47 protein-coding genes (1 of these 47 running past the window's edge) are annotated in these 57,671 nt (G+C 63.3%); 25 read left to right on the top strand and 22 right to left on the bottom strand.

Annotation, left to right across the window (positions count from 1 at the left end; all coding sequences use genetic code 11):
* The 11 genes from nusA to BLR80_RS13235 all read right to left on the bottom strand — a co-directional run.
* On the bottom strand, positions 1 to 766 hold the 5' portion of the coding sequence (gene nusA, locus BLR80_RS07985; protein ID WP_092078373.1) for a transcription termination factor NusA. 410 nt of this gene lie to the left of the window's left edge; the window shows 766 of its 1,176 coding nt (coding positions 1-766); it begins with the start codon at positions 764 to 766; its stop codon lies off the left edge, out of view.
* Between the two features lie 132 nt (positions 767 to 898).
* Complete coding sequence (locus BLR80_RS07980; protein WP_092078371.1) at positions 899 to 1,393, bottom strand: ribosome maturation factor RimP; 495 nt, start codon at positions 1,391 to 1,393, stop codon at positions 899 to 901.
* Between the two features lie 163 nt (positions 1,394 to 1,556).
* Positions 1,557 to 2,879: a class I SAM-dependent RNA methyltransferase gene (locus BLR80_RS07975; RefSeq protein WP_171906379.1), complete on the bottom strand. Its 1,323-nt coding sequence runs from the start codon at positions 2,877 to 2,879 to the stop codon at positions 1,557 to 1,559.
* A 9-nt stretch (positions 2,880 to 2,888) separates the two neighbouring features.
* A complete protein-coding gene (locus BLR80_RS07970; RefSeq protein WP_092078365.1) occupies positions 2,889 to 3,254 on the bottom strand; it encodes a hypothetical protein in 366 nt (121 codons plus the stop codon).
* Positions 3,251 to 4,036 (bottom strand): RNA methyltransferase, encoded by a 786-nt coding sequence (locus BLR80_RS07965; RefSeq protein WP_092078362.1) that lies wholly within the window; start codon positions 4,034 to 4,036, stop codon positions 3,251 to 3,253. Before BLR80_RS07965 ends, BLR80_RS07970 begins: the two co-directional genes overlap by 4 nt.
* Complete coding sequence (locus tag BLR80_RS07960) at positions 4,029 to 4,793, bottom strand: RsmE family RNA methyltransferase (RefSeq protein WP_171906378.1); 765 nt, start codon at positions 4,791 to 4,793, stop codon at positions 4,029 to 4,031. The genes BLR80_RS07965 and BLR80_RS07960 overlap by 8 nt, the downstream gene beginning before the upstream one ends.
* Positions 4,771 to 5,196 (bottom strand): DNA polymerase III subunit chi, encoded by a 426-nt coding sequence (locus tag BLR80_RS07955; protein ID WP_092078358.1) that lies wholly within the window; start codon positions 5,194 to 5,196, stop codon positions 4,771 to 4,773. The genes BLR80_RS07960 and BLR80_RS07955 overlap by 23 nt, the downstream gene beginning before the upstream one ends.
* A 9-nt stretch (positions 5,197 to 5,205) precedes the next feature.
* On the bottom strand, positions 5,206 to 5,757 hold the full coding sequence (locus BLR80_RS07950; protein ID WP_092078496.1) for a 2-oxoacid:ferredoxin oxidoreductase subunit gamma family protein: 552 nt from the start codon (positions 5,755 to 5,757) through the stop codon (positions 5,206 to 5,208).
* Positions 5,758 to 5,774: 17 nt separating this feature from the next.
* Positions 5,775 to 6,515: a thiamine pyrophosphate-dependent enzyme gene (locus tag BLR80_RS07945; protein ID WP_092078494.1), complete on the bottom strand. Its 741-nt coding sequence runs from the start codon at positions 6,513 to 6,515 to the stop codon at positions 5,775 to 5,777.
* Between the two features lie 14 nt (positions 6,516 to 6,529).
* A complete protein-coding gene (locus tag BLR80_RS07940; RefSeq protein WP_092078355.1) occupies positions 6,530 to 7,594 on the bottom strand; it encodes a 3-methyl-2-oxobutanoate dehydrogenase subunit VorB in 1,065 nt (354 codons plus the stop codon).
* A gap of 27 nt (positions 7,595 to 7,621) precedes the next feature.
* Positions 7,622 to 7,840: a ferredoxin family protein gene (locus BLR80_RS13235; protein WP_245691417.1), complete on the bottom strand. Its 219-nt coding sequence runs from the start codon at positions 7,838 to 7,840 to the stop codon at positions 7,622 to 7,624.
* 343 nt (positions 7,841 to 8,183) lie between these two features.
* Between BLR80_RS13235 and BLR80_RS07930 the strand changes: the two genes are divergently transcribed.
* The 10 genes from BLR80_RS07930 to BLR80_RS07885 all read left to right on the top strand — a co-directional run bounded on the left by BLR80_RS07930 (position 8,184) and on the right by BLR80_RS07885 (position 21,852).
* Entirely contained in the window at positions 8,184 to 11,120 is a 2,937-nt protein-coding gene (locus BLR80_RS07930; protein WP_092078349.1) for an ATP-binding protein, read from the top strand.
* Between the two features lie 81 nt (positions 11,121 to 11,201).
* The gene (locus tag BLR80_RS07925; protein WP_092078346.1) at positions 11,202 to 12,137 is read left to right on the top strand and encodes a GGDEF domain-containing response regulator; all 936 of its coding nucleotides are present in this window, start codon (positions 11,202 to 11,204) and stop codon (positions 12,135 to 12,137) included.
* Positions 12,138 to 12,242: 105 nt separating this feature from the next.
* Positions 12,243 to 12,848 carry a GNAT family N-acetyltransferase gene (locus BLR80_RS07920; protein WP_092078343.1) on the top strand — a complete coding sequence of 202 codons (606 nt, stop codon included), beginning with the start codon at positions 12,243 to 12,245 and terminating at the stop codon, positions 12,846 to 12,848.
* Between the two features lie 43 nt (positions 12,849 to 12,891).
* Positions 12,892 to 14,043 (top strand): M20 family metallopeptidase, encoded by a 1,152-nt coding sequence (locus BLR80_RS07915; protein ID WP_092078340.1) that lies wholly within the window; start codon positions 12,892 to 12,894, stop codon positions 14,041 to 14,043.
* Positions 14,044 to 14,140: 97 nt separating this feature from the next.
* Positions 14,141 to 15,841, top strand: a complete 1,701-nt coding sequence (locus tag BLR80_RS07910) for a potassium channel family protein (protein ID WP_092078337.1) — start codon at positions 14,141 to 14,143, stop codon at positions 15,839 to 15,841.
* A complete protein-coding gene (locus BLR80_RS07905; protein ID WP_092078334.1) occupies positions 15,838 to 17,097 on the top strand; it encodes a putative DNA modification/repair radical SAM protein in 1,260 nt (419 codons plus the stop codon). The genes BLR80_RS07910 and BLR80_RS07905 overlap by 4 nt, the downstream gene beginning before the upstream one ends.
* Complete coding sequence (locus tag BLR80_RS07900) at positions 17,097 to 17,879, top strand: TIGR03915 family putative DNA repair protein (RefSeq protein ID WP_092078331.1); 783 nt, start codon at positions 17,097 to 17,099, stop codon at positions 17,877 to 17,879. The genes BLR80_RS07905 and BLR80_RS07900 overlap by 1 nt, the downstream gene beginning before the upstream one ends.
* Positions 17,870 to 19,549, top strand: coding sequence for a sensor histidine kinase (locus tag BLR80_RS07895; RefSeq protein ID WP_092078328.1), 1,680 nt, complete (start codon positions 17,870 to 17,872; stop codon positions 19,547 to 19,549). Before BLR80_RS07900 ends, BLR80_RS07895 begins: the two co-directional genes overlap by 10 nt.
* Positions 19,546 to 20,262 (top strand): two-component system response regulator BtsR, encoded by a 717-nt coding sequence (gene btsR, locus BLR80_RS07890; RefSeq protein ID WP_092078325.1) that lies wholly within the window; start codon positions 19,546 to 19,548, stop codon positions 20,260 to 20,262. The genes BLR80_RS07895 and btsR overlap by 4 nt, the downstream gene beginning before the upstream one ends.
* Positions 20,263 to 20,418: 156 nt before the next feature.
* Positions 20,419 to 21,852, top strand: a complete 1,434-nt coding sequence (locus BLR80_RS07885) for a carbon starvation CstA family protein (RefSeq protein WP_092078323.1) — start codon at positions 20,419 to 20,421, stop codon at positions 21,850 to 21,852.
* Positions 21,853 to 22,289: 437 nt separating this feature from the next.
* On the opposite strand, the gene BLR80_RS07880 is transcribed toward BLR80_RS07885, so the two are convergent.
* Complete coding sequence (locus tag BLR80_RS07880) at positions 22,290 to 23,804, bottom strand: hypothetical protein (RefSeq protein ID WP_092078320.1); 1,515 nt, start codon at positions 23,802 to 23,804, stop codon at positions 22,290 to 22,292.
* Positions 23,805 to 24,008: 204 nt separating this feature from the next.
* Here BLR80_RS07880 and BLR80_RS07875 point away from each other — a divergent pair, with 204 nt between their 5' ends.
* On the top strand, positions 24,009 to 24,800 hold the full coding sequence (locus tag BLR80_RS07875; protein ID WP_092078317.1) for an enoyl-CoA hydratase/isomerase family protein: 792 nt from the start codon (positions 24,009 to 24,011) through the stop codon (positions 24,798 to 24,800).
* A gap of 45 nt (positions 24,801 to 24,845) precedes the next feature.
* Here the strand turns inward: BLR80_RS07875 and BLR80_RS07870 are convergent, their stop codons facing one another.
* Both BLR80_RS07870 and BLR80_RS07865 read right to left on the bottom strand, forming a co-directional pair.
* Positions 24,846 to 25,610: a SapC family protein gene (locus BLR80_RS07870; protein WP_092078314.1), complete on the bottom strand. Its 765-nt coding sequence runs from the start codon at positions 25,608 to 25,610 to the stop codon at positions 24,846 to 24,848.
* A gap of 151 nt (positions 25,611 to 25,761) precedes the next feature.
* A complete protein-coding gene (locus tag BLR80_RS07865) occupies positions 25,762 to 27,060 on the bottom strand; it encodes a cytosine deaminase (RefSeq protein ID WP_092078492.1) in 1,299 nt (432 codons plus the stop codon).
* 301 nt (positions 27,061 to 27,361) lie between these two features.
* On the opposite strand from BLR80_RS07865, the gene BLR80_RS07860 reads away from it, so the two are divergent.
* The 6 genes from BLR80_RS07860 (at position 27,362) to BLR80_RS07835 (ending at position 38,239) form a co-directional block, all read left to right on the top strand.
* A complete protein-coding gene (locus BLR80_RS07860) occupies positions 27,362 to 30,616 on the top strand; it encodes a S8 family serine peptidase (protein WP_171906377.1) in 3,255 nt (1,084 codons plus the stop codon).
* A gap of 59 nt (positions 30,617 to 30,675) precedes the next feature.
* Positions 30,676 to 31,479, top strand: a complete 804-nt coding sequence (locus BLR80_RS07855; protein WP_092078308.1) for a hypothetical protein — start codon at positions 30,676 to 30,678, stop codon at positions 31,477 to 31,479.
* A gap of 73 nt (positions 31,480 to 31,552) precedes the next feature.
* Positions 31,553 to 34,351 carry an ABC transporter substrate-binding protein gene (locus BLR80_RS07850; RefSeq protein WP_171906376.1) on the top strand — a complete coding sequence of 933 codons (2,799 nt, stop codon included), beginning with the start codon at positions 31,553 to 31,555 and terminating at the stop codon, positions 34,349 to 34,351.
* A gap of 177 nt (positions 34,352 to 34,528) precedes the next feature.
* Positions 34,529 to 34,807 (top strand): STAS domain-containing protein, encoded by a 279-nt coding sequence (locus BLR80_RS07845; protein WP_171906375.1) that lies wholly within the window; start codon positions 34,529 to 34,531, stop codon positions 34,805 to 34,807.
* Between the two features lie 35 nt (positions 34,808 to 34,842).
* A complete protein-coding gene (locus tag BLR80_RS07840) occupies positions 34,843 to 35,871 on the top strand; it encodes an ABC transporter substrate-binding protein (protein WP_092078299.1) in 1,029 nt (342 codons plus the stop codon).
* Positions 35,858 to 38,239 (top strand): SpoIIE family protein phosphatase, encoded by a 2,382-nt coding sequence (locus BLR80_RS07835; RefSeq protein ID WP_171906374.1) that lies wholly within the window; start codon positions 35,858 to 35,860, stop codon positions 38,237 to 38,239. The genes BLR80_RS07840 and BLR80_RS07835 overlap by 14 nt, the downstream gene beginning before the upstream one ends.
* Positions 38,240 to 38,360: 121 nt before the next feature.
* Here the strand turns inward: BLR80_RS07835 and BLR80_RS07830 are convergent, their stop codons facing one another.
* Genes BLR80_RS07830 through BLR80_RS07815 form a run of 4 tightly spaced genes read right to left on the bottom strand, consistent with a single transcriptional unit; the run spans position 38,361 to position 42,138 of the window.
* Positions 38,361 to 39,185 (bottom strand): ABC transporter ATP-binding protein, encoded by an 825-nt coding sequence (locus BLR80_RS07830; protein ID WP_216095195.1) that lies wholly within the window; start codon positions 39,183 to 39,185, stop codon positions 38,361 to 38,363.
* The gene (locus BLR80_RS07825; protein WP_092078293.1) at positions 39,178 to 40,116 is read right to left on the bottom strand and encodes an ABC transporter permease; all 939 of its coding nucleotides are present in this window, start codon (positions 40,114 to 40,116) and stop codon (positions 39,178 to 39,180) included. The genes BLR80_RS07830 and BLR80_RS07825 overlap by 8 nt, the downstream gene beginning before the upstream one ends.
* The gene (locus BLR80_RS07820) at positions 40,113 to 41,294 is read right to left on the bottom strand and encodes an STAS domain-containing protein (RefSeq protein WP_171906373.1); all 1,182 of its coding nucleotides are present in this window, start codon (positions 41,292 to 41,294) and stop codon (positions 40,113 to 40,115) included. The genes BLR80_RS07825 and BLR80_RS07820 overlap by 4 nt, the downstream gene beginning before the upstream one ends.
* Before the next feature lie 40 nt (positions 41,295 to 41,334).
* Positions 41,335 to 42,138 carry a polysaccharide deacetylase family protein gene (locus BLR80_RS07815; RefSeq protein WP_092078287.1) on the bottom strand — a complete coding sequence of 268 codons (804 nt, stop codon included), beginning with the start codon at positions 42,136 to 42,138 and terminating at the stop codon, positions 41,335 to 41,337.
* 204 nt (positions 42,139 to 42,342) lie between these two features.
* Between BLR80_RS07815 and BLR80_RS07810 the strand changes: the two genes are divergently transcribed.
* A complete protein-coding gene (locus tag BLR80_RS07810) occupies positions 42,343 to 43,131 on the top strand; it encodes a transporter substrate-binding domain-containing protein (RefSeq protein ID WP_092078284.1) in 789 nt (262 codons plus the stop codon).
* On the opposite strand, the gene BLR80_RS07805 is transcribed toward BLR80_RS07810, so the two are convergent.
* Positions 43,092 to 44,927 carry a bifunctional metallophosphatase/5'-nucleotidase gene (locus tag BLR80_RS07805; RefSeq protein WP_171906372.1) on the bottom strand — a complete coding sequence of 612 codons (1,836 nt, stop codon included), beginning with the start codon at positions 44,925 to 44,927 and terminating at the stop codon, positions 43,092 to 43,094. The genes BLR80_RS07810 and BLR80_RS07805 overlap by 40 nt on opposite strands.
* Positions 44,928 to 45,011: 84 nt before the next feature.
* Between BLR80_RS07805 and BLR80_RS07800 the strand changes: the two genes are divergently transcribed.
* The 4 genes from BLR80_RS07800 to BLR80_RS07785 all read left to right on the top strand — a co-directional run bounded on the left by BLR80_RS07800 (position 45,012) and on the right by BLR80_RS07785 (position 51,142).
* Positions 45,012 to 46,073, top strand: a complete 1,062-nt coding sequence (locus BLR80_RS07800) for an ABC transporter substrate-binding protein (protein WP_092078485.1) — start codon at positions 45,012 to 45,014, stop codon at positions 46,071 to 46,073.
* Between the two features lie 36 nt (positions 46,074 to 46,109).
* Positions 46,110 to 48,437 carry an ABC transporter permease subunit gene (locus tag BLR80_RS07795; protein WP_092078279.1) on the top strand — a complete coding sequence of 776 codons (2,328 nt, stop codon included), beginning with the start codon at positions 46,110 to 46,112 and terminating at the stop codon, positions 48,435 to 48,437.
* Positions 48,434 to 49,531: an amino acid ABC transporter ATP-binding protein gene (locus tag BLR80_RS07790; RefSeq protein WP_092078276.1), complete on the top strand. Its 1,098-nt coding sequence runs from the start codon at positions 48,434 to 48,436 to the stop codon at positions 49,529 to 49,531. The genes BLR80_RS07795 and BLR80_RS07790 overlap by 4 nt, the downstream gene beginning before the upstream one ends.
* Positions 49,532 to 49,603: 72 nt before the next feature.
* Positions 49,604 to 51,142, top strand: a complete 1,539-nt coding sequence (locus BLR80_RS07785) for a M48 family metalloprotease (RefSeq protein WP_092078273.1) — start codon at positions 49,604 to 49,606, stop codon at positions 51,140 to 51,142.
* A 17-nt stretch (positions 51,143 to 51,159) separates the two neighbouring features.
* Here BLR80_RS07785 and BLR80_RS07780 read toward each other — a convergent pair whose 3' ends face one another.
* Together BLR80_RS07780 and BLR80_RS12950 are read right to left on the bottom strand one after the other, a co-directional pair.
* A complete protein-coding gene (locus BLR80_RS07780; RefSeq protein ID WP_092078270.1) occupies positions 51,160 to 52,395 on the bottom strand; it encodes a NupC/NupG family nucleoside CNT transporter in 1,236 nt (411 codons plus the stop codon).
* Positions 52,392 to 52,565, bottom strand: a complete 174-nt coding sequence (locus BLR80_RS12950) for a hypothetical protein (RefSeq protein ID WP_171906371.1) — start codon at positions 52,563 to 52,565, stop codon at positions 52,392 to 52,394. The genes BLR80_RS07780 and BLR80_RS12950 overlap by 4 nt, the downstream gene beginning before the upstream one ends.
* Here BLR80_RS12950 and umuC point away from each other — a divergent pair.
* Complete coding sequence (umuC, locus tag BLR80_RS07775) at positions 52,564 to 53,826, top strand: translesion error-prone DNA polymerase V subunit UmuC (RefSeq protein ID WP_092078267.1); 1,263 nt, start codon at positions 52,564 to 52,566, stop codon at positions 53,824 to 53,826. The two genes, BLR80_RS12950 and umuC, sit on opposite strands and share 2 nt — an antisense overlap.
* 152 nt (positions 53,827 to 53,978) lie before the next feature.
* On the top strand, positions 53,979 to 56,111 hold the full coding sequence (locus BLR80_RS07770) for a putative bifunctional diguanylate cyclase/phosphodiesterase (protein ID WP_092078264.1): 2,133 nt from the start codon (positions 53,979 to 53,981) through the stop codon (positions 56,109 to 56,111).
* 97 nt (positions 56,112 to 56,208) lie between these two features.
* Here the strand turns inward: BLR80_RS07770 and BLR80_RS07765 are convergent, their stop codons facing one another.
* Positions 56,209 to 56,775: a DUF4124 domain-containing protein gene (locus BLR80_RS07765; protein WP_092078261.1), complete on the bottom strand. Its 567-nt coding sequence runs from the start codon at positions 56,773 to 56,775 to the stop codon at positions 56,209 to 56,211.
* Positions 56,776 to 57,381: 606 nt separating this feature from the next.
* Between BLR80_RS07765 and BLR80_RS07760 the strand changes: the two genes are divergently transcribed.
* Positions 57,382 to 57,594 (top strand): hypothetical protein, encoded by a 213-nt coding sequence (locus tag BLR80_RS07760; RefSeq protein WP_092076744.1) that lies wholly within the window; start codon positions 57,382 to 57,384, stop codon positions 57,592 to 57,594.
* The last annotated feature ends 77 nt before the right edge of the window (positions 57,595 to 57,671 follow it).

Raw genomic sequence — 57,671 nt, 5'->3', positions numbered from 1 at the left:
CGCGCATGCCAACGCAGGCGCCCACCGGATCAACATCGGGGTCATGAGACACCACAGCAATCTTGGCACGGCTGCCGGGCTCACGCGAGCAGGACACGATATCAACAATCCCCTCGGCAATCTCAGGCACCTCGGTGCGGAACAGCTCAATCACCAGATTGGGATGGGTGCGCGACAAAATAATCTGCGGCCCCTTGGGCGACATACGGACCTCGGCAATATAGGCGCGCACCCGGTCGCTCTGACGATAATTCTCGCGCGGCACCTGCTCGCGATGCGGCAGCAGCGCTTCGGCCCGGCCGAGATCAACAATCAGATCGCCGCGCTCGTAGCGCCGCACAATACCATTGACCAGCTCGCCGACGCGATCCTTGAATTCGTTAAAGATGCCCTCGCGCTCGGCTTCGCGCACCTTCTGAATGATCACCTGTTTGGCCGTCTGGGCCGCGATGCGGCTGAAGTTGCCGGAATCCTCCATTTTCATACCGAGAGAATCCCCAGCCTGCACCTCGGGATCAATCTCGCGGGCCTCCTGCAGATCGATCTCCTTGTAGGAATCCTGAACCTCGTCAACCACGGTGACAAATTCAAACAGCTCGACCTCACCACGCTCATTATTGTAGTGCGCTTCAAGATCTCGGGTATTGCGGTATTTTTTGTTGGCGGCCGACAACACCGCCGACTCCAGGGCCTCGACCAGGACGGCGCGATCGACGCCCTTGTCCTTGACGACCTGATCAATGACGTGGTTGAGATTGACAACCATGGGTTTTTCTCCTGTCCGGCAGGGCCGGATCTGACCAGCCCCTGCAACGATCGCGTCCGGCTAAAAGGCCGGCGCTTGTCCATACTCTTGGGTTGTTCGGAAAACTGCGGCGCTGCCGCGAATGCGACAACGTCAAAACTGCGGGTCGAGGTGAATCTTTTCGATATCGGCCAGCGGCAGGGCCACAACACCGCCCTTGCGATCGGTTTGCTGCACCCGCACCAAGCCATCCTCCAGACCAAGCAGAATTCCGCTGAAAGTCTTGCGTTGATGACCGCGCCCATCGGGATCAAGCAGCTGGTGGGTTTTCAGCCGCACCGGCTCGCCGCGAAACCGTTCGAAATCCTGTGGCCGCTTCAACGGCCGATCGAGCCCCGGCGACGACACCTCCAGCCGGTAGGCCACACTCAGCACCTCCTCAACATCAAGCAGGGTGTCGAGTTCGCGACTGAAATCGGCGCAATCGTCCAGCGTCACGCCACCGGCCTTGTCGATGAACAGTCGCAAAAACCAGGAACGGCCCTGCTGCACCAGTTCACTGTCGACCAGTTCCAGCCCGTTTTGTTCCAGCACCGGCTGCGCCAGTTGCCGCACCCGTTCCAACAGTGTTGCGCGATCCTTCAGCATTGCCCGTCTGTCCGCCTCGTCAAATAAAAAAAGTGAGCGACAGGCTCACTTCTCATTCACATGAAAAGATTTAACCTTGATCTTCTAGCACGGAGAAGCACCAAAAGCAAGGATAAAAGCGTCTGGCCGCCCCTCAGAACCCGTCAGAGCGGGCTTCAATCACCTAGCCGCGGGCCTGCAGCAACGCCACCACCTCGGTGTGGTGAGTCTGGGGAAACAGATCGAGAGCCCCCAACCGAAGCAGATCGTAACCCTGCCCCAACAGTGGCACCAGATCGCGCAGCAGGGTCTGCGGATCACAGGAAACATACACCAGACGGGACGGGCGCAACCGCACCAACCCGGCGACGGCCTCATAGGCGCCGCTACGCGGCGGATCGAGCACCACCAGATCGGGCGCCGCGGTCAGACGGGACAGACAGTCCGCCGTGGCCGCCACCTCGAAAACGGTACGCGCCGCCAGGCCGGTTTCACGGGCATTGGCGCGCGCCGCTTCAATGGACGGAGCATAGTCCTCCACGCCCGTGACCCGGGCGGCACGCCGCGCCAGCGGCAGGGTGAAATTGCCCATGCCGCAGTACAGATCGAGCACCTGGTCGCTGGGCTGAACCGCCGCCCAGTCAAGCAGCCGCGCCACCAGGGCACGGTTCTGCGCCAGATGCACCTGGGCGAATCCGCCGGGTCCATAGGCCAGCCACAAAGGCGGCTCATCCACCCGGATGCGCAGCTGCGGTTCGCCGCACAGCAAGCGAATCCGTGCCTTGCGACCGGCCTGCACCAGCACCGCCAGAGGTCCGGCAACCGCCAGAGCCGCAAGGCGCGGCTGCAGCCAGCGGCAAAAAGCGGCCAGATCCTCACCCCGATAATGAACCAGCAGACGTATGGCACCAGCATCGTCGGTCGCCACATCGATCTGCGGCACCCAGGCGGCATAGGAAGTGCCGGCGAACAGCTGCCGCAGGGGAGCCAACAGCGCCCGCAAGGGCGCGGCCAGCAGGGGGCAGTCCTGGACATCGACCACAAAGTGGCTGCCGCGCCGGTAAAACCCCAGGGCAAAGGCGCCACCGGCAGCATGGGCCTTGAGCTGGGCGCGACTACGGTAGCCAAAGGCCGTTTCGCTGGCCAGCAACGGTTCAAGGCACTCGGCCACCGCCGCGCCCAGCCGGTGGGCGCAGGTCTGCTGCAACAACTGCTGTTTGTAACGGCACTGGTCGGCATAAGCCAGCATTTGCCAGTCGCAGCCACCACAATCACCGAAATGACGGCACTGCGGCACAATCCGTTCGGGGCCAGATTGCACCAGTTCGACCAGCTGACCGCGCAGATAGCGGCGCCGAACCTCGGTAATCCGGCAGCGCAGGCGATCGCCCGGCACCGTTCCCGGCACGAACAGGGTGCGGCCATCAGCACTGGTCGCCACCCCGTGGCCCCCCTGGGCCAGACTGCGGATCTCGACCAGCTGCTCGGCCGGACAGTCGGACGCCATCGTCATCCGTCAGTAACCGCGCCGGGCGCCGGCCAGTCGGCGAGCGGTCAGAAAACGACGTGGGAAATCCGGCCGGGCCAGATAGGACCGCTGACGCTGGTCAAACTGCTCCATCAGCTGCTGCTTGACCGCAGCCAGCTCCCCCCCGGCCACGGCCATCTTCTCCAGGCTGGTAAACAGGTAACGCTCCTGGTAGCCGTCTTCGGCCAGCCGACAGTAGATCGAGATACAGACCCGGTGATAATCACCGTAGTAACGGTTGCTGAGGTCCTCGAACTCCAGTTGCAGACCGTTCTCCAGCTGTTGCGTCACCAACAGCGGCTTTGTCGGGCGCGAGGCCGGGGCACCGGGCATTTCCGCTTGCGCAGGCATCATGTATTGTTCTCCTCCGTGTCGGCCGGTGCCAGACCGGCCTGGCCGGCCAGCCAATCCAGCTTGCTCCACAGGCCCTGCAAAATGCGCACATCACGCGGCGACAGGCCACTGCGGCCCAGCATCCGGCGATAGCCCCGCAGGATATGATCGGGGTTCTGCGGATCGAGATAGCCGATGGCCAGCAGACTGCGGCGCATGTGGTCAAACATGGCCTCGACCTGGTCACTGCCAGCCAGCTTGCGACCACCGGCCGGGGCAGCAGCGGCCGCGTGCTGGGCACAGGACACCTCATAGAGACAAAGAGACACCGCCTGAGCCAGATTCATCGATGGCAGGGCATCGCGGGTCGGAATGGTCAGCAGGCGCTGACACAGATCGAGTTCCTCGGTCAGCAGCCCGCGATCCTCGCGGCCGAACACCAGCGCTACCGGCGCCACCGCACCCAGCTCGACCAGCTGGCCGGCCGCATCCCGCGGGTGAATGAAATCCTCGCGATAGCGGCCAAAACGACGCGTGGTGCCAATGGCATAATGACAATCGGCCAGCGCCTCGGCCAGACTGGTGCAGACGCGCGCCCGCTCCAGCAGCGGCGCCGCCTTGACCGCCATCAGGCGTGCCTGCTCGCCCAGATGATCGGTCTGCGGCCGCACCAGACGCAGATCCTGAAAACCGAAATTGCCCATCGCCCGGCAAATCGAGCCGATGTTGAGCGGTCCCTGCGGTTCGACCAGCACCACCACCAGCGGCAGCGGCGCCACCACCGGACCCGCCAGATCAGACATAGTCCCCTACCCGTCCCTGCACCAGAGCTGCCGCCACCAGGGCGGCGGTTTCGGTGCGCAACAGCCGCGGCCCCAGCATCAGCGGCACGGCACCGGCAGCCTGGGCCGCCGCGATTTCCTCATCGGTAAAGCCACCTTCCGGCCCGACAATCACAGCCACCTGCTGCGGCCGCTGGCGCCCCAGACCCTCGGCCAGGCTCCAGCGTGGCCCCTTTTCAGCCAGCAGCAACTTGACATCGGCCAGCGCCAGATCGGCCAACAGCGTCGGCCAGTCCACCACTGCGGTCAGCTGCGGCAACTGTGCCCGCCGGCACTGGCGCGCCGCCCGTCGGACGACCTCCGGCCAGCGATGCGATTTGGGCTGTGGCGCGTCACGCTGCGCCAGCGTGGTCGAGCGGGCACTGACAAAGGGCACCACGCGCTGCACGCCGATTTCGGTGAGCTTCTGCAAAATCCATTCAAAGCGCTCTTTTTCCGGCAGCGCCTGATAAACCCAGATATCCACAGGCGATTCCGGTTCGGCCAGCAATTCAAAGGGCACCAGTCGGGCCTCGTCCTGCTGCCAGCAGATCAGGCGGGCGCGATAGCAGCGCTGATCGGCGTCGGTCACCGTCAGGATTTCACCACAACGCGCCTGCCAGCGCCGCAACGCCTCACAGCCGCTGGCGCCCACTGCGGCCTCCTGTTCCAGCCGCAGCCGACCATCAACGCGGATGCGGCTGGCCGGCCCACCCTCATTCACGCATACGGGGGGCACAGCCCAACTCCCGCCACCGGGCAAAGCGCTCACGCGCCGCCTGCAGCCGTTGAGGATCATAGGTTTCGGCAAAGTCGATCACCCGGCTGAAGGTGCGGCTGAACGCCAGCGGCGCCGGTGCCGCCGCCAGCAACACGCGGGCACCGTTGCCATTACGTGGCTGACTGCAGATACAGATGGGTTCGTCGTGACATTCTACCGCGCCATTGTCCCAGGCATGCGGCAGAAAAGAGCCCTTGTTCCAGGTCCACAAAAAACGGTCAAGAGCCAGGGCCTGTTCATCGTCCTCCACCAGCATCAGCACCCGCTGGCGCTGCTGCAGCAGTTCCTCGGCCAGCTGGCACAGATAACGCGCCTTCTCCGGTTTCTGCAGCCGGATGAATTCAACCTGCGGTGTGCCCATGCCGTCGGCTTAAGCCCCCAGAGCCTGGCGGCAGGCGTCGGCACCGGCCTGCAAGGCCTGATGGTTCAGTGGCAGAAAACGGTGATTGCGCTCGGGCAGCACATAGGTCAGGGCTTCGTGCAACGCCTGCCAGGACACCACCGGACTGTGGGCGATATAGGCGCCAAGCATGACCATGTTGACCAGCCGGGCGTTACCCAGTTGCAGGGCCATCTCGTTGGCCGGCAGGGCCACGGTGGTGATCTCGGCCCGCCGGCGCGGGTCGCTGATCAGGGAACTGTTGAGAAAAGCGGCGCCGCCGGGACGCACCCGGTCGTAATACTTCTCCATCGACAGTTCATTGAGCAACAGCGCCGCCTCGGGCTGGCCCACCACCGGTGAACCCACAGCGCCATCGGCCATCACCACGGTGCAGGTGGCGGCACCACCGCGCTTTTCGACCCCGTAGGCGGGAAAATAAGAGGCGTTGTTGCCCTCAAGAATACAGGCGTAGGCCAGCAGATTGCCGATCAGCAGAATTCCCTGTCCACCAAAACCGGCCATATACACATCGTGATTCATCGTCATACCCCCGCGCCTCAGGCCGTCACGTCTTTGAAGACGCCCAGCGGAAAATAGGGAATCATTTCCTCGGCCACCCGCGCGTTGGCCGCCAGCGGATCCATGCCCCAGTTGGTCGGGCAGGTCGACAGCACCTCGACAAAGGCGAACCCCTTGCCGTCGAGCTGGGTTTTGAACGCCTGGCGAATGACCTTGCCGGCCTGCAGCACATGCTTGGGACTGTTGACCGCCACCCGCGCGGCATAGGCAACCCCTTCCAGCCCGCTGAGCAGTTCGGTCATGCGGATCGGATAGCCGTCCTTGGCCACATTGCGGCCACGCGGCGAGGTGCTGGTGGTCTGCTGCGGCAGGGTGGTCGGCGCCATCTGGCCGCCGGTCATGCCATAGGTGGTGTTGTTGACAAAGATCACCGTCAACAGCTCGCCGCGATTGGCGCTATGGATGATCTCGCTGGTGCCGATGGCGGCCAGATCGCCGTCACCCTGATAGGTGAACACCGGCCGGCCGGGGTGTACCCGTTTGGCGCCGGTCGCCACCGCCGGCGCGCGGCCATGGGGCGCCTCGATCACGTCGATATTGAAATAACCGTACAGAAACACGCTGCAGCCAACGGAAGCCACCCCAATGGTCTGGTCGGCAATGCCAAAATGATCAAGGGCCTCGGCCACCAAGCGGTGGATGGTGCCATGCTGGCAACCGGGACAGAAATGGGTCGGCACCGGCTTGAGCGATGCCGGGCGCGCAAACACCTGTTTCATCTGCTGTTCAGTCATCAGCGTCCTCCCGCCAGGGCCACAATCTGTTGCAAGAACTCCTCCGGTGTCGGCAGCGAACCCGCCCCCGGCGGTCGGCCATAGAAAACCACCTCGCTGCCCGGCACGGCCAGCCGCACATCCTCGACCATCTGGCCATTGTTCAGTTCAAAACAGAGCAGTTTGCGGCCGGTGCCGTACTGGCGATAGGCGGCCGTCGGGAACGGAAACAGGGTAATGGGCCGCAGCAGCCCCACCCGGATGCCCTGCTGCCGCGCCAGCCGCACCGCCGTGTGGGCAATGCGCGCCGTGCTGCCGTAGGCCGTCACCACCAGCTCGGCATCGTCCAGTTCAATGGCCTCGAAACGTGTCTCGCATTCCTGCATCCGGGCATATTTGGCATGCAGGCGGTTGTTATGCGCCTCCAGTTCGCCATCACCAAGATAGAGGGACTTGACAATCTTCTGTTCGCCGGCCCGGCCCGGCCCGGTCAGGGCCCAGTCCTTGGCCGGCAGATCCGCCGGTGCCACATAGGGATGCGGCACCAGCGCCTCCTTCATCTGGCCAATAACCGCGTCAGCCAGAATCATCGCCGGCACGCGGTAACGGTCGGACAGATCAAAAGCCAGCAATGCCAGATCGTACATCTCCTGCACCGAGGCCGGTGCCAGCACAATCAGGTGGTAACCACCATGGCCGCCACCCTTGGTGGCCTGAAAGTAGTCAGCCTGGGAGGCATCGATACCGCCAAGGCCCGGCCCCGAGCGGCTGATATTGACGATCAGGCCCGGACATTCGCTGCCCGCCATGTATGACAGACCCTCCTGCTTAAGGGAGATGCCCGGACTCGACGACGAGGTCATGGCGCGGGCGCCGCAGGCACTGGCGCCCAGCAGCATGTTGATGGAAGCGATTTCACTTTCGGCCTGAATGAACTCACCACCGAGCGGCGGCAATTCACGCGACAGATATTCGGGAATATCGCTCTGGGGCGTGATGGGGTAGCCAAAATAGTAGCGGCAGCCAGCCGCCAGGGCACCCATGGCCACCGCCTCGTTGCCCTTGACAAACAATCGCTTGCTCATGGTCGTTTTCCTCCTGCCCGATGGCGGTCAGCAGCCGCGAAAGACCGTAATCGCCACATCGGGGCACATCTGGGCACACAGGGCACAGCCGCTGCACCGCGCCAGATTCTCGGCCGAAATCACCGCCGGCAGAAAACCGTGACGATTAAGTTCGGTGCTCATTTCAATCAGTTTCAGCGGGCAGGCCAGGGTACAGAGACCACAGCCCTTGCACAAGGCCTCGTCGATGATAATCCTGTTCGCCACGGCAGCTTCCTTTTCTGAAAAAACCTGCAATATCGTAATCTTAGAAAATAAATCCGTCCGCCCGGACGAATAACCCGGCGACCTTAGCAAAGATGGCGAAGTTTCGTCAAACGAAAAGCCGTCCGCGCCTTCACACCGGTTGGCAACAACCCCACAGCCACCTGAACGCGCCGTTACAGCGGGGAAAAGCGGTTTACGCTCCACCCTCAGCCGTGCTAATTTCGCCAGAATAAAAGCATATCTGCCTCGTCCCCTTTCGGCCAGCGATGCGCCAGTCTCGCTTCGGTTGAAACGCTGTACCGGCAAACTGTCGGCCCGCTCCTTTCCTCCTGCCGGAGATGCCATGCCCTTGGCCGCGCTGTTCAAACGCGTCATCGCCCCGCTCGCGCTCGCGCTGGTGCTGCTTTATGCCGGTGTTTCGGGCTTTGATCCCGCATGGCGGCCGCCGCAACTCAGCGACAGCGAACGCCGCTGGCTGGCGCAGCACGGCCCATTGGTATTTGTCAGCCAGGAGCACTATCCGCCCTTCGAGTTCCGCCAGAAGGATGGCAGCCTCGATGGCATCTGTATCGAGCTGGCCCGCTGGATGACGACAGAACTGGGCATTCAGGCACGCTTTATCGCCCTGCCGTTCGACGCGGCGCAGCAGGCCGTGCTCGACGGCCGGGCTCATGTCATCACCAGCCTGTTCCACAGCCCCGCCCGCAGTCGCCATTTCACCTTCAGCAAACCCATTTTGCCGGTACCAGCCTTCATCTTCGTCCGCCACGACCGGCCCGACATCAGCGGGCTGGATGACCTGACCGGCAAACGGCTGGCCATTCAGCGCGGCGACTATGCCCTGGAATTTTTGCGCGAGCGCACGATCGCCTTTGACTGGTTGCCGCTGACAACCTTTGCCGAAGCCGCCGATGCGGTGCTGGCCGGCCAAGCCGATGCCCTGATCGGTGATGAACAGATTGTGCTCTATCACCTCTACAGCAAGGGACTCGCGGCCCAGGCCAAGAAGGTGGGCGAGCCGCTCTATGTCGGTCGCAACTGCATGGCCAGCCGGCGGGATCAAACGGTTGTGGCGGGGATACTGGCCAAAGGCCTGGACCACGCCCGCCACAGCGGCATGATCAAGGCCATCGAGCGCAAGTGGCTGGGCATTCCACTGGGCAACCCGACGCACAGCGACAGGCCGTGGTTGCCCTTGCTGTCCAGCGGGTTGCTGCTGCTGGCCGGCGCCACCCTCGGCGTGCTGCTGTGGAACCAGCGCCTGCGCCGCCAGCTGGAACAGCAGACCGCCGGCATCCGCCAGGTGGCCAGCGAACGGGAACAGGAGGCCAGCCGGCGGCGGTTGATCTTCGAGCAATCGCGTGACGGCATCGTCATAACCGATTCGCACGGCCGAGTCTTCGAGGCCAACCCCAGCTTTGCCGCCCTGCTCGGTTATTCGCCGCAGGAGTTGGCCAATCTGCATATCTGGGATTGGGAAGTTCAGTTCAGTCGGCAGGACATCGAGCAGACCATCCAGACCCTTGATGAAAACGGTGTCCTGTTTGAAACCCGCCATTGCCGCAAGGATGGCCGCATCATCGATGTGGAGGTCTGTGCCAATCTCTGTCTGTGGCAGGGGCAGAAGCTGATCTACAGCACCTGTCGCGACATCAGCGAACGCAAACAGGCCGAAAAAGAGCTGGAAAAGGCCCGCCAGGCGGCTGAGCAGGCCAATCAGGCCAAGAGCGTCTTTCTCACCAACATCAGCCATGAAATCCGCACACCGCTCAACGCCGTGCTGGGCATGACCAGTCTGCTGCTTGACGCCCCCCTGGCGGCCGAGCAACGCTCCTGGGCCGAGGCGGTACAGAGCAATGCCGAGGCCCTGCTCGAACTGATCAACGATCTGCTCGATCTGTCGCGCATCGAAGCCGGCCGGCTGGAATTGGAACAGATCGACTTCGATCCCGCCGCGCTGCTGACCGACCTCGACGCCAGCCTCAAGCCGCTGGCCGTGGCCAAAGGTCTGCAGTGGCACTGTCGTTTAACCGGCGCCACGGCGGGCCGCTGGCTGCAGGGCGACCCGGGCCGGCTGCGCCAGATTCTGCTCAACCTGGCCGGCAACGCCATCAAGTTCACCACCGCCGGCAGTGTTCGTCTCGAAGCCGAGCTGACCCCCGAGGCGGAAAACCGGGTGCTGCTGCAGGTGCGGGTGCGCGACACCGGCATCGGCATCGCCATCGCCAACCAGGCCCGTCTGTTCGAACGCTTCTATCAGGCCGACGCCTCCATCACCCGCACCCACGGTGGCAGCGGCCTGGGGCTGGCTATCTGCCGTCAACTGGCAGAGCAGATGGGTGGCACCATCGGTTTTACCAGTGAAGAAGGCGTAGGCTCGGAGTTCTGGTTGCGTCTGCCGCTGGCAAGCGCGCAGTCTGGCGCTGCCGTCGGCCCAGCGGCGGACAAGACGCCAGCCCAAAACGCCGGCGCTTCAGCTCTCCACCCCGCGCCCCAGGGCCCGGCCCGCATCCTGCTGGTGGAAGACAACGCCGTCAACCAGCGTGTCGCCCTGAGCCTGCTGCACAAGCTTGGCCTGCAGACCGACGCCGTCAGCAACGGCCAGCAGGCCCTGACGGCCCTGCGGCAGTCAGCCTACGATCTGGTGCTGATGGACTGCCAGATGCCGGTACTCGACGGTTATCAGACCACCCGCCGCATCCGCCAGTCCGACCAGCCCTGGCGCGACATTGTCATCATCGCCCTGACCGCCCAGGCCATGAGCGGCGACCGTGAACGCTGCCTGCAAGCCGGCATGAGCGACTACCTGGCCAAACCCATCACCCTGCCGACCCTGCGCCAAACCCTCAGCCGCTGGCTCGACAGCCGCCGCTTCAACGCCAGCCCGCCACCTGCAACCACGTCCGAGGACAGCGGCACGGTTGACGCTCCAGGGGTAAACGGCAACAGCCCGCCGAGCCTCTGGAACCGCGCGGCACTGTACGAACGGCTGCTGTTCGACACCGAACTGGTTGGCACCGTGCTGGAGGTTTTTCTGACCGACATGCCCATCCAGCTGGATCGGCTGCAACAGCTGCTGGCCAGTGGCGATCTGACCGCGGCCAGCCGGCAGGCCCACAGCATCAAGGGCGCCGCTGCCAACATCGGTGCCGAAACCCTGCGGCAGCTCGCTGAACAGCTGGAACAGAACCTGCGCAACGGCCAACTCGGTGACGATAACTGGCCGGAGCGCTTTTCGCTGGTATTCCAACAGTTGAAAAAACAGCTGGAACAGGCGTAAATAAAGGTCACAGCCTCAATCTGCCCCTTCGTCCCGCCCGGCCCGATCGGTTGGCCACCAACAAAAGGGATCTTTTCTCGCATGCGGATACTGATTGCTGACGACGACTGCACCTCCCGCGCGGTTCTGGCCGCGGTGCTGCAGAAAAACGGTTTCGAGGTGCTGCAGACCACCAATGGCGCCGAGGCCTGGCAGCTTCTGCAGCAACCCCAGGCACCGGCGCTGGCCATCCTCGATTGGGTCATGCCCGAACTGGACGGCCTGGAACTGGTCCGCCGCGTCCGTGCCCTGGCGACAGACCGACCACCCTATCTGATCATGCTGACCTCGCGCTGTGCCAAGGTCGATGTCATCGCCGGCCTCGATGCCGGCGCCAATGATTACCTGACCAAGCCCTTCGACAGCGGCGAACTGCGTGCCCGCGTAGCTGTCGGTCGGCGCATGATCGAACTGCAGGAAGCCCTGGTCCGCAGCAAGGAACTGCTGGCCCATCAGGCCACCCACGATGCCCTGACCGGTCTGTACAACCGTCGCGCGATCCTGGCCCGGCTGCAGGATGAAATGGCACGCGCACAGCGCGGCGCGGCACTGGCCATCGGCAGCTGCGACATCGACCATTTCAAGCGGATCAACGACAGTTACGGCCATCAGACCGGCGACGAGGTTCTCTGCGGCCTGGCGCGGCTGCTGACGGAACAGTTGCGTCCGTTCGACAGCCTCGGCCGTTTCGGTGGCGAGGAATTCCTTATCGTCGCCCCCATCAAAAACGGCACCTGCCATGTCGCCCTGTTCGACCGGCTCTGCCGCCAGGTTGCCAACACCCCCATCGTCACCCGCAATGGCCCCCTGGCGCTGACCCTGAGCATCGGCGTCGCCTGCTACCGGCCGACGGACGATCTCGACCAGCTGCTGGCACGGGCCGATGCCGCCCTCTACCGGGCCAAGGAACAGGGCCGCAACCGTGTGATCTACGCCGCATGTGGCGAGATGGACGAGGCAACTCTGATCAAAAGCTGACTTGGCACTCACCCGATGCTAACCCCTGCGCCAGACTGTTGGTTATTTGGCGACCAGCCTGGGCCGCCCCAGTAATAACTTCTTTTTACGGATTGAGGTTCAACCATGAGTGACACCCACGACAGTGACCGACAAGCGGAACCGGACAGTGTGGATATCCGGGAAATGACCATCGACGATCTGGCAGCTGTGTTCCACCTGGGCGAGCAGCTGTTCACGTCGGATTTTTCACCCAGCATGTACCGCACCTGGGATGAGTACGAAATCACCACCCTGTTCAATTCCGACAACGAACTCTGCCTGGTGGCCGAACTTGGCGGCAAGGTGGTCGGTTTCGCCCTTGGCACCACGGTGGAAAAACAGCATTCGGCCTGGAAATACGGCTATCTGGTATGGATCGGCATTCAGCCGGGACTGCAAAAATGCGGTGCCGGCCACAAACTGTTCGCCGAAATCCGCCAGCGCATGGTCGAACAGGGCGTGCGCATGATCGTCATCGATACCGATGCCGACAACAAGGGCGGTATCCGCTTTTTCAAAAAGCAGGGCTTCGGCAACATCCGCGAGCATGTCTACATGACGCTCAATCTGTCGGTCCAGGGCAAAAAGCGCAAAAAGAAACACAAAAAAAAGGACAAGAGCGCCAGGCCGGACACCGCCGACCAGCCCATGACGCCGCCGGCTGACACCGTTTCTCCCCAGCCGGACTGATCCGTCCTTCAATCACCCAGCCGCCCTCAATCCCGGAGCTTTTATGCTGACCCTGCTCGAACCGGTCTGGAACGCCATCGATCCCCAACGCCTGCGCCAAACCCTGATGGACATGATCGACATCTACTCACCGTCGGGCAAGGAAGAGGATATCCAGCTCTATCTGGAGGAACGTCTGGCAGCGGCCGGCATCGCCGTGCAGCGGCAGATTCTCGACCCGGAGGAACCGGAGCGCTTCAATCTGCTGGCGACCATGGGCGGCGAGACACCACCGCTGTACCTGATGGGCCATGTCGACACGGTAGCGGCCTGGGATATCGAGGACTATGCCGCGGTGGAGGAATGGGGCGTGGTGCGCGGCCTGGGCAGCGCCGACATGAAGGGTGGCTGCGCCGCCATGGTCGAGGCCTGGCTGGCACTGGCGACCCTGCCGCCCGAACAGCGTCCGCCCCTGGGGCTGCTGCTGGTGGTGGGCGAGGAGGAAAATGGTGACGGCAGCGCCTGTTTTCTGCGCCAGAGCAAGGCGCCCCCCTGGGTTGTGATCGGCGAACCGACCGGGCTGCTGCCGGCCTTCAGCCATTACGGCTACATGGAACTGGCTCTTACCACCCAGGGCCGTCGCATCCATTCCTCGCTGCCGGAACTGGGCCATAACGCCATCAGTTCCATGCTGCGGGTGCTGCTGCAACTTGAGCGCTCCGAGTTGTTCGATGGCCCTGATGCCCGCCTGGTCTATTCCATCCGCGAAATGAGTTCGTCACGCGCCGGCTTTGTGGTGCCGGATCGCTGCGAAACCCTCATTGATCTGCATCTGCCGCCCGATCTCGGTCCGGCCGAGGTGCGCCAGCAGATCGAAGCGCTGCTGGCCAAGGCCCGCCGCAGCATTCGTGAGCTGGATCTGGAACAGTCCTTCGATTTCGAGGCCTGCGGCTATCAACTGCCGCTGGACAATCCGTTGACCGCCGTCCTGGAAGACGTCTATCCACGCCTCAACCTGCCCCTCGACCCGCTGCCGTTCCGTTCCCATTCCGACGGCAACCTGTTCTTCGAGGCCGGCAGCCAGCCACTGATCCTTGGCCCCGGTTCGCTCGAAACCGCCCATACCGCCGAAGAGCAGACCAGTCTGGCCCAGGTGGAAGCCGCCGCCCGCATCTACGCCGCCCTGGCCCTGGTGGCCGCCCGGCTGCGGCCCTGAACGATCGGCAGGCGCGTCTGAAACCGGCGTTCGCGGGATGGATTTTGCCGCCGCCTTCGGGGTATGATGAGAACTCACCCGACCTGCCGGAGCCTTCATGAAATCCTTTGCCGCGGAACTGGCCTATTTTGTACGCGGCCGCGCCCGTCAGAACCTGAAGGTTCTGGCGCTTTACGGCCTGTTCCTGCTCGTTCTGATTTTGCTCTACGCCAGCCTGTTCCGCTACCTGATGCTGGAGCTGGAAGGCCGCGAATACTCGTTTATCGCCGGCATCTACTGGACCATCACGGTGATGACCACCCTGGGGTTCGGCGACATCACCTTCCATAGCGACACCGGTTTCATCTTCGCCACCCTGGTTACCCTCTCCGGCGTGATCTTTCTGCTGATCATCCTGCCCTTTGGCCTGGTCAGCCTGTTTCTGGCGCCCTGGATCGAACAGCGCCTGCGCTACCGCCCGACCTACGAACTGGCCGCCAGCACCAGCGGCCACATCCTGATCTTCGGCATCGACCCCATCATCCGCGCCTTCATCCGCAAGTTGCAGGCCCGCAACCTGCTGTTCGTGGTGGTGACGGACAATTACGACCAGGCCCTGATGCTTGAAGAACAGGAGGGCTTCAAGGTGGTCTACGGCGCTCCCACCGATGCCCAGGTGCTGCGCGGCCTGCGGGTGAAGACGGCGCGTTATGTGGTGGCCAATCTGTCCGACCCCGAAAACGCCAACGTCTGCCTGACCCTGCGCAGCCTGTGCCAGACACCGGTGGTGACCCTGGTGCGCGACAGCGATCATCAGGAGCTGCTGCGCCTGGCCGGCGCCAACCAGGTTATTGCCCTGCCCCGCATCCTCGGCCGCTTTCTCGCCACCCGTGCCACCACCCACGGCGCCATGGCCCACGTGCTCGACAGTTTCGGTGCGTTGCAGATCGCCGAAATCCCCCTCTATGGCACCCCCTTTGCCGGCAAAACCCTGGCCGAATCCGCCATCCGCCAGCAGACCGGCCTGTCGGTCATCGGTCTGTGGCGGCGAGGCCAGCTAAGCCTGCCCACCCCCGACAGCATTCTGGCGCCCGACAGCCTGGCGCTGCTGGCCGGCAGCCGCGAACAACTGCAGGCGCTGGAACTGCTCATCGGTAACCCCACGGCCGATGATCTGGTCTTCGTTCTTGGCCATGGCCGCATCGGCTGCGCTGCCGCCACCTTTCTCGAACGCAAACCGGTACCCTTTGTGCTGATCGACCAGCGGCGCAGCACCAGCTGCCGCAAGCATGTGCCGGTTTACGGCGACGCCACCGACAGGGAAACCCTGCAGAAGGCCGGCTTTGACCGGGCCAGCGGTGTCATCGTCACCACCAACGATGACAACACCAACGTTTTTCTCACCCTGGCCAGTCGCCATCTCAACCCGCACATCCGCATTGTCGCCCGCGCCAATCAGGATGAAAACATCGATCAGCTCTATGCCGCCGGCGCCGATTTCGTCGTTTCCAACGCCTCGGTGGGCGCCACCATTCTGATGAATCTGCTCGATCGCAAGGAATCGGCATTTTTAAGCGAAGGCATGCATCTGTTCCGCCGGCCGGTGCCGACCGAACTGATCGGCAAAACCCTTGAAGCCTCGCGGCTGCGACCTGAGCTGGGTTGTTCGGTAGTAGCGCTGAAAAACGCCGCGGATGAGATGAATACCACCCCGGAACCGAAAACCCTGCTGCAGGCCGATCTGACCCTGCTGCTGATCGGTAGCGCCGAGCAGGAAAAGGCCTTCGACCGGCGATACCCGCGCACGGAGAACGCATGAAGGCCCTTTCGTTGCAACAGCGCATCGCCCTGCTGGCTGAAAGCGCGCGCTACGATGCCTCCTGCTCCTCCAGCGGCAGTGCCCGTGGTGGGCGGCTGGGGCAGAATCTGCCGGCCGGCTGCTGCCACAGCTGGTCGGCCGACGGCCGCTGCATCAGCCTGCTGAAGATTCTGCAGAGCAATCACTGCCTCTACGATTGCGCCTACTGCATCAACCGCCGCAGCAACGACATCCCCCGCGCCAGCCTGACACCGGCCGAACTGGCCGATCTGACAGTCAATTTCTACCGCCGCAACTATATTGAGGGCCTGTTTCTCAGCAGCGGGGTGCAGCGCCACCCCGACTACAGCATGGAGCAGATGCTGGCAACGGTGCGCCTGCTGCGCCAGCAGCACGGCTTCGGCGGGTACATCCATCTGAAGGTGGTGCCGGGCGCCGATCCCCGTCTGGTGGCCCAGGCCGGCGCGCTGGCCGACCGTGTCAGCGTCAATATCGAACTGCCCAGCGAACCGAGTCTGCGCCTGCTGGCACCAGACAAGGACCGCGACGCCATTCTGCAGCCCATGCGCCAGCTGCGCGACGGCATCAGTGCCTGCCAGGCGGAACGGCGCAAATCTGCCAAGGCGCCGCTATTCGCACCGGGCGGCCAGAGCACCCAGCTGATTGTCGGCGCCAGTGCCGAAAACGACTGGCAGATCCTGCGTCTGTCCGAAGCTCTCTACGGCAAGCTGGCGCTGAAACGGGTGTACTATTCCGCCTTTGTGCCGGTGCAGGCCGACAGTCGTCTGCCCGCCCTGCAGCAACCGCCCCTGCTGCGCGAGCATCGGCTCTATCAGGCCGACTGGCTGCTGCGCTTCTATGGTTTTTCAGCCGACGAGCTGCTCGATGGCAACGCGCCCTGGTTCGATCTGCAGCTTGACCCCAAGGCCTGCTGGGCCCTGCGCCACCGCGACTTCTTTCCCGTCGACATCAACCGCGCCGACAAAACCGCCCTGCTGCGGGTGCCCGGTATCGGCCTGCGCTCGGCCCAGCGCATCGTCCAGGCCCGCCGTGTCGGCCCCCTGCGGCTGGACGACCTGAAGGGGCTGGGTGTGGTGCTCAAGCGGGCGCGTTATTTCATCAGCCTGTCGGGGCGCTGCCCGGCCGATCTCGATCCCCAGTCGGCGCGGCTGGCCCAGCGCCTGCTGCCCCACCCCGGCCAGAGCCCGCCACCCCAGCAACTGGAACTGTTTTCCGCCATCAGTGGAGAATTCTGATGCATTACGGTTACGATGGCAGTTACGCCGGTCTGCTCAGCCTGCTCTACCAGCTGTTCCGCAACCGGCGCCAGCCGGACAGCATCCAGCCGCCAGGCGCGGCGCAGAACAGCAGCCTGTTTCCGCCCGAACAGCATTCTTGCGAACCCCGCCAGGCCGATGCGTTACTGATGCAGGTCCGCCGCCATCTGGGCGCGGCGGTCGAATGCCAGCTGCGTCACGCCTTTTTAAGCCGGCGCCCCGGCATCGAGCTGCAACTTTATCACTATCTGGCGCTGGGTTGGCGCCTACGCCGGCGCCTGGACGACCAGCTCACCCATCCGGCGGTACAGAGCGTGCACCAGGCCGCCCGCTTCACCCACCACGAGGTTCACCGCTTCAAGGGCCTGCTGCGCTTTGCGCACTGCCAGCTGGCCGACAACCCTGTCGGTCTTTACTATGGCCGCTGCCGGCCCGACGCCGACATCATCGCCCTGCTGGCCCCCCATTTTCGTCGTCGGCTAGCCGGGCAGCAGTGGCTGATCGAGGATGTCGGCCGTCAGACGGCGGTACTGTGCGACGGCCAACATTGGGCCCTGGGGCAACTGAGCCTGCAACAGCCCGCCGCGGCCAGCGACGAGGAACTGCAATGGCAGGCCCTGTGGCGCACCTTCCACCACCACAGCGCCATTCCCGAACGACGCAACCCGCGCTTGCAACGCCAGTTTCTGCCGCTGAAATACCGCGAATTTCTCTGTGAGCTGCAACCACCCGCTACCGTGGAGCCTGAATCGTGGAGCTGATCCTCGCCCTGCTGCAACAGTTGTCGGTGTTTCTCGTCATTGCCTACCTGTTCAGCAAGTCTCCGGCCTTCAGACCCCTGGCCAGCACCGTGCTGCAACCACGCCACAAGCTGCTGCTGTATGCCATTTTTTCCACCTTTTCCATCCTTGGCACCTATTTCGGTCTGCCGGTGCAGGACGCCATCGCCAACACCCGCGCCATCGGCGCGGTCCTGGCCGGTCTCATCGGCGGGCCCCTGCTGGGCACCGCCGTCGGCCTGACCGGAGGGCTGCATCGCTATGCCCTCGGCGGTTTCACCGCCTTTGCCTGCGGTGTTTCCACCACGGCCGAAGGTCTGCTCGGTGGCCTGGTGCATCTGTATCTGGTGCGCCGTGGCCACGATTCCGAACTCTTCCGCCCGGCACTGGCCTTTGTCACCACCTTTATGGCCGAAGCCCTGCAGATGCTCATTCTGCTGCTTCTGGCCCGGCCATGGCACGAAGCGCTGGCACTGGTGCAAACCATCGCCGCACCGATGATGCTGGCCAATGCGGCCGGCGCGGCCCTGTTTATCAGCATCATGCGCGATCAAAAAAGCATGTACGACACCTTCGGTGTGCTGTTCTCGGCCCGGGCCCTCAACATTGCCGAACACACCCTCGGCCTGTTTGCCCAGGGGGTCGATCTGGCGGCGGCAGCACCGGCCATCGCCCGCATCATCCAGCGCGAAACCGGTGTCGGTGCCGTGGCTGTCACCAACCGGCAGCAGGTATTGGCCTTTGTTGGTCTCGCCGCCGACCATCACCGGCCCGGCAGTCCCATTGCCTCGGACCTGACCCGCCGCGCCATTGCCGAAAACCGTATCCTCTTTGCCGACGGGCTCAGCGAACCCTATCACTGTGTCCTGCGGCCCGACTGTCCGTTGGGTTCGGCACTGGTAGTGCCGCTACGACTCGACAACGAGGTAATCGGCACCATCAAGCTGTATGAACCCAAACACAAGCTGTTTCTCAACCTCAACCGCACCCTGGGTGAAGGCATCGCCCGCCTGCTGTCGGAACAGCTGCTGCGCTCGCGCTATGAAGAACAAAAACGCCTGTTGATCACCTCCGAACTGAAGCTGGCCCAGGCCCAGGTCAACCCGCACTTTCTGTTCAACGCCCTCAATACCATCATCGCCGTACTACGCCAGAACCCGGCCAGGGCGCGGCAACTGCTGCTGCATCTGTCCGACTTTTTCCGCAAGAATCTCAAACGGGCCGGCGACCTGGTGACCCTGGCCGATGAACTGGATCACGTCAACGCCTATCTGGCCATTGAACAGGCCCGCTTCGACGGCCGGCTGCAGATTGAACAGGCCATCGAGCCGGCGCTGCTGAACCTGAAACTGCCCAGCTTCAGCCTGCAGCCGCTGGTGGAGAACGCCATTAAACATGGCTTCAGCCAGCGACTTGAACCGGGCCGGCTCAGTCTGCGCGGCCGGCAGTGCGACAGCTGCGTGATCCTGGAAATCGAAGACAACGCCGGCTGCTACCAGCCCGATCCGGCGCATGACGGTCTGGGATTGTCGCTGGTACACCGCCGCATTCAGAATCTCTACGGCGGTGCCTATGGTCTGAGTGTCACCTGTCAGGCCGATGAATGGACCCGCGTCTGCCTGAAACTGCCATTGCCACAGGAGGCCCCATGAAACGCCGGGCGCTGGTGGTGGATGACGAAGCGCCGGCCCGACAGGAACTCGTCGAGCTGCTGGCAGAAACCGGCCGCATTGAGGTGGTGGCCAGTTGTGCCAATGCCTTCGAAGCCCTGCGGGCGCTGCAGCGCGAAAAACCCGAGCTGTTGTTCCTTGATATTCAGATGCCGGTACTCGACGGTTTCGCCCTGTTGCAGTTGATCGATGAAAGCCTGCTGCCCCAGGTGATCTTTGTAACAGCCTATGACAGCTACGCCCTCAAGGCCTTCGAGGAAAACGCCTGTGATTACCTGCTTAAACCCGTCACAGCCGAACGGCTGAACCAGGCACTCGACCGCCTCGACCACCGCACGGGCCATCCACTGGCCCTGCAGACAGCCCTCCGTCCCCTGCGCCAGCTGCCGTGCAGCAGCACAAACCGCATCCGGCTCGTCGATGTCCGCCAGGTCGAATACGTCGTCTGCGAACTTGGCGGCATCTATGTCGTTACCGCCAGCGACCGGGCCTTCTGCGATCTGAGCCTGAAGATCATCGAACAGCGCACCGCTCTGCTGCGCTGTCATCGGCAGTATCTGATCAACCTCGATCAGGTCGATGAAATCCAGCTGCAGGGTCAGGGCCTGGCCCGCATCCGTACCCGCTCCGGCCAGCTCGTGCCCGTCAGTCGCCGTTATCTGCGCCAGCTTCGCAGCCACATCAGCCAGCTCTGATGCCGCTCACACGACCGCTCAGCCCCTGTCAGCGACCGCTCACCCCCTTCGTGCTGCCACCCACCAGCCAGGGCGCCCGACAATAACGCAACGGGTCTATGCTGGCCGCAAAAGATCAAAAAAAGTTTTATCGATTTTGCAAACGGGAGGTGTGTGATGGCTCTGTTTTTTCTCTGCGTGGCCCTGTTGATTGCCGGTTATTTCACCTATGGCGTTTTGGTCGAACGCATCTTCGGCATTCAGCCCCATCGACCAACCCCGGCCGTACGGCTGGCCGATGGCGTTGACTACATCGAAATGTCACCAACCAAGCTGTTTCTGGTGCAGCTGCTCAACATCGCCGGTCTCGGCCCGATCTTCGGGCCGATTCTCGGCGCTCTCTATGGACCTTCAGCCCTGCTGTGGATCGTGCTCGGCTCCATCTTCGCCGGTGCGGTGCACGATTATTTTTCCGGCATGCTCTCGCTGCGCTACGACGGCAAAAGCGTGCCCGACGTGGTCGGGCAGGAACTGGGCCCCGTTTTTAAACAGTTCATGCGGCTGTTTTCCATTGTGCTGTTGCTGCTGGTGGGCGTGGTATTTGTTCTCGGCCCTGCCAAGCTGCTCGGCAATCTCAGCGGACTGGCCGTGCCGCTATGGGTGGCGCTGATCTTCGGCTACTATTTTCTGGCCACGATCCTGCCCATCGACAAGATCATCGGTCGCATCTACCCCCTGTTCGGCGCGGTACTGCTGTTCATGGCCTTCGGTCTGACGGCCGCCCTCTGGTTCAAGGGCTACCCCATTTATCCCGAGCTCACCCTCGCCAACCTGCATCCGAAAGAACTGCCCCTGTGGCCCCTGATGTTCATCACCATCGCCTGCGGCGCTCTCAGCGGCTTTCACGCCACCCAGTCCCCGCTGATGGCCCGCTGCATGGGCAACGAGCGCTATGGCCGGCCGGTATTCTACGGTGCCATGATTGGCGAAGGCATTGTCGCGCTGATCTGGGCCACCCTCGGCATGTCGTTTTACAATGGTTCGAGCGCCCTGAATGCGGCTCTTGCCAGCGGCGGTCCTGCCACGGTGGTCAACGAAATCTCCACCACCCTGCTCGGCCCCTTCGGCGGCCTGCTGGCCATTATCGGCGTGATCATTCTGCCCATCACCTCCGGTGATACCGCCTTCCGCAGCGCCCGCCTGATCATCGCCGACTTCTGCCGTCTGCCCCAACAGGCCATTCGGCCGCGACTGCTGCTGTCGGTGCCGCTGTTCGCCGTCGGTTTCGCCATCTCGCTGGGCAAGTTCGACATCATCTGGCGCTATTTCGGCTGGGCCAACCAGACCCTGGCCACCATCGTGCTCTGGGCCAGCGCCGCCTGGCTGCTCAAGCGGGCCAGGTGCCACTGGATCGCCACCGTGCCCGCCACCTTCATGACCGCCGTCACCACCAGCTATCTGGCCTACGATCAGATTGGTTTCGGCTTGAGCCTGCCACTGGCCAGCGGCATCGGCATCACCATCGCGATTGGCAGCCTGCTGCTGTTCTTCAACCGGATCGGTCAGGCCAATAGCCGTAGCACCGATCTGGAAGCCGAAGAAATCGCCTGAACCCCCACGGCGACCTTTTTCAAGCCTCCACAAAATAATACGGCCCCGCCTCTGCCAGACAGAGCGGGGCCGTGCATCCAATATAATCCCATTGGCTTTCTTAACCTGTCAGAGCACTGTCAGCGCAGCGGTTTCAACCCCAATAAGGACAGCCCTTTCTTTGTCCTCATCATCGCATCTCTCTTCCCACCGGCGTTTCAGTCAATCGTAGCCTGATTGCGAAGTTTGCCGGCTGGTATTGCCATCGCGCCCTCTCCTGCCCACGGGCTGATTCATTGCTCTAGCAGAATGTTGAAAAAGTCCCATCCGGGGCTTTTTCAACGACGCAAGCCGAAAATGCGATTTCCGTCTTGCTCACAAAATCAATCCATTACGAAGTAATGATTGATTTTGGTCGCCCGTCCATGGGCTCCAGCAGGCTGTTCTTCAACAGCCTGCTAGAACATTGGTGCCGTCTCCGGCAACCGCGCCGAGTCGATCCCCTCGCACAGTTCGTTATCGATGGTCAGGCTGCCCTGGGCATCCAGGGTCACGGTCCAGATGGTGTCGTAATCTGCGGATGGCCAGGCGACATCCAGCAGCAATGAAGAATCCGCTGGGATACCATAGCTCTTGATTAGTTCATTAAGAAACGGCTTGATGTGTCCCGATTCCCAGGCGACCAGAATGGTTTTGTTCGAAAAGGTGCCGCCGTTAAAGAAATATTGACTGGTGGCGATTGCAACATCCGATTGAGTCGGGACATATGGGTTCCCCAACGATACTTTTGCCGCCAGATAGAAAGGCAGGTTGTTGGCGATGGCATAGGGCCATACGGTCAGTGCCGGCCTGACGTAGGAAACCGGGAGAGTAGGGTTGTAGGGATTGACATACCAGACGGCGGCCGGATCGATGGAGTGAACCTCACTGGGGGCGATCTTGCCGCGCAGGGCCGTGGCCAGGTGAAGGGCGCGCCATTGGCCGGCCGCCACGTAGTTGCCGTCATCGAATCCATAGGTCGGATCCGGATGTGCTTCGGCATGGCGCACGATGTAGATGCGCGAATTTGTATTGATATTGGCCGGAACCGTCACCCCTGGCATGCCGTCGTACAGCGTCAAACGGTAGCCATGCTGCAATGAATTGGTGCATGCCGCGCTCGGCACTTCGGCTGGAAGGATCGGGTCGCTGGCCAGCGGGTTCAGGTTGCTATTGTAGGTGATCAGGCTTGGCGTTCCGCTGGCCGGAATGGACAGGGCATAGACGTAATTGGCTCCCTTATAGGTATCCGGCAGCGTAAGATTGTAGCCGTAAGTGTCGATGATGCTGGTCAGCATGACGCTGACCGTTTCCCAGGGGGCTGAAAATACATAGTAGCCGGCCTGCTTTCCATCGATAATACTGGCCACCAGCATATCGTTGATACTGCCGGCATTGGCAAAGTCCATCCCGCCGCAACCGGGGCAGTAGGCAGGCCAGCCGGTCACGAACGCCTCCGGCTTCGCCGCTTGCTCCGGTACCGCGGCCTCATTGGCATAAGAGACGTTGATCGGAAAATTGTTTGCCGTATAGGTGGTCCCGTCATGAGCGACCACGCTGGTGGTCTGGTTGAGCATGGCAAACTGCTGGATGAACCCGATCGCGGTCATGTCGGGGTAGTTGTTGGCGGTCTGCAGATGGCTCATCGGGGAGATGGTGTAGATTTTACTGACATTGTCTCCGCCTAACACCTGCTCCTTCAGGTAACTCGCCAGCATGAGCGAACGCTGCAGCCCCTGGGGGGTGAGGTTTGCCGTATCAGGGTCGATATCCCCCGCATCGCTGTAGGCCAGGTCCGGGGTGACAACGAAGATCAGGTTGACGTTGTCGGCACTTAGTGCCGGACTGGAATCTGAGCCGCCATCGCCACCGCAGGCGGTCAGCAGTGCCACGATAACAAAGGAAACCAGCAAACGAATGCTCAGCATGGCCATGATAATATTCTCCCTTGGGGCGACGTCCGCTCCGAATTGTTTCCTGCTTAAGCTGTCCTGGCTCATTACTAACCACCCCGGGGCGGCCGGGATAAAACACCCGGTTATTCTGCCCTCAACTGGCATGAAAATCATCAGAAAATTATTTTTCTTTTTATTTTCCCGTGAAAAATCGACGCGTTCCTCACATCCAAGGAGAAATCCATGAGCTATCAGAACCTGCTGCTTGATCGCACCGCTGACGGCATCAGCCGCATCACCCTCAACCGGCCGCAACAACACAACAGCCTGTGCCCCGCCACACTGGAAGAACTGGATCAGGCGTTCAGCACCTTGGGCCAGTGCCGCCAGACGCGGGTCATTGTGCTGACCGGTGCCGGCGACAAGGCCTTCGCCGCCGGTGGCGATGTGGCCCGCATGCGGCAGGCCAGCCCGCTGCAGGCCCGCGCCATTGCCCTGCTGGCGGCGCGGCTGTTCGAACGCATCGAAACCCTGCCCAAGGTGGTGTTGGCCGCCATCAACGGCTACGCCCTCGGCGGCGGCTGCGAGCTGGCGCTGGCCTGCGATCTGCGTCTGGCCGCCGACCATGCCCAACTGGGTCAGCCGGAAATCAATCTCGGCATTTTCCCCGGCTGGGGCGGCACCCAGCGCCTGCCGCGCCTGATCGGCGTCAGCCGCGCCAAACGGCTGATGTTCACCGGCGAACGCGTCAGCGCCCAGGAGGCCCTCAACATCGGCCTGGTGGACGAGGTTGTGCCGTCAGCGCAGCTGCTCGATCGCACCGAAGAGCTGGCACGCCAGCTGGCCGACAAGCCGCAAACCGCCCTGGCGTTCATCAAGCAGGCGGTGCACAACGGCATGGAAATGGATCGTGACCGGGCCATCCGCTACGAGGCCGAGCTGTTTGGCCTCTGCTTCAGTCATCCCGACCGGGCCGAAGGCATGGCCGCTTTTTTCGACAAACGACCGCCATGCTGGCAAACAGAAGATGACTGACTAACTCTCTGCTGTTTGTCGACCCCCGCCAGCGGCGGCTCTGTGTTAAAAGCTGAAATGCTCGGGTAATTTATCGAGATCGGGCACGGCGGCAGGCTGTTGCTGGCGCTGGCGCTGCTGCAACAGAGGTAATTTATTCAGAGAGAGCAGGTGGGCATAGACCAGGGCCAGGGTACCCTGCTGGCGCAGGCGCAAAAACGCGCTGTCAGCAAGTTGCGCCAGCTTCTTTTCATCCACCTGCAGCAAACCCTCGATGCGCACGCGCTTACCGCCCTGCTCGGCCTGCAGGGGTATTTCACTCAGCAGTTCGAGCTCTTCCAACAGGGCACAAAAAGCCTGTCCGACGGTGACTTGCTTCTGGTATTCCATTGAAAAGTTGAGGGTTTTTTCGATCAGTTCCGACCGCTTGCCCTCGGCATCAAACAAGGGCGCGCCACCGCTGTCGGCCAGCAAACCACTACTTTCATCAATGCAGAGCAGAAATTGCTGTTGTCCGTCCGCTTTGTCCTCGGTCTGGGCCAGCACAAAGGGATAACGGCGGAACACCGCCGGGATGTAAGGCACCAGCCAGGCATTCTTGTCGTTGAGCAGCAGATTCTTGCCGGCCTCAAGACCTAGCAGACCAAAGGCGGCCACTCCAGCCTCCTTGTTCGTCCGCACAAAGACAATGGGAAAGCTCTGCGCCGCTTGGGGAAATTCGGCCGGCACTAGCGGTACCAGATGTTGCTGACGGGCAAAGGCCCAAGAAGAAAGCGGCAGCAACTGCTTGCCGCCATGACGTTCGAAACTGAGCGGATGAATCGTGGCCATAAAATTTTCTCCTATTTTCGGATTAAAGGATTATTTTCTCGTGCGGATGCCGCGCGGCACCCGACACCCGCTGTGACGCCCGCCAACAACGGCCAACAACAGCGGGGTGGCATTGTTCCCCGCCCGCAGCAAGGCTGTCAAGTCAGGCAGATCAGACCGCGCCCGGCCAGGTCAGATCACAGGGCTGCGACGGGCCATCCAGCTGCAACTGCGGCACGGCGGCGGTGGTGCTGGCGATGACGCGACCGCGCCGCAGCACCCACAGGCGCGGCGGCCGCAGACGCAGCGCATCGAACAGGCTGCGGGCCTGCAGCACAACCAGATCGGCCCGGCAACCCGGCGCCAGACCGTAATCCTGCAGCCCCAGCACGGCCGCGCCGCGTTCGGTGATCAGGGCATAGCTGTCGCGCAGCTGATCGAGGCCGGTCATCTGGCAGGCATGCAAGCCCATGTGGGCGACATCGAGCATGTCGTGGGAACCCAGGCTGTACCAGGGATCAAGCACACAGTCGTGGCCGTAGGCAACATTGATACCGGCGGCCAGCAGTTCCGGCACACGGGTAAGCCCACGCCGTTTGGGATAGCTGTCGTGACGGCCCTGCAGACAGAGATTGATCAGCGGATTGGCAACCACCTGCACCTCAGCCTCGGCCAGCAGCGGCAGCAACTTGCTGACATAGTAATTGTCCATGGAATGCATGGAGGTCAGGTGCGAACCGGTCACCCGGCCCTGCAATCCCAGCCGCTGGGTTTCGAAAGCCAGATTTTCCACCTGCCGCGATTGCGGATCGTCGCTTTCATCACAGTGCATATCGACCAATAATCCACGTTCAGCCGCGATTTCACACAGTTCGCGCACACTGGCAGCGCCTTGCTGTGCCGTCCGCTCGAAATGGGGGATGCCACCGACCACCTCGACACCCAGATCGAGGGCGCGCAGCAGATTGGCGCGGGCGTGCGGGTCGCGCAAAAAGCCGTCCTGCGGAAAGGCCACCAGCTGCAGGTCAAGCCAGGGCGCCATTTCGCGCCGCACCTGCAGCAGCGCCTCCACCGCCAGCAAGCGGTCATCACAGACATCCACATGACTGCGGATATGCAGGGTGCCACGGGCAATGGCCTGATGACAGGCCCGCAGTGCCCGCTGGCGGATGGCTTCGGCGGTCAGTTCGGGCTTGAGCTCCTGCCACAGGGCAATGCCCTCCAGCAGGGTGCCGCTGCGATTCAGGCGCGGCTGCCCCAGACTCAGCGCCGCATCCAGATGAAAATGGCTGTCGACAAAGCTGGGCGACACCAGATAGCCGGCGGCATCCAGCCGGGGCAGTTCCGCCGGCAGCTCCGTTTCCGGCAGGGACGGCGCGATGGTCTGGATGCGACCGGCGGCAATGGCGATATCCATCTCGCCCCGGCCATCAAGGAGCGTGGCGCGACGAATCAGCAGATCAGGTTGCATGGGCACCTCCGGCGGGCAGGAAAAAAGGCCGAAAAGCTCAACCGCACCAGCGGCCGAGCCCTCGCTGACCAGCATAGGGGATCACGGCCAGCACTGGCAAAAGGAAAAGCCGACCGGCAAAAACACACAAAACGAAAAAAATCTTGGCGCGGATTGTTCCCTCTGCTGGCAGCTGTTAAGATCGGAAAGAATTTTCATTGCAAACGCGGCGACCCTGCACCCGGCCAATCCAGCAGATCGTCGCAACCCGGTTGGCAGGCCGCACCGGCCACGTCTGGCGCCACCCCTTCGAGGAGATTCCATGCCATTTTTGCGCTCCACCCATCCCGGCTGCCTTGCCGGTCTGTCGGTCCTGTTCCCGATCCTGTTCATCCTGTTGCTGACCTGCTCCGCCAGTGCCAGTTCGGGCATCACAACCAGCGCGCAGCCCGATGCCCTGTCGCTCTATGTTCTGCAACTCGAAGGAGCGCCGCTCGCCCTGTATCACGGCGAAATCCCCGGCTATGCCGCGACCAGTCCCCGGGCCAGCGGCGGCAGCCACCTCGACCCCGCCAGCCCGACCGCTCGCGCCTATCGGGCCTATCTTGCCGAGCAACGCCATCAGCAGGTGCAGGCGCTGGCCGAGCGGCTGGGCCGCCATCTGACCATTCTGCAGGAATTTGATCTGAGCTTTCACGGTGTCAGCCTGCGACTGACCGCCAGCGAAGCCCGCCAGGCCGCCAGGCAGCCCGGCATTGTGCGCCTGCAGGCTGAACGACAACTTCAGCTGAACCGACAGGCAAGTGCGCAACATGGCGGACAATGGCTGGAGCAACTGGGCGGTCGCCTGGTATTTTCCTTCAAGCCCGCCAGCCGGGTTCTGCTGCTGGCGCTGTTGCTGGCACTGCTGCCCCTGCTCGGCCGTCGCCGGCGGGCACGGCCACTGCTGCTGGGCGCGACCCTGCTGGTACTGGCCAGCGCCTGCGGCAGCGACGATGGCAGCCCGCTGCGCATCGAATGGCCCGACAACAACGACACCACTCCCGGTGTGGCGCTGATCCGCGCGCCGCTGGTCTGGTTCGGCAACGGCAGCCAGAGCCTGCCGCAGGCCACTCAGGGTGAGGGCGTGGTGGTTGGCATCATTGATACCGGCATCAGCCCCCACAGCCCTTCCTTCGCTGAAACCGGCGACGACGGCTACCGCCATCGCAATCCGCGCGACCGTTTTTATGGCGTCTGCGATCCGGCCAACAGCACCCTCTACAATCCGAATTTTCCTTGTAACAACAAACTGATCGGCGCCTGGAACTTTGGTGCCGACACCTACAACGCGGTGGACTTCGATGGCCATGGCAGCCATGTCGCCGCCACCGCAGCCGGCAACTTTGTCACCGAGGCCATTGTCTATGGGCCGTCGGGGCTGAACCTGTCGGCCGCCATCTCCGGCGTGGCGCCCCATGCCAACCTCATCTCCTACAAGGTGGCCAACGCCGATGGCAGCCTCAGCATGACCAGCATTTTGGCCGCCATCGAACAGGCGGTGGCCGACGGCGTCGACGTGCTCAACTATTCCATTGGTGGCGACATTGAAAATCCCTGGAACAGTCTTGATGCGCTGGCCTTTCTCGGCGCCCACGAAGCCGGCATCTGGGTCGCCACCAGCGCTGGCAACAGCGGCCCCGGCGAGGCCACCGTCGACAGCCCGGCCTGCGCGCCCTGGATCACCACGGTTGCCGCCAGCAGCCACGCCGTGGCCTACCAGAACCACATTGAGCTGTCCGGTCCCGTGGCCGAGCTCGAACCCCTGGTCGGACTGGGCCTGTCACGCGGCACCGGCCCGGCACCGCTGATTTACGCCGGTGACTATGGCGACGCCTATTGCGAAGGCCGTTTCACCGCCCCCTTCGCCGGCGAAATCGTCATCTGTGACCGCGGCATCAATGGCCGGGTGGAAAAAGGCCAGAACCTTCTGGATAACGGCGCCAGCGGCATGATTCTGGTCGAGGTCGATCCCGGCGATGACAGCGCCCGCATCACCGATGCCCATCTGCTGCCGGCCAGTCATATCAGCCAGCCTGATGGCGACCGGCTCAAGGACTGGCTGGCCCGCTGTCAGACCCAGGGCGCTGCACTGCTGGCCAGTTTGAGCGGTACCCAGGCCATCGCAGATCCAGCCACTGCCGATGTGATCGCGGCCTTCAGTTCACGCGGTCCCAACCGCGCCGTACCGGCCGTGATCAAACCGGATGTGACGGCGCCGGGCGCCAGTGTCTTCGCCCCGGTGGTCGATGGGCTGGGCTACGCCATCTGGAATGGCACCTCCATGGCCAGCCCGCATGTCGCCGGCCTGTTTGCCCTGCTCAGAGCCCGTCATCCCGAATGGAGCGCCGCCCAGGCCCAATCGGCTCTGATCACCAGTGCCAGCAGCACGCTACGGCGCGACACGGCCGGCAACGCCGCCACCCCCTTTGACTGCGGCGGCGGCCGCGTCGATGCCTGGAATGCCAGCCGTGCCGCCCTGCTGCTGGACGAAAGCGGTGAAAACTTCCGGCTGGCCAACCCGGCGAACTACTGGCTGTCGAATCGGCCCGAAGGTGAACCGGCGGCGCTCAACCTCGCCAGCCTGGCGCAGCACAACTGCATCGACCTCTGCAACTGGCAGCGCGTGCTGACCAACGTCAGCGATCGCGCCAGCCGCTGGCAGGTCAGCGTCACCGCCAGCGCTGGCCTTGTACTGCAGGTCTCACCGCAATCCTTCAGCCTGGCACCGGGACAAAGCCAGACCCTCGACATTCAGGCTGACGCCACGGCCATGGCGCTGGAGCAGTGGGCCTTCGGCCAGATTGAACTGCGGGAGGTCAACAACAACGCACCGGCGGCGCGTTTACCCGTCGCCGTGCGGCGCAGTGGTTACCGGCTGCCGCCGCAACTGGATCTGGTCAGTTCGATGGCCCAGGGCCAGCAGCTGATCCATCGGCTGGAGATTGCCGGCACGGCCAGCATCGCCGCCTTCGGTTTTAAGGCGCCGCAGTTGCAGACAGCAGAACTGGAGCTTGACCCAACCCCGCAAGATCCCTACAACAACGACGGTGGCGTCTGGTGGCACAGCCTTGAGATCCCGCCGGGCACCAAGGCCTTGCTGATCGATCTTTCCTCGCCAACCAGCAGCGATTTTGATCTGGCGGCCGGCATCGGCCCGCACCCCACAACGGAGCCCATCGCCAAAAGTATCACCAGTGCCACGAATGAATGCCTCAACATTCCGGCGCCGGAACCCGGCACCTGGTGGATCGGGGTACACAAAAGTTCCGGCCGCGCCTTTGCGGAGCCTTTCAGCCTGCATTACAGCCTGATCGGGCCGGACGATGCGGCGCTGGAAACCCTGCAGGTTTCGCCTCAAACCAGCCCGGCAGCGCCTTTTGAACTGAATCTGGCCTGGAACCTGCCGGAACTGACGGCCAACCAGCCGTGGCACGCGCTGCTGGAACTGACCCTGCCGGCCGATTTGGCAACAGCCCCCGTACAGATTCCGGTGCGGCTCAAAGGCGAGGCCAACACCAGCAGTGCTTCAGAATAAACTCAGCTATTTCAATGCCTTATGTAAAATTCTTCATCCTCTATCGAAAGGTTGCCACCATGAAAAACCGATCCCTGCCCCTCTTCCCGCTGTTCGCCCTGCTGTGTCTGCTGCTGTGCGGCTCCCTGGCCCAGGCCATGGACATCGGCCTGCTGGCGCCCAGCGATCAGCGTTTCCGTGCGGAGCTGTATTACGAAGACTATCAGCGCGACACCCGCCAGGACTATCCGTCGGTCTATCCCGCCAGCAGCTATGTCGGCAAGCAGGAGGAAAAGCGTCTGATCGCCCGGTTGAGTCTGGCACCGCAACGGCGCTGGGGCCTGAGCCTGGAACTGGGCGGCACCGATTCGGAACATTCAGAGCAGATCGCGCCCTTGCTGGGCGCCGGCGCCCATCTGGTGGTGCTGGAACGTGGCAATCTGTATGCCTCTCTGTTTGGCCGGCTGACCTACGTCAGCGGTATCGAATACAAAGAATCCTACGGCGGTTACGTCGACGAACAGAATTACGGCTATGATACCTGGCAGCGAGACGAAGACTACGTCGAATATGGTGGCGGCCTGCAGCTGGGCACGCGCTGGCAGCCCTGCGCCTGGGCTGAGCTGAGCGGCTACGGTGGTCTGCTGCTAAGCTGGGTGGAAGAAACCCGCTCGAAGGAACGCGAACGGGCTACAGGCAAATTCCAAGGGCAGGATTTCGACTGGAGCTACAGCGATTCAACCATCGACATGCGCGAAGAACATCAGGCGCAGCTGTTCGCCGGCATCGAACTGCGTGCCCTGCCCAGCAATCTGGCCCTGCGGCTCGAAAGCCGCTTCTACGACCGCACCAGCCTGAGCGCGGCGCTGCTGTGGGCGTTCTAGCAAGGGGGTGAAAAAGCCCCTCCGGGGCGATTTCACCCTGCTGATGAGACCCTGCCCCATTTGCGAGGCCCTCATGAAACATCTGTTCAAACATCTCGGCCTGGCCGTTGGCCTGATTGTGGCGGCCGCGGCCCTGTTGCTGCTGTCGGATCTGGAACGGCGCTCACCCGCCCTCGCACCCGGCGTCGTCAGTTCTGCGGCTGACAGGGTACAGCCGGCCCGCAGTGTGACCGTGGCGGTCTGCTCGCCGCTGCCGGCGCCGGTGTTCGAACAGGCGCTGGCCGGCCTTCGCGCCGGGCTGGCGGCAGCGGGGTTCAGCGAAGGCGACAACCTGCGGCTGATTCATCGCCATGCCAACGGCGACCTGGCGTTGTTGGGGCAGGTTATCCAAAGCCTGCTGACCGAACAACCCGACCTGCTGATCCCGCTGTCGACTCCCTGTCTGGCCAGCGCCCTGGGCCAGAAGAGCGAGGTGCCGCTGGTATTCGGCATTGTTACCTCACCCCTGCAGGCCGGTGCCGGTCGCTCCTTCACTGACCATCTGCCACGGGTCACCGGCGCCGTTTTCAGCCTGCCAAGCCGCGATACCTTTGTCTGGGCCCGTCAGTTGTTCCCGGCCGCCCGCCGCATCGGCGCTCTTTACAACCCGTCGGAAGCCAATTCGCAGGACGAGATCGACCGCCTCGGCCCCATGCTGGCGCAACTGGGCTTCAATCTGCAAACGGCCACGATCAACAGCAGCAGCGACATCCCCCAGGCCCTGCAAGCCCTGCAGCAGCAAGGGATTGAGCTGTACTACGCCCTGGGCGACAGCACCTGTGTCAGCGGCTACAGCAACATTGTCCGCTTCTGCCGCGATCACGCCATCCCCATTCTGGCCGCGGACGGCAGTCTGATGGGCAGCGGGGCGCTGCTGTCAAGCGGCCCCAGTCCCTTTGCCGAAGGGCTTCACACTGCCCAGCTGGCCGCCCGCGTGCTACAGGGTGAAAACCCGGCCACCCTGCCCTTCGCTCCCAGCACCAGCCATTCGCTGCAGCTCGATTTTGGTGTGGCGGCAGAGCTGAGGCTGCAACTGCCCCAGGCGCTGCGCGCCCAGCTTGATATCGGCTATCAGCTCCAGCACCATCTGGGACGACCGGCACGGCTGGCACTGATCAATCTGGTGGAGAACAAGGCCCTCGATGCCGCCATGAGCGGCTTACGGGCAGGGCTGGAACAGCACGGACTGAAGCCGGGGCAGGATTTCGAGCTGCAGTATTACAGTGCCCAGGGCGATCTGGCCCTGCTGCCACAGTTGTACGACTCGGCCCTGCAGCAGGCGCCCGATCTGGTGATCTCCCTGACCACACCGGCATTGGTGGCCGGGGTCAAGCGCGTGCGCGAGGTGCCCTATGTTTTCTCGGTGGCGTCTGATCCGGTCAAACTCGGGTTGTTCGGTCAGGGCCGGCCAGCCCACATCACCGGAGTCCACGATGACCCGGACATCGCCGGGCTGGTGCAAATGGCGCGTCAGCACCAGCCGGCCCTGAAGGCCATCGGCACGGTCTACGACGCGGCCCAGCCCCAGTCGTTGCTGGCAGTGGAAAAACTGCGGGCCGCCTGCACCGCACAACATTTGGCGTTGTATGAGGCTACGGTTTCAACGGTTTCCGATCTGTCACTGGCCACCCGCGCCCTGCTGCAGCGCGGTGCCCAGGCGCTGATTCTGTCGACGGACAATCTGGCGGTAACCGGCTTCGGCGCCATCCACCAGGTGACCAGTGCCGCCGGCGTGCCGATTTTCGTTTCCGACATGGATCTGATCGCCCTCGGGGCCACCGGGGGAATCGGCGACAGCTACAGCGACTGGGGACGCCAGAGCGCCACCCAGGTGTTCCGCATCCTTTGCGGTGTTCCGCCGGCCGACCTGCCCATAGAGGCAACCCGCAACGCCAGCCGCGTGCAGCCGGCCACGGCGGCACCTGCCGCCAGCGGCCGACCGCGCGAACTGCGCCTGGTGCTCTATAACGAAACCCAGTTTTCCGAGGATTGCGCCCGGGGGCTGCGCGACGGGCTGCAGCAGGCCGGGCTGGTCGAGGGTACCGACTATCGGCTGCGCCAGCTCAACGCCCAGGGCGACATGTCGACCCTGTCGAGCATCATGACCAGCGTCAAGGGGGAACAGGCCGATTTGCTGCTGGTGGTGTCGACCCCCTGCCTGCAGGCCGCCCTGCGTCAGGCCGGCAGCGACATCCCCATCGTTTTCACCGGTGTCGGTGACGCGGTGCTGGCGGGCGCCGGCCGCAGTGAAACCGACCATCTGCCACAGGTCACCGGCATCACCACCCGCTCGCCCTTTGAGGGCATGGCCCGCCTGATTCGCCAGACCCTGCCACAGGCCAAAGCGGTCGGCACCCTCTTCACCCCGGCAGAAATCAACAGCGAACTGTACCGTGAATGGTTTGCCGCCGCCCTTGAAAGCCAGGGCATCCGCCTAGTGGCGGTACCGGTCACGGCCAGCGCTGACACCGCCCAGGCCAGCGCCGCCCTGTGCCAGGAAGAGATTCAGGCCGTCGCCCAGATTGTCGACAACACCACCCGGCCCGGCTTCGCCCAGATTGCCCGCCGGGCGGCGCAGGCCAACCTGCCGGTCTATGTGTTCGACAGTTCCCAGATGAGCGAAGGCGCGGTACTCTGTCTGGCACGCGACTACTATCAGGCCGGCCGGGAAGCGGCCGACAAAGCCGTCGCCGTGCTGCGCGGAACCGATCCGGCCAGCATCCCCTTCAACAACACCCGCTCCGAAACCCTGCTGCTCAACCCGCAGCGGGCCCGTCAGTTCGGCCTCAACGTGTCGCCTGACCTGCTGCACCAGGCCCAGCTACAGGATTAACAAACTGTTAGCAGCCTGCAGAGCCCATGGATGGGCGACCAAAATCAATCATTGCTCCGTAATGGATTGATTTTGTCAGCAAGACGAAAAAACGCATTTTCGCCTTGCGTCATTAAAAAAGTCCCGAATGGGGCGTTTTCAACATCCTGTCAATCCTTTATCGTTCAGGAGTTTTTCATGACCGTCTTCGATCTGCCCGCCCGCCTTGACGCCACCAACGCTCCGGCCATCGAACAGCAGCTGCTGCGCCTGATCCAGACCGACAAGCCCGCGCTGCTGGTGTGCAATTTTGCCGCCACCGACTATATCTCCAGCGCCGGCCTGCGAATTCTGCTGCTGGCGGCAAAAACCCTGCGCCAGCAGGGTGCCGAACTGCAGCTGCGGCAAATGCAACCGGCGGTAGCCGATGTGTTCCGGCTGGCCGGGCTGCACGGCGTTCTCAACATCCAGAACTGATCCGGCGGCGCACCGCACGGAACAAGGAGCGCGTCATGTTCACATCTTCTCGCAGACCGGCGCCGCTGATCGCCCTGCTGCTGGCCATCCTGCTGCCGGCAACCCTGTTCTGGGCCACACCGCTGCAGGCGGCGCAACCCCTGCGGCTGGTGCTGCAGTGGGAGCATCAGGCCCAGTTCGCCGGCTACTATGTGGCGCAGGAGCTGGGCTATTACGCCGAAGAAGGTCTGCAGGTCGAGATTGTTCCCGGCGGTCCGGCCATTGATGCCCCCACCCTGGTCGAAAACGGTGAAGCCGACTTCTGCAGCGCCATGCTGGCGCCGGTGCTGGCCCGCCAGGCCGAAACAGCGGTCGATGCCGAGCGGGGGCTGGTGCTGCTGCTGCAGTTGATCAATCGCTCAACCCTCACCCTGGTGGCCTGGAAAAACGGCGCCGACGGTCACAGCCCCATTCACAGCATTGCCGATCTGGATGGCCGCCGTGTCAGTTTGTGGCCAGCCTTCGCCACCGCCTATCACCAGTTTTTTGCCCGCCAGGGCGTCAGACCGCAGGTGGTGCCGCAGCACTACAGCCTGTCGCTGTTCTTGCGGCGGGGCGTCGACGCCTGCAGCGCCATGCTCTACAACGAGTATCACAGCCTGCTGCAGCAGGGCGTCAACCGCGAGGAACTGAGCCTGTTCGATTTTCACGCTCTGGGCTTTTATCTGCCGGAAGATGGTCTGTACTGCCGGCGCGGTTTTTACCAGCAGCAGCCGCAGCGCTGTGCTGCCTTTGCCCGCGCCAGCCTGCGGGGCTGGCAGACCGCCCGTCAGCAGCCGCAGCTAGCTCTTGATCTGGTGATGCGCCAGGTCGAGGCTGCCAACCTGCCGGTGAACCGCGCCCACATGGCCTGGATGCTGCAGCAGGTTTTGCAGGCCATCTTTGCGCCAGAGGATCAGTCCTGGCCGACAGGCCGACTGCGGCCAGAGGATTATACCGGCGCCGGCACGCTGCTGGGTCTGAGCGGCCGCCTGCCCTCTTATGACGATTTCGTCACCCCGGAGGCCCGCCATGGCCTTCATTAAGCGTTCACTCTTTCTACGCCTGGCGCTGCTGATTCTGGGCGGCGCCGGTCTGGTGCTGCTGGCCCTGATCAGCCTCAACCATTTTGACATGCGCCGGCAACTGCTGGCCGATCAGCGCCAGCTCTACCATACCCTGGCCGATGCGGCCGCCGCCCGCTTCGATCTGAACCTGCAGCAGGTGCAACAGGTAGTGGAAGAAGCCGCCATCCTTTTCGCCCACCAACCGCGCACCCGGCTGGGTGCCGTGAACCTGCTGGAACAGATTCTGCGCCGCCATCCCGAACTGTACGGCAGCGCCATTGCCCTGGCGCCGCAGCAGGATACGGTCGACGCCGGCTTCCGCATTCTCTACAGCTGGCGCGCGGCCGACGGCATCAGCACCATCGACCGCAGCAACCCGCAGCAGGACTACCAGAGCGACTGGTTCTACCTGCCCGAACAGCTGCGCCGGCCGGTATGGACCGACCCCTACTTCGATGCCGATGTACAGACCCTGATGGTGACCTATTGCGTCCCCGTGCTGGTCGACGATCAGTTGGTGGCAGTCATCACCGGCGATCTGTCGCTGGCGGGACTGCGCCAGCGCCTTGGCGCCCTGGAACTGGGCAGCCAGGGCCAACCCATGCTGGTTTCCCAGTTCGACCGCATCATCCTCCATCCCCGCTCGGACTGGGAACACCGTGAAACCCTCCACAGCCTGATTGAGGCCGCCGCCAGCGACCGCGACCGCGCCAGCCTCGAACAGCTGCGCAATGCCCTGCGCCAGCCGGAAGGAGGCCTGCGCTTTTTACAGATTGGCAACGAACGGCCGGCCTGGCTCTATTTTGCCACCGCCAACCTGACCGGCTGGAAGATCGGCTTTATCATTCCCGAACAGCAGATCCTCGCGCCAGTGGTCGTGCTGGCCATCAAAACCACCCTGATCAGCCTGGCCGGCCTGCTGCTGTTGCTGCTGCCAGCCTTCACCATCGCCCGCACCATCACCCGGCCACTGCAGAAGCTGTGCGGCTGCGCCGAACAGCTGGCCGGCGGCAATTTCGCCGCGCCACTGCCGGCTGAGCGACGCAGTGACGAGATCGGCCGCCTGATCGATGCCTTCGGTCAAATGCGCGTTGATCTGCAAAACCACATTCAGCAGCTGACCGCCACCACCGCCGAAAAGGAAAAAATTGCCAGCGAACTGGCCATCGCCCGCGACATTCAGCACAGCATTCTGCCCAAGCTGTTCCCGCCCTTTCCCCAGCGCGCCGGTCTCGACCTGTATGCCCTGCTCGAATCCGCCCGCGAGGTCGGCGGCGACCTGTACGACTTCGCCCTGCTCGATGATGATCGCCTGTATCTGTGCATTGGCGATGTTTCCGGCAAGGGCGTGCCAGCCTCGCTGTTCATGGCCGTCGGCAAGACCCTGCTCAAATCCACCATGCAGACGCTGCAAGACCCGGCCCGCACCCTGGAGCATGTCAACAATGAACTGGCCCAGGGCAACGACAGCTGCATGTTCATCACCGCCTTCTGCGCCCTGTTCGACCTGCGCAGCCGCGAACTGCTCTACGCCAACGCCGGCCATAATCCGCCGGTCATCATCGAAGAAGGCCAGACACGCCTGCTGGAGGCGGCCAGCTGCCCACCGCTGGCAGCGCTGGAAGGCCTGTCCTACCACAACCAGCGCCTGACCCTGGCCGATGGCGCCCGGCTGCTGCTCTACACCGATGGCGTAACCGAGGCCATGAACCCGCAACAGCAGCTGTTCGGCGAAGCGCAGCTGTGCCAGCTGCTGCAAAGCCAGCCGGCCCGCACCGCCGAGGGCTGTGTCAGCAGCATTGCCCGCGCCATCCGCCAGTTTGCCAATGGCGCCGAGCAGTCGGACGATATCACCCTGCTGTGCCTGTCGTACCGCGACCATGCAGCGGCTGGCGAGACTTGCGGCCACAATAACCAATCCCCCACCAGCCTGCTGGTCCTGACCAATCATCTGTCGGAACTGCCCCGACTGGTGGCCTGGCTGGAGGAACTGCAACGCAAACTGGCCTGGCCGCTGGAGGTGCTGCAACAACTCAACCTGGTGCTGGAGGAATGGCTGGTGAATGTGATCAGCTACGCCTTCGATGATACCCAGCTGCACGAAATCGAGCTACGCCTGTGGCATCGTCCCAACCAGATCCGCCTGGAGGTATGCGACGACGGGAGGCCCTTCGATCCCACCGCCCAGCCAGAGCCGGATCTGAGCCTGCCCATTGAACAACGCCCCATTGGCGGACTGGGGCTGCATTTCATCCTCAACAGCCTCGACGAGGTGCGCTACCAACGCCAGGGCGGCCGCAACCAGGTCTGCTTCGTCAAACAGCTGACAACAACCGTCAACAGCTGAAGCCACCGCGCCAGCTCCGCATCCATCCGCAGAACAAAAAACGCCTGTCCGCTGTTGGTTCGGACAGGCGTTTTGGATTTCATCCGGCAAGGAGTCTGCCCATCGGCGTTCTGACAGCCAATCAACCGTATTGCCGCAACAGCATCTCCGCTGCGGTGGCATCGAAACGCTCGCGCTTGGTCACCCGGTCGAAAGCGGCCATCAGGTCGGGGATACGCACGCGTTTTTTCTGCTCTGCCCGGTAATCCTCCACCAACTGGCCACGATGCATCATCAGAATCCTGTCGGGCATGGTAACGGCCTGCTGCATCGAATGGGTCACCATGAGGGCAGCCAGTTTGTCGCGGGCAATGATTTCACTGGTCAGCTCGGCCACCTTGGCGGCGCTTTTCGGGTCAAGGGCCGCCGTATGCTCATCAAGCAGCAGCAGGCGCGGCCGGCACCAGGTGGCCATCAGCAGGGTCAGCGCCTGACGCTGACCTCCCGACAGGGTGCCGATGGGGTTGTCGAGCCGGTCCTCCAGTCCCATGTTCAGCGCCCGCACCCGCTCGCCGATCTCGTCACGGATCGAGCGGCTCAGCGCCAGGCCCAGCCCGCGCCGCCGGCCCCGCCGCATGGCCAGAACAATATTTTCGGCAATGCTCATCTCGGCGGCGGTGCCGGCAAAGGGGTTCTGGAACACCCGCCCGATGGTGCCGGCCCGCCGGTGTTCAGGCCAGCGGCTGATCTCTTGACCATCGAGGACAATGGCGCCGGCGTCGGGCAGAAAGGTGCCGGCGATGGCGTTGAGTACCGTGCTCTTGCCGGAACCGTTGGTACCGATAATGGCGGCGAACTCGCCATCGGCCAGGCTGAAGTTCACACCTTGCAGGGCGCGCACCTCGTTGACAGTGGCGGGGAAAAAGGTTTTACGCAGATCACGGACTTCCAGCAGGACATCAGACATGGCGACCTCCGGCAGCAAGGCGTTTCTTCAGCCGGCCCGCCAGCATGGGCGCAACCAGGGCAACAAAAACAAACAGGGCCGTCACCAGTTTCAGATCGTTGGGATTGAGTCCCCAGCGCAGGGCAATGGCGATCAGCAGACGAAACAGCACGGTGCCGAGGATGGTGCCGGTAATCAACAGGCCGATGCCGTTATGGCGCACCAGCGCTTCACCGATAATGATGCTGGCCAGGCCCCAAACCATCATGCCAATCCCCATCTGCACATCGGCAAAGCCCTGATACTGGGCCAGCAGGGCACCGGCCAGGGCCACCAGCGCGTTGGACAGGGCCAGACTGAACACCACCAGGCTCTGGTGATGAATGCCCTGGGCACGCGCCATCTGCGGGTTGTTGCCCGCCGCCCGCAAAGCGGTGCCGAAATGGGTCAGCAGAAAGTAGCGCAGCGCCAGTGCCACCAGACCACAGACCAGCAAGCTGCTGAGAAACACGGCCACATCGCCGACAGGTACCAGCCAGCCGGCCAGATTGACCTTCTCCGGCAGCCCCAATCCCTGCAACAGCCGCTGGGGACCGGCCGAGATACTGGCCACATCCAGCAGCGGAATGTTGCTGCGGCCCATGATACGCAGATTAATGGAATACAACGCCGTCATCACCAAAATACCGGAGAGCAGCTCCTGAATACGGCAGCGGGTATGCAGCAGGCCGGTGATGGCACCGGCCAGGGCGCCACCGGCCAACGCCAGCAGTACGGCCAGCCAGGGGCTGAAACCGTTCACCAAGCAGACCGCTGTAATGGCCGCGCCCAGGGTGATGGAACCATCGACGGTAATATCGGTAAAGCGGATCATACGGAAGCTGATCAGCATTCCCAAAGACAGCAGCGCCAGAATCAGCCCCATGGTCAGGGCTCCGACAACCAGACTCATGCCTTGTCCTCCTCTTCCGCCAGCGGCGACCACCAGCAGGCGCCGTTGTAGAGGGCGCTTTCGCCCAGACCGGTCGCCGGCCGGTCGTCATTCACCAGATGCAGCACCGCACGGGGCGGCGCGCCACCGAACAGGCGCTGCGCCAACGGCACCAGTTCCACCCGGCCATTCGGCAGCAGCTGATAGGGAAAAACCGCCGCGTGCAGATGGGCCTCGATCGGACCATTGCTGTGCGGTTGGTGGGCCAGGCCACTGATAATCGCCTGGTCATGGGCGAACACCCGCTCGCCGGTGAAGCTCAGCCAGTCCTTGATGGCCGGGTAGTCCGGCACCTGGCAGGCCTGCAACCGCCCCGGTGACCGGATCAGCTGGGCACCCACCAGTCCCTCGATTTCACCGATCAACACCAGCCCGACACGCCGCGCCGGCGTCAGCCGGAACAGTTCGTTCAGCAGTTGCGACAGACCAAAGCAGGGTTGCTCGGCATCGGCGCGAAAGCGCAGCAGATGACCGGGTTGCCCCTGGCAGATCAGCGCCTGCAGGCAGTGCAGCCGCGGCACATAGGCCTGCTGGGCCAGCAGACAGTCGGGCCGGCCGCGTTCATCGGGCGGCTGCAGGGCGACAGCGCCGCCAACGGCAACGAATTCACCGCACAGATCACGCACCGCCGCCAAGGTTTCGCCGGCGGCGCCGATCCCCACACCAAAGCTGTCCGGCCCCAGTTCCAGCTCAACACAGGCGCTATCCTCCACCGGCTGCCACGGCTGCCAGGCCGATACCTGCCGCAGCTGCAGGCGGGCCGTCGCATCCAGCTCAAAATGCTCCAGCCGAAGGCTGGCGGTTGCGGCTGCGGTGGTCGAAGCCGTCGTCGGCAGTTGCACGGAACTGAGCCACTGGCCCAGCCCCGATTGCTGCAGGGTGGTCTGGACCATGCCCTGACAGCCAGCCATGGCAAAACTGCCGCCGACGCCCTGCAGTTCCTTGTAGATGCGCATCAGGGCGCGAATGCCCATGGAGCTGAGAAATTCCAGTCCGGCGCCATCAAGCAGCAGACGGTGCTCGCCGCCACGAATGCGGCCCAGCAACTGCTCCTGAAAGAATTCCGCCCAGGATGCGTCCAGGCGGCCGCGCACATGCACAACCAGCTGCCCGTCATGGCGGCTCTCCTGTATTTCCATCGCTTCTCCTCCCATCAAAAAAGTCGCCGCCAACCGGCGGTTACTGCAACGGATAATCCGACAGCCGCACAAAGCGCAGACCGCGCTGCCGCAGCAACGGCACGGCCGCCATAATCCCCTGGCCGGTGCCCGCCTCGGGGTGATTCATATGGGCGATAATAATATCGCCGGCCTGGGAGGCCAGCAGGGCATCACGTACCTGGGCGCTGCTGTAGGTGGCACCACGATCCCCCAGAATGCTGAATCCGGCCACCTGCTGCCCCAGTGCCTGCGCCAGTTGGACCGCCACTTCGTCATAATAGGCCGTACCGCTGCGGTAGAAGGCCGGTCGCCGGCCCGTGAGCTGTTGCAAGCGCCGCGCCGCCAGTTCGATCTCGTCCACCAACTCGGCCACATTGGCGGTACCGGCCAGGCCATAGATGCTCCGGCCGCTGACCGAGGCCGGCTTGTGCGCCAGGCCGTGGTTGGCAATCTCAAACAGCGGATTGGCCGCCAGACGCTCGAACAGGGCACGGTTCGGTTCAATCCAGCGCGCATTGATGAACAGGGTGGCCGGCACGCGTTGCCGTTCGAGAAAGGCGATCAGTTCGGTGTCGGCCCCCATGCCCGTCGGGCTACCGCAGGCGTCCAGCGTGAGGGCTATGACCGGTTCGTTGGCAGCGATGCGCGTTTTAACGCCGGGCACCTGTTCGGCCCACAGTCGCGGACGCTCACCATCGAAACGCGCCACCAGCCGCTGGCGCAGGCGTGTGTAGTCCGCATCCATCCCGCCCGGATCTGCCGCCACGACTGGTGCCACCAGCAGCAATAACAGCAACAGAGCGGCCCACAAACCGTTTCCCATGCCCTCTCCTTTTTTCACTCCGACGCGTTTGACCACCACCATGAAGAAGAGAACAGCCCGCAAGCCCGTTCTTCCCTGCCAGCGACGCTGCCATCCGGCGTCGCCCTGTGCTATGCTGACCGGCCACGCCCGAGATCCCGTCAGGCAGGCGGCAAAGATCGCCGGGCAATTCCTTTCCCCCACACCAGGAGAATTGATTCCGTGATGCCATCGTCCCGCCCAACCGCCCTGCTGCTCGTCTTGCTGTTCCTCGGTCTCACCGCTCTGTGCGGCTGCGAACAGAAGGGACCGATCACCCAGCTGTCACAACTGGAAAAAGGTCTGTTCGCCGTACCCACCGGCACCGTCGCCGATCAGCTGGTGCTTTCGCGCATGCCCGGCGCGCGCTTTGTCTACTTCAACAGCGTGCTTGATGCCGCCCTGGCCGTCAAGACCGGCAAGGCTGATGCCGTGGCCTACGACGAACCCATTCTGCGCAACATCGCCGCCAAAACCGGCGGCCTCGCCCTGCTGGAGCAGCCGATCACCATCGATCAGTATGGTTTTGCCGTAAGCCAGGACAACCTGGCACTGAAACAGGCCATCGACGCCGAGTTGGCAGCGCTACGCGCCGATGGCCGCTACGATGATCTGCTGCGGCGCTGGCTGCCGGCAACGGGCAGCCCCGCCCCCATGCCGGACATCGCCCTGCCGCGCGGTCAGGGCAGTCTGCGGCTGGGGACCGCCGCCGTCACCGAGCCCTTCTCCTTCGTCGGTGAGGCCGGCGCCATCGTCGGCTTCGATATCGAACTGGCCCGTCGGGTCGCGCTACGGCTGGGCAAAGACCTGGAGATCGTCAATCTTGAATTCGGCGCCCTGATTCCGGCCCTGCTGGCCGGCAAGGTCGATCTGATCGGCGCCTGCATCACCATTACGGACGAACGCAGCCGCAAGGTGCTGTTTTCCGAGCCCTACTATCGCGGCGGCATCTCCGCCCTGGTGCGGCAACCCTGAGCCAACGGCGCAGCGCGCCAACCGACCAGCCCCTGCTCGCCGGCGGGCAGGGGTTCAACCTTCCGTCCGGCGGCGCTGCATTGCCGCACCCAGCGAACAAAAGCCTCGGTGGCTTCGTGGCCACTGTCCTGCGCGCCGCCCTGGTGCCGCAGCTGTCCCAGTAGCCGGTAACCGTCACGACCAGCAGCCAGATAGCTATTGGTCACCAGACAATAGCGCCCCTCTGCCTTGAGAGGCTCAAACGCCGCCGCGCCACGCGGCTGCAGCGCAATCGGCCCCAGCCGCTGCCCGGCCGGCTGACTGGCGTCCACGCTGAAACGCATGCCATAAACATAGGGAAACGCCCCCGTCGAACCACCGGTCAGGCTGTGATCGACGGCGTCTTCCAACACCTGACGCAACTGGGCGCCGCTGAGTTCGAAGGTCACCAGGGTAGCGGAAAAAGGCAGCAGGGTATAAAGATCTTCATAGCGAATGGGGCCGGCCATCAGCCCACCTCGCACGGCGCCGGCATTGACCAGCGCCACATCGGCCTGGGGCAGCTGCTGCCAATAGGCCTGGGCCACCAGCGGCGCGATGCGGCTGCCCAGCGCCAGACGAGCGTCAGCGGCGGCAGGCAGGCGACGGTGGGGCAGCTCCTGCGCCGCCTCGCCGACCTGCAGCGCCAGCTGCTGGCCCAGACGGGCCTGATAACCGGCAATCAGCCGGGCCAGATCGGGCGCTTCAGCCATCGGTGTCAGCCGTGCACCGGCAGCCTGACGAGCCGGCGCGGGCAACGTGGCGGCAGGCTCATCCGGCGCCAGCAGCAGATGGCTGTGGCCCGTACAGGCCTGCAGACGATCACCGTTGAACAACAGATCCACCTCTCCCACCACCTTGCCGTATTCCCAGGCTTGCACGATGCAGACCAGGTCACCGTCGGCATTGCGCCCCCGCGTGGGATAGGGACCGGCAGAGGCGAGCCCCCAGGCGCTGAAGTCGCCCAGCAGGCTGTGGGAATCACCGTCGACAATCAGATCGATGGCCGGCACCTGCGCCGCCAGCGACTGCATCCGGTCGTAACCGCAATGACTCAGTACGATGATGCGCCCCACCCCCGCTGCCTGCAACTGCGCCACGGCAGTCCGCAGCGCCGTCAGTTCGTCAATCAGCCGCACCTGTGGCCCCGGCTGCGACGAGGCCAGGGTTTTATCGGCAATGGTCAGACCGACAATACCGACCCGGCTACCGGCAATGTCCCGCACCACCGAGGGGGCATAGCGGCCGGCCAGCACATGATCAGCCGGCACCTGCAGATTGGCACTGAGCACCGGCATCTGCAGGCGGTCAAGAAAGGCCGCCAGCCAGGCATCACCGCCATCGAATTCGTGATTGCCCAGCGTCAGGGCATCGAAGCCGATAGCATTGAGCACCTCGGCATCGGCCGTGCCGGCGAACTGACTGGCATAGAGGGTACCCTGCACCGCATCGCCGGCATGAAGCCGCAACACCGGCACCTCAGCCGCCGCGGTCTGCTGACGCAGGAACTGACCGACCCGGGCCATGCCGCCAACCCGGCAACTGGTCGCCGTATCACCCCGTTGCAGCATCAGTTCACCGGCTTGCAGATGCGAATGGCTGTCGTTGAGGTGCAGAACCTTCAGCCGCGTCCCAGCGGCCTTTTGCCCGCCCGATCCTGCCAGGCCACCACAACCGCTCAGCAACAAGACCAGCAGAATCAACCGCACAAAAAACCGCGTCAGGTGACAACGCGGGCTGCATCCGGGCTCCAGATATGCTAAACACTGACGCGTCATGATCGAACCTTCAGTTCCTTTTGAGATCCTGCCGTAAGGTGGCGGAATGCCCGGCAGCATACACAAGAAAGAGGATAAATCCACATGCGAGGGAGCATAAAACATCTTTTACTGCCTGTCGGCCTGATTCTGCTGACCATCGCCGTTTTGCTGCATTCTGACCGCCAGCAACGCACGGCCGGCCCACAGGCCGCGGCAGCCACACCGGTCTATCCCGCCATCGCCATTTTGCAGATCACCTCCACCAGCCTGCTGGACGATCATGTCGCCGGGGTGCTGGCCCGTCTGCGTGAACTGGGCCTGGTCGCCCCGGCCGACGCCAATATCCGGCGCTACAACCCACAGGGCGATTACGCCACCGCCGGAGCCATGGCGCGGGATATCGCCGCCGGACCGGCGGATCTGGTCATCACCTCCAGCACCCTGGCTCTGCAGCTGTTCGCCAAGGCCAACGAAGCCACGCGCAAGCGCCACGTCTTCGGCGCCGTTACCGATCCGCTCGGCACCGGCGTCGGCATCACCGGCCCGGCAGCCGACCAGCATCCGCCCCACATGGCCGGCATCGGCACCTTCCAGCCGGTCCGCTCCGCCATCCGCCTGGCCAAAACCATGGCGCCCCGATTGCAGCGGCTGGGCGTGGTGTGGAATCCGGCGGAACAGTGTTCGGCCGCCTGTCTGGCACAGGCCCGCGCCACCTGCGCCGATCTGGGCATCGCGTTGCTGGAGATCAATGCCGGCAACACCTCCGAGGTGCCGGAAGCCACCCGCGCCCTGCTGACGCGGCAGCCCGACGCGCTCTGGGTCGGTGGCGACACCGTGGCCACCGCCGCCCTCCATCTGATTCTGCATCTGGCCAGCGAGGCCGGCGTGCCGGTATTCACCAACGACCCTGCCGATGCCGCCCGGGGCGCCCTGTTCGGCCTGGGGGCCGATTATGTCACCGTCGGCCGCTACACGGCCGATCTGGCTGCCGCCATTCTCGCCGGCCGCTCGCCGGCCAGTTTTGCCACCGAAGCGGTCATCCCCGAGCAGCTGCGGATCAACCCCAGCGTTCTGGCCCGTCAGCAGCCCCCCTGGGCGCTACCCGACAGCCAGCAACACCCCTACCAGCTGGTGACGGACAACCCCGCCGGCCAGTCACGGTAACCGCGTTCACCCGTTTTGTTTGCTGGAGTTGCCATCATGCCGTTTGTCGCCCGGCGCCTTCTCAAAACCCTGCTGTTGAGCCTGACACTGCTGCTAGCGACGCTGTTGCCCCCCCTGGCTGGCAGCCTCAGCGCCGCGCCCGGCCCCTTTAGCAGCCTGGACGATCTGGCCCAGGCCCGCCTGGGCGCGGTTCTCGGCACCCTGCAGGGAGCCTACGCCGAACAGGCCTACCCGGCAGCCCAACTGGTCTGGTTCAACAACCTCACCGACCTGTTGCTGGCCACCCGCGGCGGCAAGGTTGACGCTGCTCTGATCGATGCCATCAGCGCCACCGCCCTGCTGCCCAACTGGCCGGACATGGCCCTGCTCGATGACGATTTCATGCGCTATCCGCTCGGTATCGGCTTCCGACCGGAGCTGGCCGACCTGCGCCAGCGTTTTGACCATTATCTGGCCAGCATCCGGGCCGACGGCCGCTACGATCAGATCCACCAGCGCTGGTTTATCGCCGATCCTCAGACCGCGCAGATGCCGCCCTACCCGGTAAAAGAACCGGCCGCACGCTATATCCTGGGGGTTTCCGTTGCCGATCTGCCCTATGTGGCGGTGGTCAACAATCAGGTGGTCGGCTTCGACATTGAACTGTTGCGGAGCTTCGCCGCGGCTGAAAATATCGCCTTGCAGATTCAGATTCTCGATTTTGGCGCGCTGATTCCAGCCCTGGCGGCCGGCAAGGTCGATCTGATCAGTGATGGCATCGCCATCACCGAGGAACGGCGTCAGCGGGTCGCCTTTTCCGCTCCCTATGCCGAAGGACGCGGCGCCGTGCTGGTACTCAGGCAGCGGTTGGCCCAGAACCCGCCGTCAGCCGCGCCGCAGCCACAGACGCTGCCGGCGCGGCGTTTTGCCGATCTGGCGCGGGGCAAGATCGCCATCTTCATCGGCACCGTGCAGGATGCCTTTCTGGCCCAGCATTATCCGCAGGCCGAGGTGGTTCGGCTCAACACCACGGCTGACCTGGTTCTGGCCGTGCGCACCGGCAAGGTCGACGCCGCCCTGATCGAAGGCAGCACGGCCCGCCTGATCCTGAAAAAGAATCCCGAACTGGCCATTTTGGAGGAACGTCTCCAGGTACTGCCCCTGGGCGTGGCTTTTCGCCGCGACCGCACCGACCTGCGTGACCGTTTCAACGCCTTTTTGCGCCACATTCGTGAAAACGGTACCTACCAGACACTTTACCAGCGCTGGTGCGTCGAGGACGCCGACGAAGCGGTCATGCCGGAAATCCCCCACTTTTCCGGCGGCGAACGCGGCCTGGCCGGGGTGGCGGTGGACGATCTGCCCTATGTCAGCCTGGTCAACGGCGAATTCACCGGTTTCGATATCGAATTGCTGCGCCGTTTCGCCGCCCATGAACACATTGATCTGCAGATCCGCGCCTATGAATGGGACGCCCTGATCAACGCCCTGGCGGCCGGCAAGGTCGATCTGGTGACTGACGGCATCGCCATCAGTGAGGAACGGGCCAAGGTGGTGGCCTTTTCCGAGCCCTATCTCGATCTCAACACCGTGGCGCTGGTGCGGCGCGACCGCATGGCTGCCGCCGCCCCCCCGGCTCCGGAGCCCTTCACAAGCGAGCCGGCCAGCACGGTTGTCAGCGCGGTGCCGGCGCTGGCCAGTCTGCAGGAGAGTCTGCGAATCAACTTTGTGGTCGAGCAGCGCTGGCGCCTGATCGTGCAAGGGCTGGGAGCGACGCTGTTGATTTCGGCGGCCGCCACCCTGCTGGGAACATTGCTGGGAGCCGCCATCTGCGCCCTGCGACTGTCGCGCCAGCCGCTGGCACGGCGCTTCGCCATCCTGTACATAGCAACGGTGCGCGGCCTGCCGGTCCTGCTGCTACTCATGCTGATCTTCTATGTGGTGTTCGCCTCGGTCAATATCAGCCCCCTGCTGGTGGCCGTGGTCGCCTTCGCGCTGAACTTCGCCGCCTACGTCGCCGAAATGTTCCGCAGCGGCATCGAAGCGGTCGACCGGGGGCAGACGGAAGCCGGGATCGCCCTCGGCTTCACCCGCCTGCAATGCTTCCGCCACATTGTTCTGCCACAGGCCATCCGCCGCATCCTGCCGGTCTATCGGGGCGAATTCATTTCACTGGTGAAGATGACCTCCATTGTCGGCTACATTGGCGTGCAGGACTTGACCAAAGCCGGCGATATCATCCGCAGCCGCACCTTCGAAGCCTTTTTCCCTCTGATCATGGTGGCGGCGCTCTATTTTGTGGTGATCTGGCTGCTGGGTCTGGCGCTCGACCACCTCGACCGCAAAACCGATCCGCAGCGCCAGCGGCTGGAGACCCGCCCATGATTCGTGTCGAGCATCTGAGCAAACATTTTGGCCCGGTGGCGGTTCTCACGGATGTCAACGCCCACATCCGCCAGGGCGAGGTCATTTCCATCATCGGCCCGTCGGGCACCGGCAAAAGCACCTTTCTGCGCTGCCTCAATCTGCTCGATCAACCCAGCTCCGGTCGTATTCTGATCGATGGGCAGGACATTCTGGCCGCCGGCGTCAAGGTGGCGCAGCTGCGCCAGCGCATGGGCATGGTATTCCAGTCCTTCAATCTGTTTCCCCATCTCACGGCCCTGGGCAACCTGTGCATCGGTCCGGTGCAGCTGCGCGGCCACTCCAGGGTGCAGGCCGCGGCCCGCGGCCTGGAACTGCTGAAGATGGTCGGTCTGGCGGAAAAGGCTCACAGCCTGCCCCACGAACTGTCCGGCGGGCAGAAGCAACGGGTGGCCATCGCCCGCTGCCTGTCGATGGAGCCGGAGATCATTCTGTTCGACGAGCCAACCTCGGCCCTTGATCCCACCATGGTCGGCGAGGTCTTGGCCGTCATCCGCCGGTTGGCGCGTGACGGCATGACCCTGGCCATTGTGACCCACGAAATGGATTTTGCCCGTCAGGTTTCCAGTCGGGTGTTCTACATGGATCAGGGCATCATCTACGAGGAAGGCCCGCCGCAGCAGATCTTCGAGGCGCCACAACAACAGCGCACACGCGATTTCATCCGCCGGGTGCGCTGTCTGGAGTTCCGCCTCAAGGAACGCGATTTCGATCTCTACGCCCTGTTCGGCCAGCTCGACCAGTTCTGCGAAAAGCACCTGCTGCCCAAGGCCAGCGCCCTGCGCCTGCAGCTGCTGACCGAAGAGGTACTGGAATGGCTCAAACAACAAGCCGGCGTCTTCGATGTGGCCCTGACCGTCGCCTTTCACGAACAGGACGCGCTGCTGGAACTGCGCCTCGACTGTGCCGGCCCACCCGGCAACCCGCTGGAGCAGGCCGACTCCCAGGACGATATCGGCCTGGCCCTGATCCGCAATCTGTGCCGCCAGATCGACTGGCAGCGCCAGGGCGAGCGCAACCTGCTGTCGTTGCAGCTCGACAGCCGGGCGCCCTGAACCGCCGGCGGCGTCCATCGCAGCGACTGCCGCCCTCTCCGGAAAACGCTCCACCCGACAGGAGATTCTGCCATGCGCTACGCTCTTGCCGTCTGTACCCTGGTCCTGCTGCTTGCCGGTTGTGCCGTCAATCCGGTGACCGGCAGAAACGAACTGGCCCTGGTCGGCGAAGACACCGAACTGCGCGCCGGCGCCCAGCATTATCAACCCAGCCGTCAGATGCAGGGCGGCGACTATCGCACCCATCCTCAGGTGGTGGCCTATGTGCAGCAGGTCGGCCAGCGGCTGGCCGCCGTCAGTGATCGCAAACTGCCCTACGAGTTCCGTGTGCTGAACGATTCAACGCCCAACGCCTGGGCCCTGCCCGGCGGCAAGATCGCCATCAATCGCGGGCTGCTGGTGGAGCTGAACAACGAAGCTGAACTGGCGGCGGTCCTCAGCCATGAAATCGTCCACGCTGCTGCCCGTCATGGCGCCAAGGACATGGAACGCAACCTGCTGCTGCAGGGTGCCGTGCTGGCAACGGGGCTGGCAGCGCGCAACAGCGAATACGCCGCCCTGGCCACCGGCGGTGCCGCCGTCGGTTCCCAGCTGATTCAGCAGCGCTACAGCCGCGACGCCGAACGCGAAGCCGACGCCTACGGCATGCGCTACATGGCGCGGGCCGGATATGACCCCGCAGCCGCCATCGGTCTGCAACAGACCTTCGTGCGGCTGGCCAAAAACCAACAGCCGGACTGGCTCAACGGTCTGTTTTCCAGTCACCCGCCGTCGCAAGAACGGGTCGAGGCCAATCGCCAACTGGCGACGACGCTGCCCAAGGGCGGCACACTGGGCGAGGAGCGCTACCGCCAGGCCCTGGCACCGCTGCTGGCCGACTGCGAGGCCTATGCCGCCCACGATGCCGGCCGCAAGGCCCTGCAGGCAAAAGACACGGCCAAGGCGCTGAGTCTGGCGGAAAAGGCGCTGCGACTACAGCCCGCCGAGGCCCTGTTTCACGGCCTGCGCGGCGATATCCGCATGGCCGAAAAGAATCCGGCCGACGCCATCACCAACTATGATCGCGCCATCGCCCGGGACGACGGCTATTTCCATTATTATCTGCAGCGCGGCCTGGCCAAAAAAGCCTTGGGGCAGACCAGCGCCGCCGTTGCCGATCTCGAGCGCAGCACCGCTCTGCTGCCCACCGCCCCGGCTCAGCAGGCCCTGGGGCTGGTGGCCCTGCAGCAGGGCCAGCGCGGCAAAGCCAAGGAGCTGTTCGCCGCTGCGGCCCAGTCGCAATCCACCATCGGCCAGCAGGCCCGTCAGGCCTATCAGCGCCTTGATCTGCCGGAGCAGCCCCAACGCTATCTGACCACCGCCGTGGGTCTTGATGGCAAGGGCCAACTGGTACTGCGTATCAGAAATGACAGCAGCCTCAATGTCCGTCAGATTGTCTGCCTGCTGCAGTTCAGTGACAGCCGACAGCGCCGCCAGCAACGCAGCCTGACACTGGCTGAGGTGCTGCCGGCGGGCCAGCAGCACCAACTCAAGACCGGCATCGGCCCGCTCGACCCTGCCACCCTCAAAAGCCTGAGCGTCCGTGTCAGCCAGGCAACCCTGGCCGACTAAAAGACCCGGCGCAAAACTCAAGCCGGCAACAACAAAGCGGCTACCGCCGCCGTCATACAGGTGGCCAGGGTGCCGGCCAGCAACGATTTCAGCCCCAGCGAAACAATCTCCGGCCGTCGTTCAGGCGCCATGGCGCCCAGACCGCCGATCAGAATGCCCAGGCTGCCGGGATTGGCAAAACCACACAGGGCATAGCTGAGCAGATACAGGCTGCGCTCGCTGAGCTGACCCGGCGGCAAGCGGCTCATATCCAGATAGGCCACAAACTCGTTGATGACAGTCTTGGTGCCCAACAACGCCGCCGCCGTCGGCGCCTCCGCCCAGGGCACGCCGAACAGCCAGACCACCGGCGCCAGCACCTGGCCGAGCAGCCCCTGCAGGCTGGCACCGGGCCAAAGCAGGCCGAGCAGTTGATTGACCAGGGCCACCAGCGCCACCATGACAATGATCATGGCGACGATATTGAGCAGCAGCTGAATACCCTGGGTTGTGCCACGGGTAATGGCGTCCATGCTGCCGCGCACCGAGGTGTCGACCTCCAGCCGGGCGGCGGTCGGCGTGGCGTTTTCGGGCACCAGCACCTTGGCGATCACCACCGCCGCCGGCGCGCTGATCAGCGAAGCGGTCAGAATATGGCCCATGATATCGGGCAATAGCGGTCGCAAAATACTGGCGTAAAGTACCATCACCGTGCCGGCGATGGTGGCCATACCGCAACTCATCAGGCAGAACAGCTCGCTGCGGCTCATCCGCGCCAGATAGGGCCGAACGATCAGCGGCGCCTCGACCATGCCGACAAAGATGTTCGCCGCCACCGCCAGCCCCTCGGCACCGCCCAGCCCCAGCGTCCGCCGCAACAGCCAGGACAGGCCCTGCACCACCCAGGGCAGGATGCGCCAGTAGAACAACAGAGCCGACAACGCGCTGATCAGCAGCACCAGCGGCAGCCCGCGAAAAGCCAGCAGATAGGCACTGGCGCTGCCGGTTTCGGCAAAGGGCAACGGCCCGCCGCCCAGATAACCGAACACCAGCCCGGTGCCCGCCGCCGTGGCCTGTTCCAGCGCCAGCACAGCCTGGTTGAGCAGCCAGAACAGCTGGCGGCAACCCGGCAGACGCAACAGCAGCAGGGCCAGCAGCAGTTGCAGGGCCAGCCCGCCCAGCACCAGACGCAGGGGGAAGCGGCGGCGGTTCTCGCTCAGCAGCCAGGCCAGCAGAATGAACAGGGCCAGGCCCAGCAGGGGTTGAATGATCATCCGGAATCCTCCTTGTTCAGCAGACGGGTGTGCATGGGACCATTTTCCCTGCGACAATACACCACAGGCCGGGGTTGTCTCGGCAACCGGTCGGCATTCTGCCCCAGCCGTCGCCAGCAGACAACCACGCCGCCACCGACGGCAGATTTTTCCACCGGATCAAACGCCATGCCGCTATTCGCCCTGATCGATTGCAACAACTTCTACTGCAGCTGTGAGCGCCTGTTCCGGCCCGATCTGCGCCGCCGGCCGGTGGCGGTTCTGTCCAACAACGACGGCTGTGTGGTGGCACGCTCGGCCGAGGTCAAGGCCCTGGGCATTGCCATGGGAACACCGCTGTTCCAGATTCGCCACCTGGTCAAGCAGCATGACATTGTGCTGTTTTCTTCGAACTATGGCCTCTATGCCGACATCTCGGCCCGGGTGATGGCCAGCCTGCGCGCCTTCAGCGATCATCTGGAGGTCTATTCGATTGACGAAGCCTTTATCGATCTGACTGCGGCTCAGGCCGATCTGGCCAGCTGCGGCCAGGCGATCCGCGAGCAGCTGTACCGCCATGTGGGTGTGCCGGTGAGTGTCGGCATCGCGCCGACCAAGACGCTGGCCAAACTGGCCAACGGCGCGGCCAAACGTTTTAGGCAATGTCACGGCGTGGTGGATCTGTCACAGCCAGAGCGGCAGCGTCGCCTGCTGGCGTTGACGCCGCTGGAGGAGGTCTGGGGGGTCGGCCGCCAACTGGGGCCACGTCTGGCGCGGCTGGGTATCCGCACGGCGCTGCAACTGGCCGAGATGGACGTGCGTTTCGTACGGCAGCGCTTTTCGGTGGTGCTGGAAAGAACAGTGCGCGAGCTCAACGGCGAATCCTGCCTGGAACTCGAGGAGGTACCGGCACCGCAGAAACAGCTGGTTTGTTCGCGTTCCTTCGGTGAGCGGATCGAGACCTATGACGAACTGCGCCAGGCCCTCAGCCAGCTGGTCTGTCAGGCCGCCGCACGCCTGCGTCACCAGGCGCTCAAGGCCGGCATTGTGACGCTGTTCATCCGTACCAGCCCGCACGATACCCAGCAGCCCTACTATGGCAACCGGGCCAGCACCAGCCTTGGCGAGGCCAGCAACGACAGCCGGGTGTTGCTGCCCCTGGCTCTGCGCCTGTTTGACAAGCTATGGCGCGAGGACCTGCGTTATGCCAAGGGTGGGGTACAACTTGAAGGCCTGTGCCCGGCGGATCAGGTGCAACCAGGGCTGTTCCACAGCCCACAGGACGAAGGTAAAGGAAAGCAGCTGATGCAGGCGCTCGACCGCCTGAACCAGTCCGGCCGCGCCAGGGTCTATTTCGGCGCCCAGCGGCCGGAAGCGGACTGGTTCATGACGCGGACGCTGCTGTCGCCGGCCTACACCCGCAGCTGGGATGAACTGCCCCAGGTGCGCTGACGGTCGGCACAATTCCGGCTGGTCAAAACCGCCTTCAGCCGCTATGGTGGCAGCAGGCTGTTTTATCAGGCCAGCTCCGCTGCGTTTACCGTCAACCCCGCCGGGCAACCGGTATCAGACAAGCGCCTCACCGGTGCCTGCAGGACGCTGCCATGACCAAAGCTCCCTCTTCAGGCCAGGCCAAAAGCCTGAGCATCTTTCTGATCGAGGACGACACCGCTCACGCTGAACTGATCCGCCGCGCTTTTCAGGAGCAGTCCCCCAGGGTTCAGCTTTATCAGGCCGCCAGCCTGGCCGGTTATCACGCCCTGCTGAAACAGCACAGTCCCGATCTGGTGCTGATGGACATAAACCTGCCCGACGGCCGGGCCCTGCAGGCTCTGGCCGACAGCCATGACCACCGAGCCTTTCCCTTGCTGGTCATGACCGCCTACGGCAACGAAGAACTGGCCGTAGAAGCCCTCAAAGGCGGTGCCTTCGATTATCTGGTCAAATCACCCGACCTCTTCCGCCGGTTGCCGGTCATCGTGCAGGGGGCCCTACGCGAATGGCAGCTTTTGCAGCAGCGCCGCCAGGCCCAGGCCGATCTGCAGGCCAGCGAACGACACTATCACAGCCTGTTCGAATCCATCGACGAGGGTTTCTGCGTCATGGAGGTGGAATTCGACGACGACGGCACCGTCAGTGACCTGCGCCTGCGCGAGATCAATCGGATTTTCAGTGCCCAGACCGGTCTGGGCCCGGAATGTCTATCGCACAGCATCCGCGAACTGTTGCCGGAGATTGACCCCTTCTGGCTGCAGACCTATGGCGCCGTGGCCCGCACCGGCGAGGCCATCCGGTTCCAGCGCCCGGAACAGCAACTGGGCCGTTTTTTTGATGTTTACGCCTTCCGACCGGACAACGGCAGCCGCAACCAGGTTGCCGCGCTGTACCGCGACATCACCGAGCAGAAACGTTACGAAGAACAGCTCAAGCATCTGGCAACCCATGACGTCCTGACCGGGCTGGCCAATCGCACGCTACTGCTCGACCGCCTGGAACAGGCCATCCATTACGCCCATCGTTCCGGCCGGCTGGTGGCGGCGTTATTGTTCGATCTCGACCGCTTCAAGGTCATCAATGACAGCCTCGGTCACAACTTCGGCGATCAGCTGCTGCGCGCCGTTGCCGGACGCCTGCAGCACTGCATACGCGAAACCGACAGCGTTGCCCGTCTGGGTGGCGATGAGTTCGTTGTGATTCTGGCCGAGGTGGCCGACATGAAAGACATCGCCCTGGTCGCCGGGCACCTGCTGGAGCAGCTCAACCAGCCCTACCGGGTGGAAGATCGCGAAATTCGGCTGAGTGCCAGCCTGGGAATCAGCCTGTTCCCGCGTGACAGTGATGACAGCGCCACCCTGCTGCGCAACGCCGACATGGCCATGTACCGCGCCAAGCGTCTTGAGCGCAGCAGCTTCCTGTTCTACGCGCCGGAAATGAACCAGCGGCTGCAGGAAACACTGGAGTTGGAAGAAGCCCTGCGACAGGCTCTGGAACAGGAGCAGTTTCTGCTGCTCTACCAGCCAAAGGTCAATCTGGTAACGGGACAAATCTGCGGCTGCGAGGCCCTGGTCCGCTGGCAACATGCCCAACGAGGGCTGATCTCACCGGCCCAGTTCATTCCGCTGGCGGAGGAAACCGGCCTGATCGTGCCGCTGGGCGACTGGGTACTGCGGCAGGCCTGTGCCCAGACCTGTCAATGGCGGGATGCGGGACTGCAGCCAGTACCAGTGGCCGTGAACCTGTCAGCGCGGCAATTCCGCAAGGGCGATCTGACCCAGCGCCTGCAGTCCATTCTGCAGCACAGCGGTCTTGCCGCCGGCGAACTGGAGCTGGAACTAACCGAAAGCATGATTATGGACAATCCCCAGCAGGCCGTGCAGATCATGCATGAGCTCAAACAGCTCGGCCTGTCCTTAAGTCTCGACGATTTCGGTACCGGCTATTCAAGTCTGAACTATCTGCGCCGTTTTCCGGTCGACAATCTCAAAATCGACCGTTCTTTCATCCGCGATGTAGCAACAGACACCAGCGGCGCCTCCGTCGTCACCAGCATCATCCAGATTGCCCACAACCTGGGCCTGGGCGCCGTCGCTGAAGGCGTCGAAACCCGCGATCAGCTCGATTTTTTGCGCCGTTGCGGCTGCGACCAGTTGCAGGGCTACCTGTTCAGCAAGCCCCTGCCGGCAGAAGACTTCGCTGCCTTATTACGCGAAGGCCGCAGCCTGACACCACCAATTTGACATTTCGCCAGCCTGGCACGGTCGCCAGTTCCCGCACGGGAGGCACATTGCCGGACGGCCTTGAGCCAACCCCGGCCCTGTAGACCTGTAGAAATCATCAGGGCAACCGGCGCACAACCGTCCGTTGGCCAGCAGATCGCGGCAGCACGGGCTGGGAATGCGGACGCGCCATCAAACGAGGGGAGTGCGGCGCGTTCCCATCAGAGCAGGATTGACGCATAGCATCCTGATAGCGCGTCCGCCGGCCGGGCAGGGAATACACAGGCCTGCGCCGGTCATCCCATCGATCGATTAGACTCTTTTCGTAGGCAATATCCTGCTCCAGCCGGGCCTCGTGCAAGGCGTGACGCCGGTCGTTATCTTCCTCAATGGCCCTGGCCAACTTCTTCTGCTGCAATTCCTCGCGCCGTTGCCAATTGGCCAAAGCAAGCTGCCGCTCCTGTTCGTACTCGCGCAAAAGACGCTCCTGACGCTGCACCGCTGTTTCACGGCCACCACTGTAGACCCGGGTCTGTAATTCTTTGGCATTTTCGGGACATTCCGGCAGATTATCGCTGATATGAAGCTGCCCGCCCGTATCTTTCCATGTGTACAGCGGCCCCGCCTGTCCCTGTGCAGGCAACAAACCAAGAAAAACCATCCAGATCAGAACAAAACGCCACACAAATCCATCTCCTCTCGTTCATCCGAATCTGACGACTCAATCCAGGATCGCCAATAGGCATAAAATTTTTGCCGAATCTAGCAGCACCCGTAGCGCACGACAAGTTTTTTAATTATTTTGGCTGGTTACAGCAACGACTCTTCTCGCAGTTACGCAAGAACCAGGGTGAAGCTTCTGCGCTTCTGTTGAGCAAAAAGGCAAAACGGATCTGCGATATAACATTTCCTTACGGTAGCCGATTCAATAACTCAGCTCTGGCGATATTTTCCGATATTTTCCCTATACAGCCAGTAACGGCTGTTATTTCAGCCTGATAGCCCACCATGCCTGATTGTCGCGCTGTTCTGGTCTGGCTCGGCTTTGCTCCCATCGTATAGCCCCAGCATACGTTTCCGGCGCCCGCTGCCGTTTTTGCTGCCTCACCAGCCTTCAGACGCGGTCTTCTTGTGCTCCGGAAATTTTTCTTGCGATATTTTCTTGCTGATTTCAGCAGTTTATTCGGAATTTCCCGGGGCGTCAGTGTTTGTTGGCACGTCTTGCGCAGTAGTATCTGGGCAAGAGCAACGCACTACCGCAAGCCTTCAACCGTAACCACAGGAGGACATCATGAAAACCACCACGCTGCTGACCCTGACTTCCTTGCTGGCGGCTTCGCCGGTCTACGCGGCGGCCGATGCTTCCTCCAGCGGTTTTCTGCTCTGGGCATTCCTTGGCTTCTTTGCCCTGCTGATCGCCACCCAGATTCTGCCGTCGCTGCTGTTGCTGGTCGGCATTACCCGGGCGGTTACCCACAGCAAGGAAACCCTGCCGCTGAAATAGCTCCGGCACAAGGGCAACGGAACAAACCGATAACCGATTCAACCCCATAAACGCTTTAAGCACAGGAGGACGCCATG

Source organism: Desulfuromonas thiophila, assembly GCF_900101955.1.
GTDB classification, from domain to species: domain Bacteria; phylum Desulfobacterota; class Desulfuromonadia; order Desulfuromonadales; family Desulfuromonadaceae; genus Pseudodesulfuromonas; species Pseudodesulfuromonas thiophila.
The sequence above is the reverse complement of the archived record's forward strand: the minus strand, read 5'-3'. Positions and strand labels throughout refer to the sequence as shown.

Excerpts from the sequence above, each read along its gene's own strand:
- BLR80_RS07980 (WP_092078371.1), bottom strand. The coding sequence starts at position 1,393 with ATGCTGAAGGATCGCGCAACACTGTTGGAACGGGTGCGGCAACTGGCG.
- BLR80_RS07975 (WP_171906379.1), bottom strand. The coding sequence starts at position 2,879 with ATGGCGTCCGACTGTCCGGCCGAGCAGCTGGTCGAGATCCGCAGTCTG.
- BLR80_RS07970 (WP_092078365.1), bottom strand. The coding sequence starts at position 3,254 with ATGATGCCTGCGCAAGCGGAAATGCCCGGTGCCCCGGCCTCGCGCCCG.
- BLR80_RS07965 (WP_092078362.1), bottom strand. The coding sequence starts at position 4,036 with ATGTCTGATCTGGCGGGTCCGGTGGTGGCGCCGCTGCCGCTGGTGGTG.
- BLR80_RS07955 (WP_092078358.1), bottom strand. The coding sequence starts at position 5,196 with ATGGGCACACCGCAGGTTGAATTCATCCGGCTGCAGAAACCGGAGAAG.
- BLR80_RS07950 (WP_092078496.1), bottom strand. The coding sequence starts at position 5,757 with ATGAATCACGATGTGTATATGGCCGGTTTTGGTGGACAGGGAATTCTG.
- BLR80_RS07945 (WP_092078494.1), bottom strand. The coding sequence starts at position 6,515 with ATGAAACAGGTGTTTGCGCGCCCGGCATCGCTCAAGCCGGTGCCGACC.
- BLR80_RS07940 (WP_092078355.1), bottom strand. The coding sequence starts at position 7,594 with ATGAGCAAGCGATTGTTTGTCAAGGGCAACGAGGCGGTGGCCATGGGT.
- BLR80_RS07930 (WP_092078349.1), top strand. The coding sequence starts at position 8,184 with ATGCCCTTGGCCGCGCTGTTCAAACGCGTCATCGCCCCGCTCGCGCTC.
- BLR80_RS07925 (WP_092078346.1), top strand. The coding sequence starts at position 11,202 with ATGCGGATACTGATTGCTGACGACGACTGCACCTCCCGCGCGGTTCTG.
- BLR80_RS07920 (WP_092078343.1), top strand. The coding sequence starts at position 12,243 with ATGAGTGACACCCACGACAGTGACCGACAAGCGGAACCGGACAGTGTG.
- BLR80_RS07915 (WP_092078340.1), top strand. The coding sequence starts at position 12,892 with ATGCTGACCCTGCTCGAACCGGTCTGGAACGCCATCGATCCCCAACGC.
- BLR80_RS07910 (WP_092078337.1), top strand. The coding sequence starts at position 14,141 with ATGAAATCCTTTGCCGCGGAACTGGCCTATTTTGTACGCGGCCGCGCC.
- BLR80_RS07905 (WP_092078334.1), top strand. The coding sequence starts at position 15,838 with ATGAAGGCCCTTTCGTTGCAACAGCGCATCGCCCTGCTGGCTGAAAGC.
- BLR80_RS07900 (WP_092078331.1), top strand. The coding sequence starts at position 17,097 with ATGCATTACGGTTACGATGGCAGTTACGCCGGTCTGCTCAGCCTGCTC.
- btsR (WP_092078325.1), top strand. The coding sequence starts at position 19,546 with ATGAAACGCCGGGCGCTGGTGGTGGATGACGAAGCGCCGGCCCGACAG.
- BLR80_RS07885 (WP_092078323.1), top strand. The coding sequence starts at position 20,419 with ATGGCTCTGTTTTTTCTCTGCGTGGCCCTGTTGATTGCCGGTTATTTC.
- BLR80_RS07880 (WP_092078320.1), bottom strand. The coding sequence starts at position 23,804 with ATGGCCATGCTGAGCATTCGTTTGCTGGTTTCCTTTGTTATCGTGGCA.
- BLR80_RS07875 (WP_092078317.1), top strand. The coding sequence starts at position 24,009 with ATGAGCTATCAGAACCTGCTGCTTGATCGCACCGCTGACGGCATCAGC.
- BLR80_RS07870 (WP_092078314.1), bottom strand. The coding sequence starts at position 25,610 with ATGGCCACGATTCATCCGCTCAGTTTCGAACGTCATGGCGGCAAGCAG.
- BLR80_RS07865 (WP_092078492.1), bottom strand. The coding sequence starts at position 27,060 with ATGCAACCTGATCTGCTGATTCGTCGCGCCACGCTCCTTGATGGCCGG.
- BLR80_RS07860 (WP_171906377.1), top strand. The coding sequence starts at position 27,362 with ATGCCATTTTTGCGCTCCACCCATCCCGGCTGCCTTGCCGGTCTGTCG.
- BLR80_RS07855 (WP_092078308.1), top strand. The coding sequence starts at position 30,676 with ATGAAAAACCGATCCCTGCCCCTCTTCCCGCTGTTCGCCCTGCTGTGT.
- BLR80_RS07850 (WP_171906376.1), top strand. The coding sequence starts at position 31,553 with ATGAAACATCTGTTCAAACATCTCGGCCTGGCCGTTGGCCTGATTGTG.
- BLR80_RS07845 (WP_171906375.1), top strand. The coding sequence starts at position 34,529 with ATGACCGTCTTCGATCTGCCCGCCCGCCTTGACGCCACCAACGCTCCG.
- BLR80_RS07840 (WP_092078299.1), top strand. The coding sequence starts at position 34,843 with ATGTTCACATCTTCTCGCAGACCGGCGCCGCTGATCGCCCTGCTGCTG.
- BLR80_RS07835 (WP_171906374.1), top strand. The coding sequence starts at position 35,858 with ATGGCCTTCATTAAGCGTTCACTCTTTCTACGCCTGGCGCTGCTGATT.
- BLR80_RS07830 (WP_216095195.1), bottom strand. The coding sequence starts at position 39,185 with ATGTCTGATGTCCTGCTGGAAGTCCGTGATCTGCGTAAAACCTTTTTC.
- BLR80_RS07825 (WP_092078293.1), bottom strand. The coding sequence starts at position 40,116 with ATGAGTCTGGTTGTCGGAGCCCTGACCATGGGGCTGATTCTGGCGCTG.
- BLR80_RS07820 (WP_171906373.1), bottom strand. The coding sequence starts at position 41,294 with ATGGAAATACAGGAGAGCCGCCATGACGGGCAGCTGGTTGTGCATGTG.
- BLR80_RS07815 (WP_092078287.1), bottom strand. The coding sequence starts at position 42,138 with ATGGGAAACGGTTTGTGGGCCGCTCTGTTGCTGTTATTGCTGCTGGTG.
- BLR80_RS07810 (WP_092078284.1), top strand. The coding sequence starts at position 42,343 with ATGCCATCGTCCCGCCCAACCGCCCTGCTGCTCGTCTTGCTGTTCCTC.
- BLR80_RS07805 (WP_171906372.1), bottom strand. The coding sequence starts at position 44,927 with ATGACGCGTCAGTGTTTAGCATATCTGGAGCCCGGATGCAGCCCGCGT.
- BLR80_RS07800 (WP_092078485.1), top strand. The coding sequence starts at position 45,012 with ATGCGAGGGAGCATAAAACATCTTTTACTGCCTGTCGGCCTGATTCTG.
- BLR80_RS07795 (WP_092078279.1), top strand. The coding sequence starts at position 46,110 with ATGCCGTTTGTCGCCCGGCGCCTTCTCAAAACCCTGCTGTTGAGCCTG.
- BLR80_RS07790 (WP_092078276.1), top strand. The coding sequence starts at position 48,434 with ATGATTCGTGTCGAGCATCTGAGCAAACATTTTGGCCCGGTGGCGGTT.
- BLR80_RS07785 (WP_092078273.1), top strand. The coding sequence starts at position 49,604 with ATGCGCTACGCTCTTGCCGTCTGTACCCTGGTCCTGCTGCTTGCCGGT.
- BLR80_RS07780 (WP_092078270.1), bottom strand. The coding sequence starts at position 52,395 with ATGATCATTCAACCCCTGCTGGGCCTGGCCCTGTTCATTCTGCTGGCC.
- umuC (WP_092078267.1), top strand. The coding sequence starts at position 52,564 with ATGCCGCTATTCGCCCTGATCGATTGCAACAACTTCTACTGCAGCTGT.
- BLR80_RS12950 (WP_171906371.1), bottom strand. The coding sequence starts at position 52,565 with ATGGCGTTTGATCCGGTGGAAAAATCTGCCGTCGGTGGCGGCGTGGTT.
- BLR80_RS07770 (WP_092078264.1), top strand. The coding sequence starts at position 53,979 with ATGACCAAAGCTCCCTCTTCAGGCCAGGCCAAAAGCCTGAGCATCTTT.
- BLR80_RS07760 (WP_092076744.1), top strand. The coding sequence starts at position 57,382 with ATGAAAACCACCACGCTGCTGACCCTGACTTCCTTGCTGGCGGCTTCG.